This window comes from Thermalbibacter longus, from assembly GCF_023806485.1.
In the GTDB taxonomy this organism is placed as follows: domain Bacteria; phylum Chloroflexota; class Chloroflexia; order Thermomicrobiales; family Thermomicrobiaceae; genus Thermalbibacter; species Thermalbibacter longus.
On record NZ_JAMSLR010000001.1, the window covers coordinates 229,377 to 286,116 of the forward strand.

A 56,740-nucleotide genomic window follows, 5' to 3' on the forward strand; every position below is an offset into this window, starting at 1 on the left:
ATCAACCTCGTTGGTGGGATCCAGGTGCTCTACGAGATCTGGCCACAGAAGTGGATCTGAGCCGGCACGGGAACGGTACTGTCCTGGTGCCGGCTACTGGGCGGTCGTGAAGCATTAAGAGAACGGAGCCGAGAGGAATGCAGCGCTACTTCCGGTTGGTGCTGTTCGCCGCCGTGATGCTGGTGGTGCTGGCCATCCCGGTTGCTGCCGTGCTGGCGCGCTCATACTTCCTCGCCCCTACGGCCCAGCCGGTCAAAGCCCAGCCTATTCAATTCCCGCATCAGGTTCACGTGCAGGGGATGGGGCTGGACTGCACCTTCTGTCACCGGGGGGCTACGACTTCGGCACAGGCGACGATCCCGGCTCTCGAATTCTGCATGAACTGCCATAAGATCGTTCCCTGGGAGGGACGGCCTGACCTGGAGCGGCTGGTGGAGGCGTTCCAGAGCGGCCAGACGATCCAGTGGAACAAGGTGCACCAGCTCCCGGATCACGTCCACTTCGTCCACGCAGTTCACCTCAACTTCGGCTTCCAGTGCGCCGATTGCCACGGTGACGTCGGCTCGATGGGGAAGCCAGGCGTGAAGCAAGTTCGTGATCTGCGCATGGGTGACTGTCTAACCTGTCACCAGCAGAACGGCGCGCGAACCGATTGCTCCGTGTGCCACTACTGATCGGCGGCACGGCACGAGTGGAGATGAGGATGCGGCGACGAGAGTTCCTCAAGCTGGCAGCGACCTCAGCGACCGGAGCGGTGCTCTTCACCGGCTGCGGGTCGATCGGCGATGCGAACCCCGAGCACGAGTTCAAGATCGAAAGCCCGGTTCGCAACCCGAACGACCTGCTATACGGGCGTGACAACTGGTATGCCACGGCCACTCCGCTCTCGATCGGGGGTTACGGGATCATCGTCCGGGTCTTCGAGGGGCGAGCAAAGAAGGTCGAGGGGAATCCAGACTTCCCCGTCAACCTCGGGCGTAGCTGCGCGAAGGCACAGGCGCTGGTCCAGGAGGTCTACCACCCGGATCGAATCGGCGGGCCGCTTCGCCTCGCCGGCCAGCGCGGCTCTGGCCAGTTCCAGGTCATCGAGTGGGAAGAGGCGCTGGGCCAGGTCGCTGACCTGATCCGGCAGGCTCCTGACTCGACGCTCCTCATCACCGAACCGCTCAACGGCGCACTCGGTGCCATCGTCGAGCAATTCGTCCAGACGACGGGCATCCAGCACGCTAGCCTGGAGCCCGACGAGCGGGTGGTGCTGCGGGAGGCGATGCGACGGGTCTTCGGGGTGGATACCTTGCCCACGCTGGACCTCGCCAACGCTCGCTTCCTGGTCAGCTTCAGCGCCGATTTTCTGCACACCTGGATCTCGCCGGTGCAGTTCGCGCGGGCCTATGGAGCCTTCCGGCAGGGCCGGCCCGACGTGCGCGGTACGTACTATCATGTCGGCCCCCGGCTCTCCGGCACGGCCGCCAATGCCGACCGCTGGTTCCCGGTTCGACCGGGTGCCGAGGGGCTGGTCGCGCTGAGCATGGCCCAGGTCATGCTCGAGGAAGGGCTCGTCGAGGGGGACGGAGCTGAGCCGTTCTTCCAGGCAATCGGTCTGACGCCGGAGCAACTGGGGGCGGATTTCGCTCCCGATCGGGTCGCCGATGCTGCTGGGCTCACCGCTGAGCAGATCCGAGAACTGGCGCACGCCTTCGCCGAGCAGCGACCGAGCGTCGCGATCGCCGGGACTAGCGCTGCGGCGACCACCAACGGGCTGTTCAACCTCGCGGCCGTATTCGGCCTCAACTACCTGGTGGGCAGCGTCAATAGCGAGGGGGGCCTGATCCTGAACCCTGCGTCACCGCTTCCAGACGAGCTCCCGGCGAACCGTGGCGGTGATCCATATAGCCAGTGGGTCAACATCGCCCAGCAGATCGCGGGCGGCCAGATCCGGACGGTGCTCGTCCACCGGGCGAACCCAGTGTACAGCTTGCCGCCGGCCAGCGGCATCCAGGACGCGCTGCGCGGTGCCGGGTCGGTCGTCAGCTTCTCAAGCTTCCTGGACGAGACTACGATGCTGGCAGACCTGGTTTTGCCCGATCACACCGCGCTTGAACAGTGGGGCCTGGTAGTTCCGGAACCCGGGCCCGGCTTCGAGATCGTCGCGATCCAGCAGCCGGTGGTGAACCCGTTCGTCAACACTCGCGCGTTCGGCGATGTGTTGATTCAAATCGCTTCCCAGCTCGGGCAGGCGCTTCCCTGGCCGAGCCAGGAGGCGGCGGTGCGCGCGCTGGCCGATGGGCTGCGTGGCCTGGGGCGCGGCAACGTCGAGGCCGAGCAGCCCAGCGAGTACTTCGTCACCATGCAGACGCAAGGCGGATGGTGGGACGAAGAGGCGAGGGCCGAGGAGGCGAGCCCTCAAGCGCCGACTGCCCCGGCGAATCCGGAATTCGCTGGCGATCCCGGCCAGTTCCCGTTCTACCTCCTCCCGTTCCCGTCCGATTCGCTCGGATACGGGGAGTTTTCGCACCTGCCCTGGCTCCAGGCGCTGCCGGAGCCGGTCTCGACCAACGTCTGGGGAACCTGGATCGAGTTGAACCCGCGGACGGCCCAGGACATCGGCGTGGAGACCGGCGACGTGGTGCGCGTGGTGACGCCGCAGGGCAGCGCCGAGTTGCCAGTCTACGTAAACCCGGCGGCGATGCCCGATGTCCTCTCGGTGCCGATGGGCCAGGGGCACAAGGCTTATGGACGCTATGCCGAGGGACGCGGGGTGAACCCGCTGGAGCTGGTCGCGCCGCAGGCAGAGCGGGAGACGGGGGCCCTTGCCTGGGCGGCGACTCGCTGCCGGCTGGAGCTGACTGGTCGTCGGATGCGCATCGCTCGCTTCGAAGGGCAGTTCCCGGCGTTCCAGCTCGAGGAGTTCCCGATCATTCAGGTCACGCGGCCGCGAACGTGAGCGCTGGCGCGTCGCTTCACCGGCTGGCAACGATGCTGGCAGAGAGAGGAAGATGAGGGAATGCCACGCTGGGGAATGGTGATCGATCTCGACCGGTGCACCGGTTGCGGCGCCTGCGTTGTCGCCTGTCAGGCCGAGAACAACGTCCCGATCAATACCGAGGACGTCTATCACCAGCGCCGCGCGATCGAGTGGATCCGGCTCGAGCGCTACTGGGAGGGCGAGTACCCCAACATCAAGGCGCGCTATATCCCGGTGCCCTGCATGCATTGCCAGAACGCGCCCTGCGAGCCCGTCTGCCCGGTCTACGCGACCTACCACACCAGCGAAGGCATCAACATGCAGGTCTACAACCGGTGCATCGGTACGCGCTACTGCGCGATCAACTGCCACTGGCACGTCCGGTTCTTCAATTTCTGGGAGCCGAAGTGGCCTGACTCGCTGAAGAACCAGCTCAATCCGAACGTCACGGTTCGTAGCCGCGGTGTGATGGAGAAGTGCACCTTCTGCATCCAGCGCGTGGTGAAGGCCGAACACCAGGCAAAGCTCGAGGGCCGCGACCTCGAAGCCGATGAGTTCACGACGGCCTGCGCGCAGGCCTGCCCGGCCGAGGCGATCGTCTTCGGGGATCTCGACAACCCGAACAGCCGGGTCGCTCAGCTCGTCAACAGCGCCGTCAACGAGCGCGGCTACCGGCTACTCGAAGACCTCGGTACCGAGCCATCCGTCTACTATCTCAAGAAGATCGACCCCGAGGCGGCTGCCGAGGAGCACAGCGGTCACTAGGAACGATCCGGAGGCGATGAGGAAGGCGAGCGGGGCGAATGGCCAGGCACACGACGGTAGTGACTCACGGACATGAGCTGCAGCGCACCTGGGAGCTTGCGCCTCGGGACGTGCTCGACGCCGGGCTTCGGTGGGTGCGCTCTCTGGGGACGGGGCGCCGGCTGGTCGCGTTGATCGCGCTGGCACTCGGCGTCGTGGGCGCGATCGCGCTCGTGGTCGGGCCGCTCTTGTCGGGTTACGCGAACCGGCAAGTGTGGGCTTACACCGCCGTCGCGTTCGTGTACCTCATGTCCACTGCGGCGGCTGCTCCTTGCCTCTCGACCGCGCTGCGAGTGGCCCGAAGCCACTGGCGCCGGCCGGTTAACCGCGTGGCCGAGATCTGGGCGGTGACATTGATCATCCCCTTGATCCTCTACCTGCTCCTGCTCGGCACGCTACCGGGAACCGAGAACCGCCTCTCGATCTGGTTCGGCTGGCCGCTCTCACCGTGGTTGTGGGGCGCGATCCTGATGGTGAGCCTGACCGGTGCTGGCTACTTCTTCCTCTGGCTCAGCAGCCTGCCTGACCTGGCCATCGTGCGCGATCAGACCGACTCGGCTCGGCGCGGGCTGATCGCCCGGCTGGCAGGGCCCTGGCGCGGCTCGCACCGGCAGTGGCGCATGATCGAGAAGGTCGTGAACAACGCCGGAGTCCTCTACGTCCTGATCTACGTGCCGACGATGACCGTGTTCGCCACCGACTTCATCATCAGTATGATCCCCGGCTACTTCACGGCGGTCTTTCCCGCCTACTTCACCATAAGCTCGTTCGAGGCCGGGATCGCGCTGACGATCGTTACGATGGCAGTGCTCCGCCGCTGGGGTGGACAGCAGGACTATCTCGGCCTGGAGCAGTTCTGGGCGCTGGGCAAGATGCTCCTGGCCTTCGCGCTCCTCTGGTTCTACTTCTGGTGGTCGGAGTTCATCATCTTCTGGTACGGGCGGTTGCCGCGAGAGATCAATGTGCTCAAGTACATCATGGCCGAGACGTACCTCTGGCCGTTCGTGCTGGCGTTCCTGCTCAACTTCGCCCTGCCGCTGTTGATCCTGATGTGGAACCCGATTCGCCGCAGTATCGCCGGGCCGACGGTCGTGGCCTGCATCGTGCTAGTCGGCAACCTGATCGACCGGATCCGCTTGATATCGGCCGGCTACTCGGTGCCGGATATCACCCAGCACGAGCTCCACGAGATCCCGGCGGCCTATATCCCCAACCTCCTCGACATCCTGATCCTGGCCGGCGCGATCGGCGGCGCGGTGGCGCTGGTGCTGTTCACGTTCCGGGTGTTGCCTTTCCCCTCGATCTGGGAGGTCACCGGTGGACTCTGGCTGCGTGCCCACCGCCCGTTCAAGCACGCGCGGGTGATCGTGGTCGGTAAGCCGGAGTAAGGCGGACGGTAGACGAGCGAGCGCTGGCTGGAGGACGACATGCAGGAACGCCACCAACTAGGGGAAGAGGCGATCACGAGGGAGCTCTTCCGGCCCCTGGTGTCGACCCCGGCGATGATGTGGGTCGGCTTCATCGGCCTGGGAGCAGTCCTGGCGATCTTCGTGTTCGCCGTGAGCTGGATGTTCTATTGGGGGCTGGGCGTCACCGGGCTCCATCGCCCCAACATGTGGGGCTTCATGATCGTCAACTTCGTGTTTTGGATCGGTATCAGCCACGCTGGCGTGATGATCTCGGCGATCCTGCGCCTCACCCAGGCCGAGTGGCGACGACCCGTCACGCGTGCCGCCGAGGTGATGACGATCTTCAGCCTGATGACCGCTATGCTCCACCCGGTCATCCACACCGGGCGGCCGTGGCGCACGCTCTACTGGGTCTTCCCGTACGATTTCTGGCGCAACCTGTGGCCTGATATCCGTGGCCCGCTGGTCTGGGACCCCAGCGCCATCCTGACCTACCTCACCGGCTCGACGCTCTTCCTCTACACGACGATCATCCCCGATATGGCTCTGGCGCGCGACCGAACGACCGGCTGGCGTCACGTGCTGTACTCCATCCTGGCGCTGGGCTGGCGCGGCAACGAGCGCCAGTGGAAGATGCAGACGATTGCCGGCTTCCTGCTCTCTGGCCTCATCCTGCCGGTGTTCGTCTCGGTGCACAGCATCGTCTCCTGGGACTTCGCTGTCTCGCTGGTTCCCACCTGGCACGCGACGGTGTTCGCGCCGTACTTCGTTATCGGGGCGATCCACTCCGGCGTCTCCGCCGTGGTGACCTTAATGGCGCTGATGCGCTGGCTCTTCCGCTTCGAGAACTACATCCGCCTGGAGCACTTCGATTCCATTGGCCGGCTCCTGATCGCTGTCGGCACCGGCTGGCTCTGGTTCTTCCTGCTCGATATCTTCTTCGCCATCTATCCGCAGGAGGCGCGCGAGCTGGAGATCATGCAGTTCCGCCTGTTCGACTGGCCCTTCAATGTGATGACGGCGCTGATCTTCATCTTCGGTTACTTCATTCCGGTGCCGATCTGGGTCTTCCAGCGTTTCCGCCGCAACGTGAAGATCATGTTCTGGACTTCGATTGCCGTGAACGTCGGCATGTGGGCTGAGCGCTACTGGCTCATCAAGCCTGGCCTGATGCGCAAGTACGAGTGGACGTTCGACTGGGCCTGGTACCGGCCGAGCATCGTCGAGATCAGCATCGTGATGGGTTCGTTCGCACTGGTCGGCTTCCTGCTGCTCGTGTTTTCCAAGATCTTCCCGCCTATTTCGGTTTGGGAAGAGAAGGAGGGCGTGCACTTCGCCCAGCAGCTTCAGGTTGGGAAGCGGCGGGTCAACGCCATCGTCCGAGAGTTCTAATGGTGGGTGGAAGCGAGGCGAAAGGCGGCTGAGGGATGGCGATCCGAGAAGTCCTGGGCATCTACAAGGACCTCGACTCCGCGGTAGCCGCTGCGGACGCGCTGCGCGAGGCCGGGTTCGACCGCGCGGAGTTCGAGGTGCTCTCCAACGCTCCGTATCCGGAGGGGACATTCGGGGAGGAGTCGGGAATCCACCGGTTGTTCGTCTTCCCGTTGATCGGCGCGTGCTGTGGCTTCGCGGCGGGGTTGCTGATCACCGGGGGAACCCAGCTCAGCTTCCCACTGCTTACCGGCGGCAAGCCGCTGCTCTCGATCCCGCCGATGATCATCATCATGTACGAGGGCACGATGCTCGGCGCGCTCATCTTCACCGTGCTCGGAGTACTCTTCGAGTCGCGGCTGCCGTGGATCGGCAAGGCGCTCTACGATACCCGGATCACGGCTGGCTATATCGGGATTCTGGTGCGCACCGCCCCGGAGCGCGAGTCGCTGGCGATCAGCGCGCTGCGCAAGGCGAACCCGGAAGACGTGTTGACCGAGGGCGGGAGCGTTGGTGGCACCGCGCCAGCAGCGCAGTGAGGGACGCCGGATGCGAGGGAGCATGGCGATGATGACGCGGGCGCGAGCGGGCAGTGCACGCGGCCGACGCATCGGACTGGTGCTGGTCAGCCTCAGCGTGCTCGTGTTCGCCGCGGCGTGTAGCTCGACGAACACGTATCCGATCGACTTCTTCAGCGAGATGCACTACCAGAAGTCATTTCGCGCTCAAGAGCCACCGCGGCTCGACTCTCCGCCCGGCGCGGTACCGATCACCGGCGGTGAGCCTGCCTATACCCTTGAGGAAGCCAGGGATCTAGAGAACCCGCTAGCAGATGACCCGCAGGCGCGCGAGCGCGGGGCTCAACTCTATGCGTTGAACTGCGCGGTCTGCCATGGCGCTGAAGGCCGCGGTGACGGTCGAATGGCGGCTATCTGGCGGGCCCGGCAAGGGGCCGTCCCGCCGGCAGACCTGACGTCCTCGGCCGTGGCGAACCGCACGGACGGCGAGCTGTACTGGATCCTCACGAACGGGTATACCTCGCCGGAGAACCAGGTGCAGTTCCCGGACGGCCTCTCAAATATGCCTGCGTTCGGCAAGCTGTTGACACCGGAAGAGCGCTGGGCTCTGGTCTCCTATATTCGCCAGCTCCAGGGGCGTTAGGGCTCCGCTCTGGCTGCTGACACTTCGGATCAGTCAACCTCGGCCAAGGAAAGGGGCGGCGACCGGCCGGTCGCCGCCCGCTCGTTCGCTTGGGCTGTATGCACCAGCGCGCGGCGCTTGCTCTCTGGAGAAGCCTCGGCGATGATGCTAGACAACAAGCTAGATCGCTAGAAGGGGGCTGACGCGCGATGGAGCGATACGACGCGATCGTGATCGGCTCGGGCCACAATGGCCTGATCGCTGCTGGATACCTGGCCAAAGCAGGCAAGCGCGTGCTCGTGCTGGAGCGCCGCCCGGTCATCGGGGGCGCGACCGTGACCGAGGAGCACTTTCCGGGCTACCGGCTTTCCACCTGTTCCTATGTCTGTAGCCTCCTCCTCCCCGAAGTCGTCCATGACCTCGAGATGACGAAGTACGGGTACGATGTACGTCCATTCGACCCGCAGTACTTCGTCCCCTTCCCCGATGGTCGTTACCTGATGACCTTTCTCGACGAGCGCAAGACCAAGGAGCAGCTCGCCAAGTTCTCGAAGCGGGACGCCGAGCGCTGGGACGACTACTGGGCGATGTGGAACCGGATCATCGCCCGTGTCCGCCCGCTCCTACTCCAACCGGCGCCATCGATGGAGGAGCTCGCGCGCCGCTTCGAGGGACTCGTCGGGCTTGAAGACCTGCGTACCTTGCTGATGAAGAGCATCGCCGAGGTGCTCGATCTGTTCTTCGAGAGCGAAGAGATCAAGGCGCCACTGTGCACTGGCGGCGTCATCGGCGTCAATCTGGGGCCGAAGTCACCTGGATCGGCCTACGTCAAGTTCCACCATCTGCTCGGGAACCTGAATGGGCACCAGGGAGCCTGGGGCTTCGTGCGCGGCGGGATGGGCAGTATCGCTCAGGCGCTGGCCGGCTTCTGTCGCGACCACGGCGTCGAGATCCTCACGGACTCCGAAGTCGCCGAGGTCGAGGTCGAGAACGGCATCGCGCGCGGCGTGCGGCTCGTCGACGGTCGCCGATACGCGGCTCACGCCGTGCTCTCCAATGCCGACCCGCAGCGCACCTACCTGCGCATGGTCGACCGCCGGCATCTCCCTGCCGAGTTCGTTCAGGCCGTGGAGCGCATCAGGTGCAAAGGATCGGTGGTCAAGGTCTTGCTCGGCCTCGGGGAACTGCCGAACTTCACCTGTCTGCCAGGCACTGAGGTCGGGCCGCAGCATACGGGCGGCATCGTGATCAACCCCTCGATCGATTACCTGGAACGGGCCTGGGAGGACTGCAAGCACGGTCGGCCGTCGGCCCGTCCCTTCATGGACTGCTACATCCAGACCGCGACCGAGGAGGGGCTGGCGCCTCCGGGCAAGCACACGCTCTCGCTCTATGTGCAGTACGCGCCCTACGATCTCGCCGAAGGCACCTGGGAGGTGCGCAAGGACGAGATCGGCCGGAACATCATCGATACATTCGCCGAATACGCGCCGAATATCTGGAACGCGATCGAGCACATGACCGTGCTCGGCCCACGCGACATCGAGGAGGTCATCGGGATCACCGGGGGGAACATCTTCCACGGGGAGATCACGCCAGATCAGATGTTTGCCTTCCGGCCCGTGCCTGGTTGGTCGGGCTACGAGTCCCCCGTCCAGGGGCTCTATCTGTGCGGTTCGGGGGCCTGGCCCGGTGGCGCGGTGTTCGGAGCGCCGGGACGAAACTGCGCGCTCCAGGTGCTCGCCGACCTAGAGCATCGAGCTCGCTGAGCGTGCCCGATCGCGAGGGCACGCCGCTCCGCAGCCCGAGGAGCTGGCTCCGGGCGACGCCCGCCTGTGACTGTCCTTGCGACCGGTGGCCGGCGGGAGTCAATCGGCGAAGGCCGGCATGATCTGAGTCGCGATCAGACCGAGGCTCTCGAGGTCATCGAGGTCGAAGGTCTGGAGCATGAGCCGGCTCACGCCGAGCGCGGCGCGTGCGCGTACCTGCTCGATGATTTCGGGCGGTGTCCCGACGAGCCAGCCACGCTCCCGCAGGCGAGCGATCGCCTCGTCAGGGGACAGGCCGTGCAGCGAGACGAGGATCTGCTGCAGCCGGTGTGCCCGCTCGCGGAGCTCTCGCTCGTCTCGTCCGATCAGATGGCCCACCATCCAGGAGCGCGAGATCTCACCCGGGTCACGACCGACGGCTGCGCAGTGCCGCTCCAGCGCTGCCACCTTAGCGGCGTAGCCGTCCGGATGCAGGCTTACCGCGTTCCAATCGCTCGCGTGCTCGGCGGCGATGCGGAGCAGGCGCTTCTCACCACCGCCACCGATGACCAGCGGCACGCCCTCTGGACGAAGCGGGGTCGGGTGCATCTCGGCCTCTTCCAGCCGGTAGAACCGGCCGCTGAAGCTCACCGGTTCTCCAGTCCAGAGCAGCTTGATGACCGCGATCGCCTCTTCCAGCCGATCCATTCGCTCTCTCACCGGTGGAAGGGAAAAGCCGAACGCCCGGTGCTCGCGCTCGTTCCATCCGGCACCGAGCCCCAGCCGGTACCGGCCCTCGGAGAGGCGGTCCAGAGCCACGGCATTCTGTGCCAGCTCCACGGGATGCCGGAACGTGAGCGGTGAGACGAGCTGCCCGAAGATCAAGCGCGTGCTGCGCAGCGCGACAGCGGTCAGGGAAGGCCAGAGCGCCAATGTCTCTCGCTCGGCAACTCCCATCACCGAGGTGAGGTGATCCGAGCGCCAGAGCGACTCGAAACCGAGCGTCTCACAGAGGTCGATCAACTGCAGCCAGCGCTCCCAGGTAAGATCCTCCTGAGCCTCGATCATGATCCCGAATCGCATGACAACCTCCCACACAGTGACACACGGCCCGAGTGTGAGCGAAGGATACGCATGATGTCGAGGCCGCGAGCGAGTTCGGACCTCCGGGGTCAGCCTCGCGCGTGCCCGCCAGGGTCGTTCACCGCCTCACTCGCGATGTCAGCGACGGTGGCGCCGGTCAGCCGCAGGATCTCCGGCGGGCTGATCCGGAGCATCACATCGCTCGCCCCGCCACCCCCGTAGACGACCGGCTCTTCGAGTACCGCGCGGTCGACGACGACCTTGAGCGGCGTCAGGTGCCCTATCGGAGGGGTCGCGCCCGGAGGATACCCGGTGAGATCGAGGACGAGCTGTGGCGGAGCCAGTTGGGGCTGTCGCAGCCCTGTGGCCTCGGTCAGCTTTCGTCGATCGACCCGAGTTTCGCCCCGCGCGATGACCAGGACAGCCGTGCCGTCCTTGCCCTGGAAAAGGAGTGATTTGATGATCTGGCGGGGGTGAACCCCGAGAGCGGCTGCTGCCTCAGCCACCGTAGCGGTCGACTTTCCCGGGTACAGGATCTCGGCGTCGACTCCATGCTGCCGCAGGTACGCTGCCAGCCGATCCGGCCCGCTCGCCATGACGCCCTCCCCCATAACCCGTAACGATAAGACGATAGGGGCATATTGCTGTATGCCCCTATAGGTCGAGCATCGACCCTGTTGGCTGCGCCCGGTTAGGCGATGCGCAGGATGCGTGCTTTCATGGTCGCCGCTGGTGTCTCGATGGTGACCTCATCGCCGACGCGGCGACCCAACAACGCGCTGCCGACTGGCGACTCGTTGGAGATCCGCCCAGCCGATGGCTTCGCTTCGACCGCGCCGACGATCGTATACGTCTCCTCCTCGCCGTCGAGTTCGATCGTCACTGTGGAGCCGATACGGACGACCGAGTGATCGGCGTCCGGGCCAGCCTGCTCGATCAGCTCGACGCGCTTCAGGATCTCCTCGATCTCCCGGATTCGACCCTCGATGAATCCCTGGTCATGCTTGGCCGCATCGTAGGCGGCGTTCTCCCGGATATCGCCGTGCTCGCGGGCTTCCTGGATGATCCGCGCGATCTCGGGCCGGCGCCGGTTCACCAGGTCCTCGTACTCGCGGCGAAGGGCTTCGAGACCCTCCTGCGTTATCGGGATCCGTTCGCGTGCCATAGGTTCGTTACTATCCCTCCCGGTGGGCTGGTCCAGAAATTCGGGACCGACGATAGCCGTCATCCAAAGCGACCATAGATGGTACAGAGAACGCGACCGCTTTGCCAAGGTCAGGCGGTGCACTCCGCAGAGAATTCGGAGGGGCGAGCAGCGGGGGCGAAGGATGCTAGAATGCCGCAGGCGACGGCCGGAGGATGAGCAGGAGGGGTCGATGAGCACGGATCGCTTGCGAGAGCTCGACAAGATGATTCTCGGCGAGATCTGGACCTCGAGCGAGCCCTGGCGCAATCTGGTGTATCTCTGCGACGACCTCGGGCACCGCTTCGCCGGCACGGACCGGGAGCACCAGGCGGCCGAATACCTGCGTGGCCGGATGATCGAGTACGGGCTGGCCAACGTCCGCCTGGAAGAGTTCCCGATGGCGAGCTGGGAGCGAGGCCCCTGCCAGGTAACGCTCATCTCGCCGCTCGAACGAGCGCTCCCGGCGATCGCCATGCCCTACTGTCCATCGGCAGCGCTCGAGGCCGAGGTCATCGACGTCGGTGAGGGGGAGTTACCCGATTTCGAGCGGCTGGCCGGCCAGATTCCGGGCAAGGTCGTGCTGACGGACGCCGAGACGAACCGGCCCGGCGAGCGTAAAAGTCACCGTACCGACAAGTTCAACTGGGCGATCGAGCGTGGTGCGGTCGCCTGCCTGTTCATCAACCAGAATCCTGGCCAGCTCCACATTACCGGGAGCTTGAGCGGGCGCAATCCAGGGGGTGCCACTGCGGCCGACCGCGAGGCGGCCATCCCTGGCATCGGGCTGAGCTATGAGACGGGATTTACTCTCCGGCGCTTGGCGGAGCGCGGCCCGGTTCGGGTTCGGATCGAAACCCGAAACCGCACATTCGACTCGGTCTCCTACAACGTCGTCGGCGAGATTCCCGGCACAGAGCGACCAGACGAGATCGTCCTGGTCGGGGGGCACTACGACGGCCATGATATCTCGCAGGGCGCCGGCGACGACGGCGCAGGCACGGTGGTCGGACTCGAAGTTGGCCGCGTGCTGGCCCGCTTGAAGGGATCGTTGCGCCGGACGGTGCGGGTCATCTGCTTCGGTGCGGAGGAGCTGGGCCTGCTCGGGGCCTGGCACCATGCAGCTCTCCATGCCCGGGCGGATAGCCGAGAGCGGTTCCGCTTCGTGCTCAACCTCGACGGGGCTGGTCGAGGGGCTGGAGGCCAGGAGCAGTTGACGCTCTCCGGCTTGCCCGAGCTGGTTCCCTACTTCACCGGACTGGCTCGCTCGCTGCCCTACGAGTTCGCTGTGCGCGACGAGCTCCACTCTCACTCCGATCACTTCCCGTTCGCGGTTCGCGGGATCCCCAACGCGACGCTCAATAGCCGCGACTCGACGGCGGGGATGGTCGGGCGTGGTTGGGGACACACCGAGGCGGACACGCTGGACAAGGTGTCGCTGCGCGGCCTGCAGATGGCCGCAGCGCTAGCGGCGCGGCTGGTACTGCGTTTGAGCGAGGACGAGGAGTTCCCTGGTCGCCAGCGTAGCCTAGATGAAGTCCGCCAGCAACTCGCCGATGCCGGGATCCTGGATCGGGTGCAGCAGGCTGGTCGTTTCCCGCCCGCCTGAGCGGGCTGGGCGCATCCTTTGGCGAACGTGTGCAGTGGCCTAGCAGGCGACGCCGGCTGCTCCCCGGCGTCGCCTGTTACGTACCCGCGACTGCCTCGCCGGCCGATTCTGGGCTCCCGTGGGCGGCAGCGGCGGCGTCGGTGATCGCGCCGTCCGCGCCTACCACCGCGAGCCCGTCGCTCGGCTGTGCCGGGAGCAGCGCGATGCCGAGGACCTCGTCCATATTGGACACCCAGTGGAACTGGAGTTCGCTGGCCACCGGTTCCGGCAGCCGGGAGAGCTCACGCCGGTTGTCAGCGGGCGCGATCAGGTGGCGGATCCCGGCACGGTGAGCCGCCAGGGCCTTTTCCTTGAGGCCGCCGACCGCGAGCACGCGGCCCCGCAGCGTGACCTCACCGGTCATCGCCACGTCGGCCCGCACCGGCCGGTCGGTCAACGCCGAGATCAGGGCAATCGCCATCGTGATGCCGGCCGATGGCCCCTCCTTCGGCTGCGCCCCCTCGGGCAGGTGGATGTGCAGGTCGCAGCGCTCGGCGAAGTCCGGCTGCAAGCCGAGCTTGGCAGCCCGCGAGCGGATGTAGCTGAGAGCGGCGCGGGCCGACTCCTGCATGATCTCGCCGGCCTGCCCGGTGATGGTGAGGTTGCCGCGGCCCGGCATAGCCGCGACCTCCACTGCGATCACCGTGCCACCGACCTGGGTCGCAGCCAAGCCCAGCGCCACGCCGACCTGAGGTTCTCGGTGGGGTTCTGTTCGGTCGTAGCGTTGTGGGCCGAGGTACTGAGCCAACCGCCGCCGGGTCAACCGTACCCGCTGATCCTTCCCCTGAACGATGTCGCGCGCGACCTTGCGGCAGATCGCGCCGATCTGCCGCTCCAGCTCGCGTACGCCGGCCTCGTGCGTGTAGCCGCGGATGAGCGCTCGCCAGGTGGCATCCGGAATCTCGAGCGTGCCCGGCTCGAGCCCGTGCGCCTCGAGCTGGCGAGGCAGCAGATGCCGCTTGCCGATCTCCAGCTTCTCCTGCTCGGTATACCCGCCGATCTCGATGACCTCGAGCCGGTCGCGCAGAGCGCGGGGTACGGTCGATAGCGTGTTCGCGGTGGTGATAAAGAGCACGCGGGAGAGGTCGAAAGGCATATCGAGGTAATGGTCGGTAAACTGGCGGTTCTGCTCGGGGTCGAGTACCTCGAGCAGCGCCGCCGCAGGATCGCCGCGATAGTCGGCCGACAGTTTGTCGATCTCGTCGAGCAGGATGACCGGGTTGAGCGTGCCGGCCCGGCGCAGCGCACCGATGATCCGCCCGGGATAGGCGCCGATGTACGTGCGGCGATGGCCCCGGATCTCGGCCTCGTCCCGCACGCCGCCGAGACTGACCCGAGCGAAGGAGCGCCCCATTGCCGTGGCGATCGAGCGGCCGAGGCTGGTCTTGCCGACTCCCGGTGGTCCGACGAAGCAGAGGATAGTCGGGTGAGAGCTGTTTCGGCCGGCGGTGAGCTTGCGCACGGCGAGGAACTCGATGATGCGCTCCTTGACCTGCTCCAGCCCGTAGTGGTCGCGCTCCAGGATTTCCTGCGCGTGGGCCAGGTCGAGGTTGTCTTCGGTCTCCTGGTTCCAAGGGAGGGCGAGGACGGTTTCGATATAGGTGCGGAGGAGAGCCCCTTCGGCTGAGACGGCGGGCATGCGCTCGAGACGATCGACCTCGCGGAGCAAGCGCTCAGTCACCTCTTCCGGCAGCGCGAGCTCCCGGATGCGGGCGCGCAGGGCCTCGGTCTCACTACCAGCCTCGCCCGCCAGCTCGTTATGGATGACTTTAAGCTGCTCGCGGAGGTAGAACTCGCGCTGGCTGCGATCGATCTGCTCACGGACACGATCGCGGATGCGTTGCTCCAGTTGGGCCAGGTCGATCTCCGTCGTCAGGGCGATCGCGAGCTGTTCCAAGCGGCTGAGGACGTCAGGATTTTCGAGGAAGCTTTGCCTTCGGGCCGCTTCACGGATCACCTGCGTGGCCAGGAGGTCGGCGAAGTGGGCTGGGTCATCGGTCTGGCGCAGCAATGCCAGCACGTCATCACCGAGACCGCCGCGTAGCTCCTGGCACCGGTTGACGAGCTCGCGCAGGTGGCGGATCAGGATCGCTGCCTCGGCGGCGGCTGGCAGGACTTCGTTGAACGGCTCGACGCGGGCGGTGAGGTATGGGCGCTGGCTGTCGACGGTCACGATGCAGACCCGCTGGAGCCCTTCGAGCCGTACCTGATAGCCGCCGGTGGGTTGTGGTTCCAGTGAGGAGATCCTCACCAGCGTTCCCACCTGGTGCAGGTCATCAGCTTGCGGGTCTTCGATCTCGGGATCCCGATGGGTCACGACGACGAGGCAGTGATCATGAGCCATCGCTGCCTCGACGGTCTGGATCGACCGCGGCTTGCCGACCAGCAGGGTCACGATACTGTGCGGGAAGATCACGACGCTCTTGAGCGGGAGCAGAGGGTAACGGGTTGCGTACAGATCATAGCGGCTGCTCGCTGGCATCCTCGAACGAACCCCTTCCAGAGCTGACGCTCGTCCCCCTGGCAGGCTAACGGATGGGGGCCGCTGCCTGCCGAGCTGCTCAGCGGGGTGGCGTCGCCGATTGTGCCACCCGGGTCGGGGCCGGGCAAGAGTACTTCCGGCTATCGGGGTCCATCGATGTACCCGCGCCTGGTTGGCATGCCGGTCCTTTCCAGCGCTGAAACACTAGCCTCGTGGCGCCGAAATCCGTCGCAGCGGGCGCACTGCCGGTGTATCCGGCACTCTCTGCTTGTGGACAGCAGTGCCGGGTCGCCGCGTCGGGCGGTGAGACGGTGCTATCGACCCGCAATATTTCCACCTGTTGACGCCGGCTCACCCATCCGTTACCGTGCTGACACTGTTCCCAGCCCTCTGAAACACCAGGAAGGCTTCGCCATCGTGCTCGACGGCGGCGACCCTGGTCCGAAGATCGTCCTCACTTGGGGATGGCGACTCGAGCGCGGACCGAAGGCATGCTTGCGCTTGTGGCTGATTTGGGGGAGATTCGATGATGAAGCGGAAGCGCTGGCTGCCCTTCGTCGTGGTCCTGCTGTTGGTTCCCCTCGGGGCCATCTTTACCGGGCGGTGCGGTACAGCCGGGGAGCGACGCATTCTGGCGCGTGTGGGCCAGGACTGACAAGCCCGTCTCAGATCTCCAGGTCAGCCGAACCTGGATGTGGGGGCCGAGCGCGTTCAGCGCCGCGATGCAGGAATCCTATGCCGAGGGGTCGAATGGGCTCCGGATCGTGCAGTACTTCGACAAGTCGCGCATGGAGATCACCGATCCAGCGGCCGATCCGGAATCGATCTGGTACGTAACCAACGGCTTGCTGGTCGTTGAGATGGTTACCGGGAAGCTCAAACTCGGCAACACCGCTTTTGAGCAGCGAGCGCCGGCAGAGCTTAACGTGGCGGGCGATACCGACGATCCCGGTGCGCCGACCTATGCCACGTTCGGCCGGCTTGTTCGCCTCCCGCCGTTGCCGGATGGTGTCCTGATCGTCCAGCACCTGCAGCACGACGGGACCATCACCGAGCGTCCGGAGCTGGGGGCCTTCGGCGTCGTCACTGCGTACTACGTCCCTGAAACCGGGCACCAGGTCGCCTCACCCTTCTGGGACTTCATGACGAGTGGAGGACTAGTCTACGAAGATGGACTGTCGCGGCTCGCGCCGCTTTTCCAGGATCCCTTCTACGCCACCGGCTTTCCGATCAGTGAGGCGTACTGGGCAACGGTCAACGTCGGTGGAGTTCGGCGCACTGTGCTGATCCAGTGCTTCGAGCGACGCTGCCTCACGTATACGCCCGACAACCCTGAGGGGTGGAAGGTTGAGGCGGGGAACGTCGGCCAGCACTACTTCCGCTGGCGGTACGCCATGGATATCCCGGTTGAGCCTCCGCTCATCCAGAACGTCCACGAACCGCTGGGGCCGACGCCGTACATGCTGGTGGCGTCCGAACTGGGCGGGCAGGCTGCCTTCGCGTCCGGCAACCAGAGCCCGTACGCGCTGGAGGTGACGATCGAAGGGCCGGTTCACCAGGTGCTGACGCTCGGCGGCTGCCAGGACTGTCCAATCTACCCGCCCGGTTCAGGGCGCGTGACTTGCCGCGAAGATCTCCGGTGGCACGGGTTGATCCTCCCACCAGGAAACTACCTGATCTGGGTCCGATGGCTGGAGGGAGAGGTGCCGCCGCTGGGCGGCTACTGGACGCTGGTTGCGAACGCCGACTACGGGGGGAACTGTTTCTACATCGTGCAGTAGGAGAGGCTCAGTCTCCCTTTGCCACCTGTTGCTGAGCGGTAACCGGGCGAGTTTCTTGTTTCCAGCGTGTTTCCTCTACGAAGAGAGCCAGGGTGCCGGCCGCAGCCAGCCCGAGGCCGGCGACTGTCCCAGCCGTGAGGACGAGCCCGATCAAGTCGGCGACGGTTCCGATGATCAGCGGCGCCAGGGCCTGGCCGCTATCGCCGATGAGCCGCCAGATGCCCAGGAACTCGCCGGTGCGCCCACGCGGCGCCAGGTCGGCCCCTAGTGTCATCATCGTGCCCGAGCCGATCCCGTTGCCGAACCCGAGCACCAGTGCTGCGCCGAGGAGCGTCCAGTAGCTGTCGGTGAAGGGGATAAGTGCCATGCCGAGTCCGAGGATGAGAAAGGATGGCACCGCAGCGGCCTTTCGCCCATAGCGGTCCATGATCATGCCGGCCGGTACGAAGAGGGACATGTCGACCACCGACATAAGGCTCAAGATGAAGCCTACCTCTGCGCGATCGAGCCCGATGACCTCGCTACCGTAGAGCGGGATCACCAGTTGCCGGGCAGCGCGGATCATCTGGGCGAAAATCTGCGCAGAACCGGCGGCCAGGAGCTCACGCTGTCGGTCCTGGACGATCTCGCGGAGCACTCCAACTCCGAACTGGTGACCGGAGAGGGGAGTCCAACTCGCTGGCGGATCTACAGCGACGGCTGCTATGGCCAGCGCGACGAACGCCAGCGCCCCCGCAACCAGGATCGGGACGCTCAGGCCGTACAGTTGCCCGAGTAGCCCGCCCACAGCGGGGCCGGCGAACCATCCGATACGGTTGATGCCGCCGAAGACAGCGATGGCACGCCCCCTCGAAGCAGTGGGCACGGCGTGAGTCACGTAGGTGTGCCGTGAAAGTCCCCAGAGTGCGGTTCCGATCCCAGCGATAAAGCGGTAGAGGATCAACTCAGGCGCGAACCCAGCGAATGCGAGCGCGATAGTCCCGGTGCCGAACAGACCGCAGCCGATCACCATCGAGCGGCGGAAGCCCAGCCGGGGTAGCAACAGTCCAGTAGGGAGATCCGCGAGCAGGGTGCCGATCCAGGCGGCCGACACGACGAGTCCAGCGAGGCCGTAAGAGCCGCCGAACTCCAATGCGTACAGGGGCAGGATGGGTACCATCACGCCCTGCCCGAATGCGAGCAGGACAGTGGGCAGGTAAACTGGGAGGAGAAGCCGCTGGTGCTCTCGCTGCATCCAGCCCTCCGCGCGGACGGCGTCCTGCAGTCGCAGGCGCCACGCCGGACAACCAATCCCGCGACGCCCTGGCCGCGTTCCGTATGCTACCAGATCGCCGGTGAAAGCGACGCTCGCCAGCGAGACCGGGAGGCAGTATGACAGGTCCGATTGCTCGACGCGTCTTCACCGATCAGGAATTCGCGCGGCGCTGGCAGTCCCTGCGGCGCATTCTGACCGACCATCAGGTCGATCTCGCTGTGCTGGTGGACGCCGACACGATCTATTACCTGACCGGCTTCGCCGGCTCGGGTTCCGCGTTTCAGGCACTGCTCGTACCGATGGATAACGAACCGGTCCATCTGTTGAGGTACACTGAGGAGTTGTCCTTTCTCAGCACATCCTGGCTCGATGTACCAGCGTTCTACAACGACTGGGATAATCCGGTGGTGCTGGCCGCCCGGCTGGCCAGGAAGCTCGTGCCGCGACTGCGGCGGGTCGGCATCGAGAAAGCGTCGTACCACCTCGCTGCGCGCCGGTATGAGCAGCTTATGGCCGAGTGGCCGGGCGCCCTCGGGGTTGATCTCTCGGATGCGATCGGCTGGCTCCGGCTCGTGAAGTCCCCCGAAGAGATCGAGCAGCACCGGCAGGCTGCCATAGCCGTTCAGCGGGGCCTGGAGACCGGCGTTGCGGCTGTCCGTGCCGGCGTGCGCGAGCGGGAGATCGCTGCAGCCCTGGCCGGCACACTCGTTCGCGCGGGAGCCGACACGTTGTTTCCCGGCACCATCGTCTCTGGGGAGCGACTGCGCGACGTCGATGGTCGACTCGGTGACCGCACCCTGCAACATGGCGATCTGGTACGAATGGAGATGACCAACAGCGTGAATCGCTACTGGGCGCGGCTGACCAGGATGGTGTCAGTGGGTCCTCCCTCCGCCGAGATGGCTGAGCTATACGAGCAGGTGCGGCTCGCGCAGGAAGAGCAGATCACGCGTCTGGTTCCGGGCGCGATCCCCTCAGAGCTCGACGCGTTCGTTCGGTCCAAGCTGCCGATTGGGCTCTGGACCATGCAGCTCTCGGGCTATGCGCTCGCCTGCCATGAGTGCCGGATCGGGTGGAGCGAGCTCGACCGCTTCTGGATCGTTCGCGACGAGTATCGACCGCTGGCTGCCGGCATGGTCTTCCATATGGTGCTCACTGCCGGTCCTGGTCTATCGGTCGGCGATACCGTCGTCGTGACCGAGCAGGGTGGCCGGTATCTGACAACGTACCCTCGCGATCTCATCGTCGTCGAGTGAAGGGGAATTTCCCTCGTCCATCAGATTCCCCGGGGCACGTCGGCCTGAGGCTTCTCGCCTCCCTATTCCAAGGCGAGGCTGCCCGTCTTCAATCCGGAACCCGTCAGCACGATCACCGCCTCGCCGGCGGGCATCGGCCGGCCGCGCGCGACGGCTTGGCGGAACGCTGCCGCACCGAGCGCAGCGGTGGGCTCGACGTAGAGTCCCTGTCGCCAGAGCTGGCGGAGCGTGTCCACCAGCGAGTCTTCATCGATCGCCTCGACCCACCCATCGCTCCGGCGGATAGCCGCCAGCATCTGGCGCCCTCGCGGTGGCGCGGCGATCCGAGCACCCTCAGCCAGGGTGGTCGCTGGAGCGACCGGTGACACGTCTGGTTCCCCGCGCTCGAACGCCTGCACGAGCGGCGCGCAGGCGAGCGGCTGAGCCGCAACGAGTTTCGGGTACGGTCCGGGAAGGGCCTGGCAGGCCCGCCAGGCGCCGATGAGCAAGCTCCCTCCGCCGACTGGCAGAAAGCAGGCACTCGGGAAGCGCCCTCCGAGCTGCTCCCACACCTCGAGCAGCCACGTCTTCGTTCCCTCGACGAAGACCGGATGCCAGTTGTGGCTCGCATAGGCGGCCGCGGGGTCGGCTGTGGCGGCACGCTGGGCAGTCGCGGCAACGCGCTCCCGGGAGCCCTCGACGAGCGTCACCTCTGCGCCGTAGGCGCGTGCCTGGGCCAGCTTGGCTGGTGATGTGGCCGCCGGCGCGAAGACATGGCATTCGAGCCTGGCGGCAGCGCAGTAGGCAGCGAGCGCGGCGGCGGCGTTGCCGGACGAGTCCACGACCAGTCTCCGGTAGCCCTGGCAGCGGAGATGGCTCACGAGGACTGCAGCTCCGCGATCCTTGAACGAACCGGTCGGCAGCAAGAAGTCGAGCTTGAACCATACGGGGTGGCCCGAGAGTTCCCCCGGCACCAGCGGCGTCATCCCCTCGCCGAGCGAGACCGCCTCCGATCGAGCGGTCGGCAGAATCTGCTCGTAGCGCCAGAGCGTGTGCTCGGCCGGGAGGAGCCGCTGGATATCGAAGAGGTCAGGGCCGCGCAGGATCCAAGCTGCGCCACAGTGCGGGCAGCGCCAGCCGGCGCTGTCCAACGGATCCTCAGCGCCACAGCGTTCGCAGAGCACCGTCCATCCGCCCACGCCTCGCCCTCCCACGGAACCCGATCTCACACGAGCTGTCGCCGGCTACTCGCCTCGACCAGCATGCACTCTCGAGGCACATGCGCCGCTTCCCAGGCAGCCGTTCTCCGGCCGAGCCGAATGCCCATATCCCCCTGATCGCTCATCCGCGTACAGCACTCAAGTACCAGGACCTTCGTGCCGAAGAGACTAATGAGAGCAGAACCGTTTCGGTGCACGGACCGTTTGCCGGGTGGGGGCGCGAGATGGATCCACTCGATGAGTTCGCTACCGACCCAGTCCAGCAGCTTGCGGCGGCGGTGGTCCGCCAGGCGGTCGAGGATGCGGTCCTGAATAACGCAGCGCTTCAGTGGCTCGCCAGCCCGGCGGCGCTCGGCTGGCTCGCGTTGCTCACGCCGGCCGGGCTGGCCCCACAGGATGTGCAAGAGACTGCACTTCGGGCGGTGCGGCGCCGGCGCGCTACCTTGAACCGGCGCTTCGCGCGCGCCGGCTGAGTCTTGCCTCCCTAGGGTAGTCCTGCTTTCTCCCCGCACCCGGCCGGCTGGTGCCAGGCTACGGCAAGCCCAGCTCCGGGCGCGCGGGCATGGCTTCATCATGTCTCACTCGAAGACAATGATACTGCGCGCGACCTCCCCTGCCCGGAGGGCATCGAAGGCCTGGTTGATCTCCTCCAGCCGGTACCGGCGGCTGATCAGCTCGTCCAGTTTGATCCGCCCGGCGAGGTATAGATCGACATAGCGTGGGATGTCGACGTGGGGCTGTACCGATCCGTAGAAGCACCCGACCAGGCTCTTGCCGCTGCGCATGAGACTGGCCGGCAAGCGCACGAAGTCGTCGTCGGCGCCGAAGCCCACCACCACGGCGACACCGCCGCGACGCACCATCTCGTACGCCTGCTCGATCGTCTTCGAGAAGCCGACGACCTCGAACGCGTAGTCAGCTCCCCGGCCGCCGGTGTAGCGGCGCACCGCTTCGATCGGGTCTTCCTGCTGCGCGTTCACAACGTGCGTCGCGCCGAACCGGCGAGCGAGCTCCAGCTTGTAGTCGAGCGTGTCGATCGCGATGATCCTGGCGGCGCCAGCCAGCCAGGCGCCCTGCACCACGTTGAGGCCTACGCCACCGATACCGATAACAGCTACGCTCGATCCGGGCTCGACTCTCACGGTCTTGGTCGCTGCCCCGATGCCGGTCGTCACGCCGCAGGCAATCAGCGCCGCCCGATCGATCGGCATCTCGTCGGGGATCGGGACGAGGTTGGTGGCGTCCACGTTCGCATACTCGGCGAAGGATCCCACGCCGAGCAGCGGGGTCAGGGGCTGCTCACCCTTGCGCAGCCGTACATGGGCCGGAAGCGGCTTCTCACAGAGGTGGTCGAGACCCCGGAGGCAGAAGTAGCACTCCCCGCACTTGGAGCCGAAGGCGATGATCACCCGATCGCCGGGCTTGACCCGGGTGACTCCCGGACCGACGGCTTCGACCACTCCCGCTCCCTCGTGGCCGAGCACGGCGGGGAGAACCAGATAGGTGTCCCGCAGGATGTGGTGCAGGTCGGAGTGGCACACGCCGCTCGCCAGGATCCGCACTCGGGCCTCGCCCGGTGCCGGGTCAGTGATCTCCACCTCTTCGATGACCAGGGGAGACCGGCGCTCCCACAGCACGGCCGCCTTCACCTCACCGCCTCCTTCGCTGTTGCGGTACCGCTGTTGCGTCCATGCTAGCTGGCTGCTGGCCATTCGTAAAGCGGCGCGTCGCTACTGGTAGATCACCACATCCGGCTGCGGCGTCAATGCCACCACCTGTTCCGGCATCATCAGATCCAGGTCTTGCGCGTAGAACAATTTGAAACCGCCGTGCTCAGCACCATCGGCACGGACGAACTGCTCGTAATTGGCGACCTTCTGTTCGGACCGGCCGAAGCCATCCTGATCGATAACCAGGTCGACGTTAGGGAAGTCCTGAATCTCGCTCTTCTTGCGAATCATGCTGGGCACAAACTGATGGACAATGAGGATTTTGTCGGGGAGCCGGTGCTCTTCGACCAGTCGTTGCAGCATCTCCTGCGCGCGGTTGATGTCCGACGCGTCAACTCCACCGACGATCGTACCCGGCGCATGATCCGGACCGGTAGCGAACTCGGGATCGAGTGCCAGGTGCACGCGCGGCTGCTCGAGGTACCCGAGGATGCGCGATAGCTCGGCATCGACGGTGCTGTGCCCGAGCTGGATGTCGAGAAAGACCAGGAGGTCGTGCTGCTCGGCGGCGGCCAGATAGCGGCGCAACGTTTCCTCGGGCATCCGAGCCAGGTACGAGCCATCAGCGGTCGGGTTCGCCTGCGCTACCGCGTAGATCAGATGTAGAGCCGGGGCGACCGCGCGCGGTCCGTTCACAGCGTCGTAGGCCGCAGCCTGCTCTAGGAGCTTCGGTATGACCTCCTCCGGCTCGCCACTGCCGAGCACGCCCATGCGTGGCTCCCCCGGGTAGCCGTAGAGGGAGACGACCTGGCAACTCTGGAAGAGCGAACCCGGCCCGGCTGGCTGGAGGACGAGCGGCGGGCTTTCAGTTCTCGCGCCAGGAGCGTCGGAGCGCGGCTGGTAGCAGTGGGCGAGAGGGAGTGGCGGCGGCGTGGGAGTCGGAAGTGGGGTCGGAGATGGGGTGGGCGTGGGAGTCGGCATCGCGGTGGGCGTCGGGGCATCGTGGGGCACCCCCGGACTTCCCGCCGAATCACCGCTTGCTGTCGGCGGGGCTGGCCGTCCGGGGTCCACACGACATCCGGCGAGGATTAGGATGAGGATCGCGATGATCTGGTGCCATCGACTCACGCGCTGGTCCTCTCCGCTCAGCCTCGCGCCTTGGAACGCAACGCCGCAAGGCTAGCCCAGAGAGCGCCGTGAGCCAACTGCACGTTTACCCTGCTGGAGTGAAGGCTGCCACGATCATCCCGTAGTAGCTGGGCGCCTCATAGCTGAGCACCTCGCCGCGCATGGGTACGCGGCGCATCGCGCCAGCGAGCATGAGCGTCTGCCAGAGGCCGTCGATCGCTGCATTGGCGACCTGCTCCTCTGGAAGGTCGATGAGCCGGCCTGGATCGTTGTCGCGCAGGGCCGCCACCACGAGCTCGTCGACGACGGCTGCGTCCGGGTGGAAGCCGTACGGGCCGTCGGCTCGGTGCGTGTGTGCCCAGTCGCAGGAAGCGATGAACGCGACGCGCCGGCCGTCACGAGCAGCAGCCTCGGCGATGGCTTCCCCGAAGGTGACCATGGCGGCCCGCGGGAGCGCGCGTGACGGTGTGGCGATGACGACTGGGGGGCCGGAGTCCTCTTCAGGACGCGGAGCCAGAACATCCCCGTAGCCGGCCAAGTTACGGTCGTGGCCGAGGAACCAGAGCGGCGTGATGGTTCCCCAGTCGAGCGGAATCACGCTCTGGTCGCGCCGGTTGCCAGCGAAACCGGCCAGAGCGATCGGTAGGCCCATCTCCCGAGCGGTCGCGGCGATCGAGTCGGTGAGGCGGCCGTCGACCGGCACGTTCATCTCGACCTGGCGCCCGTGCCAGCGCAGGGTCCCAGCGCCTCGAGCCACGTTGGCCAGGCAGATAGTGCCATCCACCCGGACGCCATGCGGCGTGGCTACGACCAGCACCTCGGGCCGCGCGGCGGCACAGCGTCGCCCCAGCTCTTGCATCGCGGCGCGCGTGGCCAGTGCCCCTTCCGCGTCCTCGCTGAGTTCGGGGATGATCGGGAATCCATGAGGAGCGACCGCAGCGAAGACGAGACCAGCCATCGTTTCCCCCCTCCGTCGGTGCGTCCTACTCACACCGCGGCAGTATGGCCGAGGGTTCGGATGCCGTCAAATGAGGACGCCATGGATTGATACGAGCCACTGGCCAGGAGCGTCACTGATCGGGCCCTCAATGACGGGGGATAACTCGACCGGCCGCGGGTTCAGCGCCAGCGTTCGGGGTAGCCTAGCAGATTTCGCTGGGCTGGCAGCCGGAGTGCCGCGATTCAGGGCATCGCGCGGAAGCGGACGCGCTGGCTCGCGAAGTCGAGGAGGACAGCTTCGATGGCGAAGACAGCGGCTGGCACAGCCGGGTCCGGCAGAAGCAGCGAGAGGAGCGCCCACAGGCCCGTTGTTAGTCCGAGAATTCCGGTACAGATGAGTGTCCAAATACTGATCAGCCGGCCACGCGATCGAGCAATCATCAGCACGCGGCGTTGCCCGGAGAGCGACCGTGATGCCCGGCGAGAAAGCACAAGGCCGCCAAAAGAGACGAGGAGCACGATCGAGAGCATCCGGTCTGGCGAGAGCTCCATTGTGCTGCTCCTTCTAAAAATTGGTAATTGGCAGCCGGCAACGAAGAATCTCCGACACCAATGCTGATGTAACGATCGACGGAGCTCGTCGCTATGACCGAGAAGTCCTGGTAGACACCAGGAATTCCCGTTCAGCCTCCGACCGGCCGGTTTGGCGTGCTGGCGCTCTGATGCCTGCCGCCCGCTACATCGTTCGACCAGTGACGGCCTCGACCGTGCCGCGTTCGGGGTCGAAGATATGCCGGTGTTGCCGAGATAGGTCGGCGCCCAGGACATGCAGTGAGTAACTCGGTTCCGCACCGACGGTCTCGATCCGGTGGATATCGTCGGGAGGCATGAGCGGGTACACCGCACCCTGCTCGAGCACCGTGTCCTCGATGACTTCGAGGACAGCGCGGCCTGGCTGGCTGCCGTCGTCCAGCCGGCGGTAGCGGGTGGTGCGCTGCTTACCGCGACAGACGCCGATAATTCCCCAGGTCACGTGGTCGTGGACCGGGGTGGGCTGGCCAGGGGCGAACTCGACCATGTAGATCTGCAGAGATCCGTCCGGGGCGCGATAGTAGACGTGCCGTGGTCTGCCGTTCTCTGGCTCGGCCCGGTAGCGCTCGTCGAACAACCTCTCGTCCCGGACGACTCTCTCGACTAGCGGTCGTAACCGTTCGATGACGCGCGCTCGATCGTCACCGCACTCTGCCATCACCGCCCGCGCGTCCGCGACGAAGTCCTCGATCGTGTAGGTGCTCGCTGGCTCTCTCATCTCTCTACCTCCGCTCAGTAGCGCGCCGCTTCAACAGTCTAGCCGAACGCGGCTCTCCCTCGAGCCCTCTGCATCGTAGCGCTTGACGGCTCCTCTGTGCCTGCGTAGGCTTGCTGACTGTACCGGAGGGATAGGCAAAGCCGTGCGCGCTGGGCAACGCTCGGGACCCTCGCTGAAGCTCGTTCTCTTCGACCTCGACGATACTCTATGCGATCAGGCCACCTCGTTCCGGCGACGTGTCGAACGCGCCGTTCAAGCTGCGCTCGCCGGAGAGCGTCATAGCGACACCGAGGCGATCATCGAGCGCGTTGTGACCGGGGCGCTGATGCGGACTGAAGACCTGGTGGAGGTGCTCGCCGAGTTCGGCCTGGCCGACTCCTGGCGAATCGAGCGCGCGATCGAGGCGTACATCAGTGATCGCTTCATCGACCTCTGCCTCTTCGATGAGGCGCTCGAGGTCGTCAGAGCCGTGCAGCAGCGCGTGCTGACCGGGCTGGTGACCAACGGGCCGAGCCAGATCCAGCGCGAGAAGCTGCACCGCCTCGGAATCGCCGATCTCTTCCCGATCGTCATCATCTCTGAAGAGGTCGGGGTGGCGAAGCCTGATCCAGCGGTCTTTCGGCTCGCCCTCGACCGCGCGGGTGTACCGGCGTCGCAATCTGCCTTTGTCGGCGACAACCCCGCCGTAGACATCGCTGGAGCGCAGGCAGCCGGGCTGATGAGCATCTGGTACAACCGCCAGGGCCGGCCCTGGCCGGGGGGACCGCCTCCCGATGCCGAAGTGCAGGCGCTTGGAGAGTTGCTGCCACTGCTCTTTCCGGACGAGCGGCGCGTTTCTCGGCTGGGATAGCTAGGCAGAGCGCCTACGCTGCTGCCCCGGTATACTCTATCCGGTGGCGAAGCTCGCCGGTGCTCCCGCTGGCGCTTTGCTTCACCTGGTCTCCTGCCAGGGGGAGCCGAACGCAGGCGGAGGTGCTGGCTGAGAGCCTTCTCAGCGGCTGCGACTCGAGGACGACCCGGCGAGGGCCGCGGGTGGAAGTAGGGAGCGATGACAGTAACGACCAAGGAGCGGCGGATCGTCCTGGCTGAAGTCATGGGCTACTGCTGGGGAGTCCGGCGCGCACTGGAGATCATCCAGCAGGCGGCGCAGGAGGGCGGGCCGGTCGCGACCGTTGGCGACGTGATCCACAATCCGCAGGTCGTGCAGCGGCTGCGTGGCCAGGGTATCGAGCCTCTGCCCTCGGTTCCCGAAGCCAAAGCCCGCGGCTTCCAGCGCGTCGCCATTACGGCGCACGGAGCCGGACCCGACCGCGCTCAGGAGGCCCAGTCTCACGGGCTAACCCTGATCGACACCACTTGCCCGCTCGTGACCAAGGTGCAACGCCTCGCGGAGAAGCTGGTCCGGCAGGGATATTTCCTGGTCGTCTACGGCGACGCGCACCACCCGGAGGTGCGTGGCGTGCTGGGGTGGGCAGGGACTAGCCGGGCGGTGGCCGCCAAGCACCTGAGCGACCTCCCCTGGACTGGCCCGCGGGGCGTACCCGGAGTCGTGGCCCCGCCGCGCAAAGTGGCGCTGGTCTCGCAGACGACCAAGCAGACCGACGAGTTCCTCGCATTTGCCGTGGAGCTGACGTCGTGGGTGGCGCGGCACGGGGGCGAGGTGCGGATCATCAACACGATCTGCCAACCGACCTGGGAACGACAGGAAGCGCTCAAGGCGCTGGCACAGGAAGTCGACGTGATCCTGGCGATCGGGGGGAAGAAGAGTTCGAACACGGCTCGGCTGGCTGAGGTCGGCCGGGCCTGCGGTGTGCCCAGCTATCACATCGAGGGGCCAAGCGAGCTCGACCCTGGCTGGTTCCAGGACGCCCAGGTCGTCGGGCTCACCGCCGGTGCCTCCACGCCGGACGAGGTGGTCTGGGAGGTGATCGAGGCACTGGTAGGTATGGGGTATCGCCGGCCAGAGAAGCTCTGGCGCTACGAGGCCCCCGATCTTGACGACTTCGCCGAGTAGAGCCTGCCTGGCCGGTAACGGGAGGCCCGGCGCACCTGTCTTGGAGCTCGGCTCGACGGCTCGCTGCTGTGCCGAGGGCCTGCTCGGTGGTGATCCGTTCCGGGGCGGGAAGCGCGGCAGGCTGGCTTGCGGGCTGAGCTGAGACCGTTGTGGGGTAAAGGTTGATCCGCGCGGGGTGGCAAGCGGAGCCAGTCGAGATTATGATGCCGCGAACCGCCGGTTGTCGCAGGCCGGCCACACCTCTCCTGGTGGTACCGCTTCTTTATAGCCTTGTCGCATTCCTCTTCTACCTCGTGCTGGCGCGCCGGGTGCGCCAGCAACCGGAATCCGCGCTCGATCTCGCGGTGACGCTGCGTGTGCAGCGCCTCGATCATCCGCTCCTCGGCAAGCTGATGAGCTGGGTGAGCTGGCCTGGCTTTCGTCCGCAAAGCCTGATCTTGCCCGGCCTGGTGGTTGGCTCCCTATGGGTTACGAGACGCCGGCTCGAGAGCCTGCTGCTGTTGGTGGCCTGGATGGCGAGCATGGGAAGCTTCCTGACGAAACTAGTCATCCGCCGCCCTCGGCCGCGACATCCGCTCATCCGGGTGACGCTGGCGAAGCTGCGCGACACGAGTTATCCCAGCGGGCACACCCTCCACTACACGGCGTTCTGGGGAATGGCAGCCTACCTCGCTGCGCGCGCCACCCCCTGGCGGCCGCTGCGCCGGCTGATCGCGGGCGCGGCAGCGGTGCTCATCGCGCTCGTCGGGCCATCGCGGATTTATCTCGGTCACCATTGGTTGACCGACGTCCTCGGCTCGTACCTGCTGGGGTCTTCCTGGCTGGTGGGGTTGATCTCGCTGCATCGCTGGCTCCGCGGTCGCCAGTCCTCCGCCGAGCAGGTCCCGCCTGCCACGAAGTCCGAGCGGGCGCGGCCGGCCGTGCTGGTCGGGAGATTCTGGTGAGCAATCCAGCCAGCGTGCGGCGACCGGTCGTCATCGCGCACCGGGGCGGCGCGCCGCGCGAGATCGAGAACAGCGCGGCTGCTTTCCGCCATGCTATCGCGGCCGGCGCCGACGCGCTCGAGTGCGACGTGCGCGCCACGGCCGACGGCGTGCTCGTCCTCATCCACGATAGCGAGATCCGCCTCGAGAGCAACGTCCGGCTCATCGTGCGGCAGACCCCCTATTCCGTGCTGAAGGATGCGCTTCCCTGGCTGTTGACCCTGGAGGACTTTCTCTCCGAGTTCGGGGGCCAGGCTCTCATCAACCTCGACCTGAAAGGGAAGGGGTACGAGGAGCAACTGGCGCAGACGGTGCGGGCCTGGGGACATCCGGAGCGAGTCTTCATCACTGGCCAGCGTTCGGCCAGTCTTCGCCGGTTGGCGGACATGTTGCCCGAAGCCACCTTCGGCCTCTCGCGCGGCCATATGTTGACCCGCTGGCCGGGCCGCCTTCAGGCCCGTGGCACTGCGGCCGCGCGCTGGCCGCTCGCGCTCCAGATGGCGATCGGCCTGCCGTATGCCAGGGCCGATGCCGTGGCACTCCATCACTGGATGGTGACGCAGCGCCTGGTGAGCTGGTTGCGGCGCGCCGGCTATGCCGTCACCACCTGGACAGTGGATGAGACCAGAGAGGCGCGGCGAGTGGTCGAAGCCGGCGTGTGGGCACTCACGACCAACGAGCCGGACGACCTCATCCCTGCCCTGGGTTGGAGCCGCCGGCCGGCCTTCGCAGGTTGCCCGGGTTGGCGCGAAGTCTTCGACCGGGACGCGCGGGCCGGCTCGACGTCGTCAAGCTGCGAGCGTTGCCCCAGATGATCTGAGCTGGCACGGGCTCTGGCCGAGGATCGCCATCCTACTGAGCGAGAGCGCGGTGGAATGTGCGTGCCAAGAGCCGTCGACAGGCCAGGCCATTTCCGAGTATCCTAGTAAGTTTTCTCTTGTCGCGATGCGCCGGGGTGCGTAGAATCAGCCCGGCATTTGTAGATGAGCAGGTTTGAACAGATTTGATGATATTTGAGCAAAGAGAGTCATGCAGGGTGGGAGTGGCGACAGTGCCCGGAAAAATCGTCGAGTGGCCTGGATGTGAAGCGATTGCCGAGTTCTCGCGCCGGCAGTTTGCCCGTGTTGGGGGGCGGGAATGATCGGTCCACGCCGATCGGTACGCGTCGGTACCCGGGGCAGCCAGCTCGCGCGAGCGCAGACCGAGCTGGCGCTCGCCCGCCTCCGGGAAGCCTGGCCAGAGGCCTCGACGGAGGTCATCGTCATCACCCCGGCCGGTGACCGCGACAAGACGACGCCGCTGACGATCCTCGGCGGCCAGGGCGTCTTCTCGAAGGAGCTGCACGAGGCGCTGCTCGATGGCCGAGTGGATCTTGCCGTGCACAGTGTCAAGGATCTGCCTTCGGAGCTCCCGGAGGGCGTCGTGCTCGCTGCCGTCGTCATCCGCTCCGATCCACGCGACGCGCTGGTCAGTCGCGACGGATCTCGGCTCGCTGAGCTGCCTCCGGGCGCTCGGGTGGGGACGAGCTCGCGGCGTCGCCAGGCCCTGATCCGTGCTGTGCGGCCCGACCTGACCCCACTCGATATCCGCGGAAATGTCGATACCCGGCTGCGCAAGCTGGACCAGGGCGACTACGACGCGGTGGTCCTGGCCGCCACGGGGCTGCACCGGCTGGGCTGGGAGGACCGGGTGAGCGAGTACCTGTCACCTGACGTCTTCGTCCCCGCGCCGGGCCAGGGAGCGCTCGGTGTCACCTGCCGGGCGGGCGACCAGGAACTGCGAGAGTTGCTCGGGCGAATCCACGACGCGATCGCCGGGCTGGCGGTCGAGGTCGAGCGAGCATTCCTGCGCGCGCTTGGTGGTGGATGCCAAGCTCCGATCGGTGCCTATGCCACCGTGGACGACGGGCAGGTCACGCTACGGGTACTGCTCGGCGACCCGTCGCTGCGCAGGCTAGAACGACGGCAGGTGATCGTCCCGGAGGAGCAGGCGCTGGGGGCGGCTCGCGCACTGGCCGTCGATCTGAAGGGGGCGCTCGGCATCGAGGAGGTGGTGCGGCCGTGACGAGCCGGCTCGACTTGCTTGAGCGCTCCGGAGGTACGCGGCCCCTGGCCGGCCGGCGGGTGCTGGTGACCCGCGCCCTGGCCCAGGCCGGGGAACTGGTAGCCCGGCTGCGTGAGCTCGGTGCCGAGCCGGTGCTCTGCCCGGTCATCGAGATCGCCCCGCCGGAGGACACCGGCCCGCTCGACCGGGCCATCCGGGAGCTCGAACGGTATGACTGGCTAGTCTTCACGAGCGTCAACGGGGTAGATGCCTTCTTCCGCCGGCTTCGCGAGCTAGGCCGTACGCCCGATTCCCTAGGGCGCATTCGGATCGCCGCGATCGGCCCGGCCACGGCCGCGCGGCTGCGCGCCTACGGCCTGGGAGCCGACCTCGTGCCTGGCGAGTTCGTGGCCGAGGCGGTCGCGGCCGCGCTGGTCGAGCGCGGCATCGCCGGCCGGCGCGTGCTGTTGCCGCGCGCCGCCGAGGCTCGCGAGACGTTGCCCGAGACGCTGCGGGAGGCGGGGGCTGCGGTGGATGTGGTGCCTGCCTACCGGACGCGGCCGGTGGATCCCCCGCCGGAGGCGCTCGAACGGCTGCGGGCAGGCGAGGTGGACATCGTGCTGCTGACGAGCAGCTCGACGGCCCGCAACCTGGTCGCCGCGCTCGGCCATGACCTCAGCGTGCTCGAGCGCCCGGTGATCGCCTGCATCGGGCCGATCACCGCGGCTGCCGCCCGCGAGGCAGGGATTCGGGTCGACCTGGTGGCGGACGAGTACTCGATCCCGGGATTGCTGCGGACGGTCGTTGAGGCCCTGGAGGAGAGATTGCGATGAACCCAGCAGAGCTGAGCTTCCGGCGCTTCCGCCGACTTCGTCGCAGTGAGGGGCTGCGACGGCTGGTGCGGGAGACGCGGCTCTCGGTCGACGATCTGATCTATCCCCTGTTCATCACCTACGGGACCGGGGTGCGCCGCGAAGTGCCGTCGATGCCGGGCGTCTACCAGCTCAGCGTCGACCAGCTCCCTTCGGAGGTCGAGGAGCTGCGGGGACTCGGGATCGGAGCCGTGCTGCTCTTCGGCATCCCGGAGCACAAAGACGAGCTGGCGTCGGGGGCCTACGACGAGCACGGGGTGATTCAGCAGGCCGTCCGGTCGATCAAGCGCTACGACCCGGAGATGGTCGTCATCACCGATGTCTGCAACTGCGAGTACACCTCGCACGGCCACTGCGGCGTCCTGGTCGGAGGCGAGATCGCCAACGACCCGACGCTGGAGCTGCTGGCCCGCACGGCGGTCTCGCACGCGGCGGCTGGCGCTGACATGGTGGCGCCCTCCGACATGATGGATGGCCGGGTGCTGGCGGTCCGCCGGGCACTCGATGAGGCCGGGTTCATCGAGACGCCGATCCTGTCCTATGCCGCCAAGTTCGCCTCGGCGTTCTACGGGCCGTTCCGCGACGCCGCCGAGTCGGCCCCGGCCTTCGGCGACCGCCGATCGCACCAGATGGATCCCGCCAACCGTCGAGAGGCCCTGCGCGAGATCGAGACCGACCTCGAGGAGGGCGCCGATGCCGTCATCGTCAAGCCGGCCCTGGCCTACCTGGACGTCGTCGCGCTGGCGCGCGAGCGCTTCGACGTGCCGATCGCGGCCTACAACGTGAGCGGCGAGTACGCGATGGTCAAGGCGGCGGCCCTTAACGGCTGGATCGACGAGCGGCGCGTGGTGCTGGAGGTGCTGACGGGCATCCGGCGTGCCGGCGCTGGCATGATCATCACGTACCACGCCAAGGACGTGGCCCGTTGGCTCCGCGAGGAAGCCGGAGCCGAGGCGACAGCGCTGCTGGCCGCCGAGCGCTAGAGAGCAGAAGGCAACGGCACGGGCAACCGGAGGCGGACGATGCTGAGCTTAGCGCGCTCGGAGCTGGCCTGGCAAGAGGCCCAGCGATACTTGGCGGGTGGCGTGAACAGCCCGGTGCGAGCCTTCCGCGCGGTCGGCGGCACGCCGCCGTTCATCCAGCGTGGTGCCGGCGCCCGGCTCTACGACCTGGACGGCAACGAGTACATCGACTATGTCTGCTCCTGGGGCGCGCTGATCGCCGGGCATGCTCACCCGGACGTGGTCGAGCGGCTCCAGCGGGCCGTCGAGCGCGGCACCAGTTACGGGGCGCCCACCGAGCTGGAGACCGCGCTCGCCCGGCGAGTCGTCGAGCTCTTCCCCTCAATCGAGCTGGTGCGCTTCGTCAATTCGGGTACCGAGGCGACCATGAGCGCGATCCGGCTGGCGCGCGCGGCCACCGGGCGGGCGAAGATCGTCAAATTCACCGGCTGCTATCACGGTCACGCCGACCCGCTGCTGGCTACCGCCGGCTCCGGCCTGTTGACGTTCGGGATCCCGAGCAGTCCTGGGGTCACACCGGGCACTGCGGCCGATACGATCTCGCTGCCGTACAACCAGCTCGAGCCGGTGGAAGAGGCTTTCTCTCAAGCTGGCGGTGAGATCGCTGCTGTGATCGTGGAGCCGGTGGCTGGCAACATGGGTGTGGTCCCACCGGCGGAGGGCTTCCTCCAGGGGCTGCGCGAGATCACCCGCCGGCACGGCGCGCTCCTCATCTTCGACGAGGTGATCACCGGCTTCCGGCTGGCTCCCGGTGGAGCCCAGGAGCTCTACGGTGTGCAGCCAGATCTGACCTGTCTCGGCAAGATCTTGGGCGGTGGCCTGCCGGTCGGCGCCTACGGCGGGCGCCGCGAGCTGATGGAGCTGCTGGCTCCGCTCGGCCCGGTCTACCAGGCCGGCACGCTCTCCGGGAACCCGCTGGCGATGGAGGCCGGCCTCGCCACGCTGGAGCTGTTGCGCCGTCCAGGCGCGTACGAGCGCCTGGAGGCGCTGAGCGCTCGCCTAGCCGATGGCTTGCGCCGGGCCAGCGAGCTGGCCGGCGTGCCGGTGGCGGTCAACCGGACCGGCTCGATGCTGACCGCCTTCTTCACGAGCGAGCCGGTCACGAGCTACGAGACGGCGACGCTGGCCGACACGGCACGCTACGCCCGGTTCCACCAGGCGATGCTTCGACGGGGCGTGTACCTGGCGCCGTCGCAGTTCGAGGCGGCGTTCGTCTCGCTGGCGCACGGCGACGAAGAGATCGACCGCACGCTCGAGGCTGCCGAGGAGGCACTGCGCGAGATCGCGTCGTCCTGACGAAGAGCGGGGTGAGCCAGGATGCCGGTCGAGCTGCTCAGCGTTACTCATCGCACCGCGCCGGTCGGAGTCCGGGAGCGGCTGGCGCTGGGCATGGACGCCCGGTCTGCGCTGATGGCCCGGCTGGCCAGGATCGCGGGTGAGGGGGTCGCGCTCTGCACCTGTAACCGCACCGAGCTCTACTGGGTCGCGGGGCCCGCTACTACCCCTGGTGATGTCCTGGCGCTGCTGGCTGCGGAGTCAGGGCTCGATCCTGAATCGCTACAGCCCTACGTGATCCACTTGCGGGGAGCGGAGGCGGCGCGACATCTCTGCCGGGTTGCGGCTGGGTTGGAGTCGCAGATCGTCGGCGAGCCGCAGATCCTGGGCCAGGTGCGGGACGCGGCTGAGGAGGCGCGGGCGGCCGGGGCGCTCGGCCCGGTACTCGACCGGCTCTTCACCCTGGGGGTCGTGGCCGGCAAGCGCGCCCGGACCGAGACCCCGATCGGACGGGGGGCCGGCTCGATCGGGCAGGCGGCCGTACAGCTCGCCCGCTCGATCCTAGGCGAGCTGGCGGGAATGCGGGCGCTGGTGATCGGCGCTGGCGAGATGGGCCGGCTGGTTGCGGCCAGCCTGGCCTCGTATCGTCCTCGCTGGCTCGGGATCGCCAACCGCACCGGCGATCGGGCGCGGGAAGTCGCGCGCGATGTGGGCGCACATCTGGTTCCCTGGGAATGCCTGGACGAGACGCTTGCTACTGTAGACCTCGCTGTGATCGCGACCGGGGCTCAGGAGCCGGTGTTGACTTACCAACGGCTCGAGCCGGTGGTCGCCGCGCGGGGTGGACGGCCGCTCCTGCTGATCGACGTCGCCGTGCCGCGCAATGTGGAGCCTGCCGTCGCTGGGCTGCCGGGGATCGAGCTGCACGACATCGACGGTCTCCGGGAACTGTGCGAGGAGGGCCGGCGCGCTCGCGAGCGCGCTGTTCCGCAAGTCGAGGCAATCGTCGAGGAGCAGGTGCAGGAGTTCCTCGAATGGGAGCATGCCCGTGCAGTCGTGCCGGTGATCCAGCAGTTGCGGGAGCGGGTCGAAGCGATCCGCGAGGAGGAGACGGCCCGGGCGCTGCGCCGGCTCGGCCACCTGAGCGAGCGAGATCGGCAGGTGGTGCTGGCGCTCAGTCACGGGATCGCCAACAAGCTCCTCCACCTGCCCATCAGCCGCCTGCGCGAGCGCGGGGCCCAGGAGCCCTACATTTACGCTATCGCCGACCTCTTCGGCCTGGATGACCGCTGATCCGAGCTGCGCGGTCACTTCGGTCGCAGGGTATGGGGATCACCCCTTATAGGTCAGCACCCGGCCCCACAGGCTGGAGGTGCCCCAGAGGCCTGAGCGCATACACTCCAGCTCCACGATCTGGCTGTGGTCGACGAACAGGTTGACCTCGGGGCCGTAGTTCTTGATGTACCACTCGAAGACAGGCGGGTCGGCAGCTTCGAACATCACTCGCTCCAACCCGAGCGCGTTGATGATCTTCGCCACTGCGTCGGTGCGCCAGGTCCGGACGTTCTCGGTGATCCCCTCCGACTCGATCATAATCATCCACGCCCCGGCATCTAGGTAGCGCCTGGCCTGCGCGATGGCCCACTCCACGTCGCGGGTGCCTTCAGCCTCCAGGGCTTCGACTGCGCTGGCCCCGCCAGCTCCGAACTGGATGCCGACTTCCGGCTTCGGCTTGAGTCCCGCCTTCTGCACCCGCTCGATCAGCCGCAGCACGTCGTCGGTCGGCAGCGTGATGAATCCGGCCGAGATCTCGACGATGTCGAAGCCGACCTCCCGGCACTCCTCGACGTAACGGTCGACCGCCTCCGGCCCTTGGAGGAGAACACGCTCGAGGAAGCCGCCGGTCGAGACCTGGACGTCGTAGCGGTGGCAGAGCTCGATAATCTCGGCCAGTCGATCGCGTGGCATGAGCGCGAACGATCCGCCAGCGAACTTCAGGCTATCCACCCAGGCGCCCATGGTCTCTAAGATGTCCTCGAGATAGCGCTTGCCCATCGGTGTGTAGTAGGGGCCACGGATCTCGGTGATCCCGCGGGTCCGGGGCTTGCTCCCCCGCTCGTTGAGCCGGATGAACGAGAATGCTCGCTCTTGTTGCTCGATAGCGCTCATCGTGTTCCCTCCTTGCCGATCGCTTCGAAGAGTCGCGTGAGATCGCGCACGTTCACTGCCTCCAGCCCGGTCACCGCCTCCACCAGCGCCCGGCGCTGGCCGGCATCGGTGAACGGCGAGGCCAGCCGCTCGAACTTCTGCACTACACGCTCCCACGACATCGGGCGGGTATGGAAGCCCTCGTAGTCGCGCTTCTCGACCGAGAGGACCTGGCCGTCGTGGAGGACGACCTGCAGCCGAGCAGGCATCTCGGCCGGGAAGCGCCGGCTGAGCTCATCGTCGGACCGGATCACCACGCGGCGGAGCAGCGACTGCACGTCCTGGCTCGCGATCCGCTCCGGCGCGTACTGCTCCGGGCCGAGCTGGCCGTCCAGCGCGGCGACAGCCAGCATGTAGGGTAGGCTGTGGTCAGCCTCCTCCTTGGTACGCACGTGGTATTTGTCTCCCTCTTCGCCGCCGCCGATGATGTGGAAAGCGACGTCGAATGTGTCGAGCTCGATGCGCTCGATCTCCTCGCCGCGAAACCCGGAGGCGGCCTTCAGCTCTAGCAGTCCTTCGATCGCGGACTGTGAATGAATCTCGGCGTTGTACTTCTTCAGGATCGTGCGCCGGACGGCCTCGAGGTCTTCCTGCTTCCAGTCCATGCTGAAGCGGCCAGCGATCGCGTCCATGAAGCCCTTGTTGCCTTCGAAGACTTCCAGCGGCCCGGTGATCCCGCGCATGGCGAGGAAGACAGCATGCGTGGCTCCGAAGGCGGTGTTGGGGTAGGCCAGCCCCTTCCAGTGCGAGAGCCGGCCGGTGCGGGTGACGCGGAGCGCGTTGAAGGCCGTGCCGCTGATGGCGATCCCGTGCGCCGCGCGCGCGGCGTCGAGTCCGAGCGCCCGGGCGACGCCAGCGGCCGCGGCGTAGGCCCCCTGGGTCACGTGGTCGAAGCCCCGAGCCCGCACCGGGGCGACCTCCGAGAGCCGGCACTGGACCTGGTAGGCGACGGCCAGCGCCGCGAGCAGCTCACGGCCGCTGGCACCAGCGTACTCGGCGGCCGCCAGCACGGCGCTCAAGTTATCGCTGGGATGGCAAGTCTCGCCGGGCGCCAGGAAGCTGTCGTTGTAGTCCAGGTAGCGAACCAGGGCGCCGTTGTAGAGGGCTGCGCGGTCCGGCGTGGTCTGGCCCCCGCCGATGAGCGATGCCAGCGGCCGGCCTCCGAAGTCCTCCAGGTGCTGGCGCAGTCCGCGGATCGGCGCGCCGTCGAGCGCGCCGATAGCGCAGCCGAGCGCGTCGAGAATCCGGCTCTTAAGCTGCTGCCGGGCTGCCTGCGAGAGGTCGTCGTAGCTGGCCCGCACCGCGAAGGCTGCCAGTTCCTCGACCATCGTCATGGCCCGTCTCCTCTCCCCGGCGAAGTCATGGTAGCACGCCGGCCGTCGCGCTGCCGGGCGGCGGGGACAGGAACGACCATGCCCCGGCAAGTCTCTCCGCCAGCCAGGATGGCGCGAGTTCCCGGACGCAGCCTGTCATGTGGGAAGGGCGCTCTCGGGGTCATCAGAGGCGCTGCGACTGTTCTACCATTCCGCAGGGGCGAATGATCATTCGCCCCTACGGTACTGTCGTGCGCCGCGCTGTAGCCTTCCCTGCCGGGCGGTCAGTGCGGGCGATGTGCTTGCTGCGTGCCTTCGGGTACCAGCTCGAGGGTGGCGACCGTCTCTCGGGCGACGGCCTCAGGCGTCCAGGCGAGCCGGAGTCCCTCACCGCGCCGCCAGAGGCGAAGCTGATCGGCGTAGTGGGGCGAGAGTGGATTCCCCGACTGCCCACCAGGCAGTACCACCCCGGTCTCGTCCCAGTTGCCGACGTCGACGACGAGCCGCAGCGACGCCATGAAGGTCACCGGTCCGGTCGGGTCGAGCGGCGTAGTGCCGGCGGCCGAGACGGTATTCGCGTCGCCGCCCCAGGGAAACGACCCGAGGTTGAACAGCATCTGCAGCACCCGCGGGGCGCGCAGCGGGTCGGCCAGCGGGTGCAGGAGCGTCAGCGGGCGCACGCGTCCCCAGGCCCAGGCTGCCGGCCGGGGGCCGTACCGGTTCTCGAGGTAACGGACAGCCGCCGCCAGTGCCTCGGCGATCACCTCAGCCCAGGGGCGATCGAACCAGCCCGGCGGCTGGGTCCGGAGCAGCCGCACCAGGTGGCCGGTACGCCGGATGCTCCAGCTCGACCCGTCGGTGAGGCCGCCGAACACCAGGCCGAGTACCCAGTTCGCGCTGCGCGGCGCCTTGGCAGCAGCTACTCGGCGGCACATCTCAGCGAGGAAGATCTCGAAGACGCTGGCGGCGGGCGAGCCAGCGGTGACCCGACCGTCCCAGTCGCGCAAGAGGGCCAGGGCGCGATTCGCTGCTGGGTTAGGAGTCTCGATCGAGAGCACGATGTCGCGTAGCTCGCGCCAGGGGATGGAGAGGACATCGAGCTGGAGCGCCTGGGTGCTCCGGATATCCCAATCAGATCGCGATGCCAGCGCCTCGGCGATGCGGGCAGCCCGGTAGCCGTCGAGGTAGTCGGCCCCGAGGAACGGGCCATCCCCCTCGCGTCGGGGCCGGTTGTTCGCGGTGGCGATGAAGCCGGCGGCCGGGTTCTCCGACCAGGGCAGCGCGTCGGCGGGCAGCAGATCGGGCTCCCAGCCGGCGCCGGGTAGCCAGCCAGGCTGCGGGATCAGGCCACTGCCGCGGCGCCGTCGCGGCACCTGGCCGGCGAGCTGCCAGCCGATCGTCCCGGAGACATCGGCGTAGACGACGTTGAGCGGGATCTGCGGCCACTCGGCTAGGGCCTGGCGGAACTCGGCGAACGAGCGCACCCGGTGCAGCCGGAGCAGGCCGCCGATCGGCAACGGGTCGAGCCAGACGGCCCGGAGCGAGAGCGCCCAGGGGATGCCACTGAGGATCGGGCTGATGATCGGGCCACGCGGCGTTTCGAGAACCACGTCCTCGACGGCTCGTGAGCCTCGGACTTCGATCCGCTCGTGCCGGAGCGCGCAGGGGACGAAGCGCTCGCCCTCCCGGATCGAGCGTCCATCGGGCCCGATCTCCTCCAGGAACAGGTCGGTGTTGTCGGAGAGTCCCGCGGTAACGCCCCACGCCGCGAACCCGTTATGCCCGGCGGCGATGGCTGGAGTCCCGATGAGCGCGGCGCCGGCGACGGCCCAGTCCGGCGTTTGCAGGTGTGCCAGGTACCAGTAGGGCGGCAGCGTCGGGTCGAGGTGCGGGTCGTTCGCCAGGATGGGACGGCCGCTGGCCGTGCGCCAGCCGGCGATGACCCAGTTGTTCGATCCGCCCGCCGGGACGAGCGCGGCGAAGCGCTCGAGCTCCTCGGCCAGGCGATCGAGAAGCGGGCCGGCCTCGACGCCGGGCGGGTCGGTCACCGGGTGCCATTCCGGGTAGCTCGGGTCGAGCGCGCGCAGGGCCTCGGGCCCGTCCTCGGTCAGCACCTTGAGCCGCACCAGCTCCGAGGTCCAGTTGGAGGCCAGGGAGAACGACATGATCTTGACCATGCCCAGCACGTCGGCGAGGTCCCACGTCCCGGGCCGGCTGCGCAGCAGCACCAGCTCGTGCGGGCGGCGCTTGAGCCCATACCGCATACCGGCGTTGATTCCCTGGACGAAGGCGCCGGCCAGGGCACGCAGCTCGGGTGCCACCGCGCTGAGCTGGCGCTCGGAGGTGTGGCGGAAGCCGATCCGGCGCGAGAGGCGGTCGATCGGCAGCGCCGGCGGGCCGAGCAGCTCGGCCAGCGTGCCCCGAACCACGCGGCGCAGCAGCTCGAGCTGGAAGGCCCGGTCCTGCCCCTGGCAGAAGCCGAGCGCGTACCAGGCGTCCGCGTCGGTCTGGGCGGCGATGTGCGGTATGCCCCAGCGATCGCGGCGGATGAGGACCGGCTGCTGGAGACCGGGCACGGCCAGCCGGCCCTGCGTAATCGGGAGCCGGCATCCGAGCAGCAGGCGGGCGAGCAGGCGTACCAAGAACCTGGACATCGACTACCTCCCTCCCGCATCCAGGTAGGTGAACCACCGGGACGAATGCTAGCGCGATCTGGCGCGATGGACGAGCGCCGAGACCATGTGCCTGCCGGGTGATCCGGCACGCGGCAGCTCTGATAGAATCAGGCAGCGCGTGCGAGAGGAGCCGGCAAGCATCGTGGTTGAGGGCGGCGCCGAGCACCTGGTGACGAGACTCTTGGCCGGCGGCCCAGAGGGAGATGCAGCCGCCCGGGAACTGCACGATCTCCTGGTGCGCGCAGCCCTAGCCCACCTCGTTCACCAGGGGTACTCGCTCGAGGCCTTCGGCGCGGACGACCCGGAGGCGCTGGCCGAGGACTTCGCGCAGGAGGCACTCGCCACTATCCTGCGCCAGCTCCATACCTTCCGCGGCCAGAGCCGGTTCACCACCTGGGCGTATCGCATTGTCATCAACTTGATCTCCGATGAGTTCCGTCGTCGCGCCTGGCGGCGGCGCCCGCTGCCGACAGAGCACGAGGCCCTGCCGCACCCGGTCGATCCTGCTGACGACCCGGTCGCTGCGGCCGAGCGCGACGAGGTCTGGGGGCTGATTGCCCGAGTGATCCGGGAGGAGCTAACTCCCCGCCAGCGGCAGGTGCTAGTGGGCCGCTTCTTCCAGGACAAGCCACTGGTCGTACTGGCCGAGGAGCTGAATACCAGCAAGGACGCCGTCTACAAGCTCTTGCACGATGCGCGCAAGCGCCTCAAGCGGGCCCTATTGGCCCATGGGTTCACCGAGGCGGAGGCTTTGGCCGCCTTCGAGCGGCGCTAGGCGGCTCGGCGGTAAGATCGCGGCGCGCAGCGCGCCTAAACGGCAGAGGAGCCAGCATTGAAGGAAACGAGCCATCGGGTGAAGCAACTGCTCGAGGCGATCGCGCTGACGCAAGACGACGAGATCGACTGTAGCACCTGTCTCGACCTGGTGCCGATCTACGTCGATCGGGAGCTTGCCGGAGCCGACCCCGCCCGTGAGCTGCCGGCCCTGCGCCAGCATCTGGCTGTCTGCCGCGAGTGCCTCGAGGAGTACGAGGCGCTGCGCGAACTCGCGCGCCTGGAGGCCGCCGGCGGGCTGCCCGGCCGCCAGGAGCTGCTGCGCCAGCTCCGGCAGCAGCGACCTTCCGCCTGAGCGGCGATCCCGCTGTCTCGGTCTTCTTCCTGACTGGCTCTCCAGTTCACATTCCTGTGACAAATCCGACAATTGCCTGTCAACCCTCTCCCGTAGCCTGAGGATCGCAAGGCGGACGGTAGGGTGCGCAGGGGAAGGGCCCACCCCGCGTATGGTGACCGAGGCCGCGCGATCGGTTCGACCGGTAAGGAGGGCTACAAGATGGTCATGACCGACGGGAGAGCGGTCCTTCGGGGCAGGGGCACGAGGGACGAGCGAGTCCTGGACACCGTCCTGCGCGTGGAGGGTCTGACAAAACGCTATGGGCGGCGCGTGGCCGTCCAGGGGCTGGCGCTGAAACTGAGGCGCGGTGAGGTGCTGGGCCTGTTGGGGCCCAACGGTGCTGGTAAGACCACAGCTATCGCAATGATCCTCGGCCTGGTGCGACCCGACGCCGGGACCATCGAGATCCTCGGCGTCGATGCCACACGCGAGAGAGAGCGTGCCCTGCGGCGAGTCGGCGCGATCATCGAGTCGCCGTCGTTCTACCCGTACCTCTCAGGAATCGACAACCTGCGGGTGCTCGCGCTGGCGCGCGGTGGCGTGCCGGAGCGGCGGTTCGCTGAGGTGCTGGAGCTTGTGGGGCTGACCGGACGTGAGCGGGAACGAGTGAGCTCGTACTCACTCGGGATGCGACAGCGGTTGGCGATTGCCGGCGCGCTCCTCCACCAGCCCGAGCTCTTGATCCTCGACGAGCCGACCAACGGGCTGGACCCGCAGGGCATGGCCGAGATCCGCCAACTCATCCTGCGGCTCGCGGCCGAGGGCCAGACGATCCTGCTCTGCAGCCACTTGCTGTACGAGGTGCAGCAGGTCTGTGATCGCGTCGTGATTCTCTCGCAAGGCCAGGTCGTGGCCGAGGGGGATGTCGAGGAGTTGTTGGCTCAGCGAACGCGGACGGCATTGCGGGTGGATGACCCGCCTCGCGCGATCGAGCTGCTGAGCGAGGTCGAGTGGATCGAGCGGATCGAACAGGAAGGCGATCTGTTGCTGCTGACGATGCCGTCGGAGCGGCAGTTCGAGCTGAGCGCGCTGCTGCACGCGCACGGGATCGCGGTTGGGGAGCTGCGGGTGCAGTCACGCACGCTGGAGGAGTTCTTCCTGGATGTGACCGGGCCTTCCACCACGCCCGGTGGTCGAGGGGTGGCCTAGCCGGCGCGCTCGCGGGAGACGCGCATGGCCGCGGGAGTGAGACAGAAAGGATGTCCAATGCGAACGCTCATCCGAATGGAGCTACTGAAGCTGCGCAAGCGGCGGATGACCTGGATCATGCTGGGAATGCTCGTCGGGCTGCGGCTGGCAGGGACAGCGTTCTCCGTCTTCTGGTCGAGTCAGGCCGGTGTCGAGCCGGAGATCCGCGAGCGCATCCTTGCCTCGGCAACGCTGCCGAACACCATTCCCGATGCGCTCAACTTCATTGCCGGGCTCGGCGCGTTCCTGCTGGCTATCCTCACGGCGGCATCGATGGGCAGCGAGTATAGCTGGGGAACGTTGCGCGCCATTATCGGCTCAGGCGTGCCGCGCAGCCGTTTCCTGGCGGCTAAGCTCATCGCGCTCAGTACAGCGGCGGTGGCGTATACCGTGGTGCCTCTCGTGATCGTGGTTGGAGCAGCGGTACCGATGGCATGGCTGCTCGATCGGCCGATCATGGCGAGCGGGATCGATGGTCCCTGGGTGGGAGACGTGCTCCTCATGATGGCACGTACGGTGCTGCCGCTGCTGGCGCAGGTCGCGATGGCGTTCGCGATCACCGTCGTCACGCGCTCCCAGGCGGCTGGAGTCGGTGTTGCCCTGGCGGCAACGTTCGTCGAGCCATTGGCAGCACTCGTGCTCGACATGCTGGGTGGGGCGCTCGCTGCGATCGCGGACTATCTCCTGCTGGTCAATGCCCAGGCGCTGATGCAGTACAACGGCTTCGGCACGGTTCAGGTACCGCAAGGCACACTCAGCCAGACACATGCGGTGCTGGTCATCCTCGACTGGATGGCACTGTACGTGACCACGGCACTGCTGGTCTTCCGTCGCCGGGACATCGAGGTTCGCAGCGCCGCGTAGGCGCGATCTCGAGGGCGCGGGGACCACTCCGCGCCCTCGAGGTGTCTCTCCACGCTCCGGCGGAGTGGCGGGGAGACGCGGGAAACCGCTGGCCTGCGGTATATGGTTGATTCGAGTTGAGGGAATGTCTCTCCACTGGAGAGTGTGCACCGTGGCGACCATCGCTGTGATCGAAGATGAACGGGAACTGGCAGCGCTGCTGCGGACGCATCTGGAGAATGCGGGACATACGGTGCTCCTGGCATTCGATGGTCCAAGCGGTGTCGCGCTGGTGGAGCGGGAGCGGCCGGATCTGATCGTGCTCGACCTGATGCTGCCTGGCTTCGACGGCCTGGAAGTCTGCCGGCGCGTACGACGTACCATGGTGACTCCGATCCTCATGTTGACGGCCAAGTCGACCGAGCTGGACAAAGTGGTCGGCCTCGAGCTGGGAGCGGATGACTACGTCACCAAGCCGTTCTCTCCGAGGGAACTGGTCGCACGTGTCAACGCCATACTGAGGCGCGTGGAGCTCGTCCGCGAGCATTCGCGGACGCGCGAGGGTGACGAGCCGATCGTCTACCCAGATCTCCGGATCGATCCGGTTACGCGCGAAGTCGTGAGTGGCGGCCGACCAGTCCATCTGACTGCGAAGGAGTTCGAGCTCCTGCGGCTGCTGGCGGCAAACCCCGGCCGCGTGTTCAGCCGGGAGTATCTTCTGGATCGCGTCTGGGGAAGCGACTACGAGGGGCTCGAGCGAACGGTCGACACGCACATTGCGAGACTGCGCCGGAAGCTGGGCGGCCCAGGCTCGCCGGGCGACCGCATCACCACGCTGTGGGGCGTGGGCTACCGGTTCGAGCGCCGGGAGGGCGAGCCATGAAGCCTTGGGGCAGGGCACGGGCGTGGGTCGGCTCGATGCGGGAGCGGTTCGCGACCCGCCTGGGCTGGAAGCTGGCTGCTTCGCATCTGGTCGTTGTCCTGCTGACACTGGTGTTGCTGATCGCCCTCCTGGGACTCCTCTCGATTGTGTCCTCCCGTCTCACTCGCAACAGCGGTCCGAGCCTCGTCTACGACCCCGATATGGCTGAATTGACGCGCATCCTCGCTACCCTGATGCGGGAACACCTCGCATCAGGGGATACGGACGAGCTGACCGCGCTGCTCGAGCAGCTTAAGCCGGAGGTATACACCGGGAGCGGGCCACTCGGCGGCAGCCTCAACCCCGGAACCGGGATCGTGCTGGCGACTCCGGATGGCACGGTGCTGGCCGCTTCCGGCATTCCCCGGGCGACGACCGGCACCCCGCTGGCCTCGCTCGATCCGCCCGAGCTGGGGAGCGTGCTCCAGGCTGCTCTAGCCGGCGAGCGTGACATCAGTCGTCTCGGCCCGCTGATGCAGCATGCCGGAGGCGGCCAGATGCTCGTGTCTGCCTACCCGATCACCGATCAGGAAGGGAGGGTGATCGGGGCGCTAGGATTGCGAACCCGGCCACCAGAGCTCGGATCGACTGGTGTGCCGCTCACGTTCGTCGTCGTCGCGATCTCGGTCTCGCTGATCGCGCTGCTGCTCACCGCGGCCATACCGGCCGGCCTGCTCTCGAGTGGTGCCGGGTTCCTGCTGGCCCGAAGCTTCGGGCGGCGGCTGGCGGCGCTCGAGGAGGCAACCGAGGCGATGGCGAGGGGCGATCTCTCGCGCCGCGTAGCGGTCACCTCCCGCGACGAACTGGGACGCCTGGCCGAACGGTTCAACCTGCTCGCCGAACGCTTGCAGGAGATCGAGCGTCGCCGACGCGCATTCGTGGCCAACGTCTCGCACGAGCTGCGCACACCGCTGGCGGTGATCCGCGGGCATGTCGAAACTCAGCTCGAACGCCTGTCGACACAGAACGGCAGCGCCGATCTGCGAGAGACGCTTCAGATCATCGGACGCGAGGCCGAGACGCTCGATGACCTCGTCGATGACCTCTTCACGCTGACGCGACTGGAGGAAGAAGCCTTACCGCTCGCGCCGACCAGCATCTCGCTCGCCTCGGTTGCGCAGGAAGCTGTCGAGGCCATCCGGGCGCTGGCGCTGGCGCATGGCCGAATCAGCGTCAGGTCCCTGGTGCCGCCTGATCTGCCGATGGTGCTGGCCGACCGTACCCGGTTGCGCCAGGTGCTCAACAACCTCCTGCACAACGCGCTGCGCCACACTCCCGACGGGGGCGTGGTCGTCGTCGAGGCACGGGCAACCGGCGGTGAGATCGAGGTCGCGGTGACCGACACCGGTACCGGCATCGCTCCGGAAGAGCTTCCCCACATCTTCGATCGGTACTACCGCAGCGAGCGCAGCGGTCGCCATCAGGGTGGTAGCGGCTTGGGCCTGGCGATCGTCAAGCAGCTTGTGGAGGCCCAGGGTGGCCGCGCTGGGCCGAGAGTCGCCCCGGCGAGGGCACGAGCATACACTTCACGCTGCCGATGGCGACTGGTTTCGCGCGCGCCACTGGTTGACCACACTACCTCTCTGCCGCCCGCGCCGGGACGCCAATCCGTGTGCCGCCGTGCAATCCGCCCGCAGGGGAAAAGCGCGCTCCCCCTCAGTTCCCGCTCGTGAGAGAAGGGGTGGGCTCACCGAGATGCCTTGACAGGTTCAGTACGTGTATATACACTGGTTTCCATGGACGCCGAGATCGATCTCACAGCGACGCAAGAGTGCTACTGCCTGGCCGCGCGGCGGTACGCGCGGGCCCTTACCCGGCTGTACGAGCAGAAGTTGCGGCCGCACGGCCTACGGGCGACGCAGTTCTCGATCCTCGCTGCCCTGGCCTTGAAGGGACCGACTCCCATAACTGAACTCGCCTCCTTCCTGGTACTGGATCGCACCACGCTCAGCCGGAGCGCGGCGCTGCTCCAGCGCAGGGGATGGGTCGAGATCGCACCTGCCGAAGACGCACGGGAGCGGCCGCTTCGGCTGACACCGGCCGGACGCCGGAAGCTCGAGGAGGCGTTTCTTGCCTGGAAGGAAGCGCAGGATCTGGTGTCGGCCGGTCGGGCGAATTCGGATCGGCAGCGTGTCGATCCGGCCGCTCCCTGTGCGACGTCTATGTAGAGACGTGGTGTAGCCGGTGCCCGATCGGATAGGCGCTGGGTCCCGGCTCAGAGACGGAAAGGAATACTCACCGTGCGAGTGATGGTTCTGGTCAAAGCCAACGAGGATTCGGAGGCAGCGACGCTCCCCACGCGGGAGGACCTTGTTGCCATGACTAGGTTCAACGAAGAGCTGGTGCGCGCCGGGGTGATGCTAGCTGGTGAGGGACTGCATCCCAGCTCCAGGGGCAAGCGGGTTCGCTTCGACGGTGAGCAGCGTACAGTGATCGATGGGCCGTTCACCGAGACGAAGGAGCTGATCGCGGGATTCTGGTTGTGGCAGGTATCGTCCCTGGACGAGGCGGTGGAGTGGCTCAAGCGCGCGCCTTTCCGGGAAGGAGAGGTGGAGATCCGGCCGGTGATGGAGACAGAAGACTTCGGTGAGGCCGTCACGCCCGAGATTCGAGAGGCCGAGGAGCGCATGCGGGCTCAAATCGAACGCCGTCAGTAACACGACGCGGTTGGGGGCCTGGCTTTCCTCGCCTGGGATGTGCTGACGCCGCCAGGCCCAGACGCTGTCTTTCGGCCTAGTTGCCAGGCATGGTAACGGTCCGGAAGCCGGCCAGCAGGAGGCTGCTGATGATCGAGACACCCCGTATTGTCGACACGGAAGCCCAGATGGCTGCCGTCATCCACCTCACGGTTTCACGGGACGAGATCCAGGACGTTATGGGGCCGGCATTCCAGGAATTACTCGACGTGGTAACCGCGCAGGGCATTGCGCCTGCGGGGCCATGGTTCACGCACCACTTGCGGTTGGACCCGGACGTCTTCGACTTCGAAGTCGGGCTGCCGGTCACGACGGCTGTCGCCGCGGAAGGCCGGGTGAGGCCGGGCTGGCTTCCCGCCGGCCGGGTCGCGCAGACCGTCTACCATGGTGACTATGAAGAGCTCGGCGTTGCCTGGGCAGAGTTCGATGCCTGGATTGCGGCCCAGGGATATACGCCGGGCCCTGATGTCTGGGAGCGGTACCTGACCGGTCCGGACACTAGCCCGGACCCGGCTGACTGGCGCACCGAGTTGAACCGGCCTCTGGTCGGGCCCGCCTGACCTGGCAGCGGGGCTGGTATCGCACTGGCTGCCTTGCGGGTGGTGGGCGGCTGCGACGTGGAGGCAGCCACCTGCGCGTGAATGCGCGGGTTATCTCGCCGCACCTTCTACCCGAGGGAGTGGTCCGCCGACCCGGCTGTTGTGGCGCAGGCAGCGGCGACGTTTAGACAGTTTCGAGCAGGATGCGGAGTTCGGGTGACAGCCTCTAACACTGATCGCGCCGTTGACGCCGTCTGGCGCATGGAGTCTGCCCGGATCGTCGCTAGTCTCACCCGGATGGTGGGTGATGTGGATCTAGCCGAGGATCTCGCGCAGGACGCGCTCGTCGCGGCCCTGGAGCAGTGGCCGCGGACCGGCACCCCGGTCAATCCCGGTGCCTGGCTCATGACTGTGGCGAAACGCCGTGCTGTCGACTACCTTCGCCGCTCTCAGCGAGTGCAGCGCGGGCAGGAGAAGCTAGGCCGTGAACTGGAAGCCCAGCAGGAGGCGACCGCTCCAGAGCTGGCAGAGGCGATGGACGATCCGGTGGGGGACGATGTGCTCCGCCTCATGTTCATTTGCTGTCACCCGGTTCTCTCGCTCGAGGCACGCGTCGCGCTCACGCTCCGCCTCGTTGGCGGCCTTACGACTGAGGAGATCGCGCGAGCGTTCCTCGTCCCGGTGCCGACGCTTGCCCAGCGTATCGTCCGTGCCAAGCGAACGCTCCGGGCGGCATGTGTCCCCTTCGAGGTCCCAACGAGGCCGGAGCTGGCTGCCCGGCTGTCGTCCGTGCTCGCCGTGATCTACCTGATCTTCAACTAGGGCTATACGGCGACCGCCGGGGATGAGTGGATGCGGCCATCGCTGTGCGAGGACGCGCTCCGGCTGGGGCGGATCCTCGCCGAGCTGATGCCGGGAGAGCCGGAAGTCCATGGACTGGTAGCACTTATGGAGCTCCAGGCGTCGCGCCTCCGCGCTCGGATCGGGCCAACCGGGGAGCCGGTTCTGCTGCTGGACCAGGACCGCGGGCGGTGGGACCAGCTCCTGATTCGTCGTGGCCTTGCGGCGCTGGGGCGGGCCGAAGCACTGGGCGGCGCCCTGGGGCCGTACACGCTACAGGCCGCCATCTCCGCCTGTCACGCGCGAGCGCGGGCGCCAGAAGAGACCGACTGGGCGCGAATTGCCGCGCTGTACGATGCGCTAGTCGAGGTGGCGCCATCACCCGTCGTCGAGCTGAACCGGGCGGTTGCCCTCGCCATGGCGTATGGCCCCTCAACTGGGCTAGAGGCAGTGGACCGGTTAATCGAAGAAGCATCGCTTCGCGATTACCACTTCCTGCCGAGCGTGCGGGGCGATCTACTGGCCAAGCTCGGCCGTCTGGACGAAGCGCGGATGGAGTTCGAGCGGGCAGCCTCGCTCACGCGCAATGCCCGTGAGCGGGCCTTACTGCTCGAACGTGCCGCCGCGTGTGCCGAGGGTTCGCCGCTATCGCGATGATCCAGGCTGCATGCGTCGCGAATACCCCTGCGGGGGCTGCGCCGCACGTACCGGCAGCTCGCCCGCGATCTCCTGTGTCCCTATGTTGATTCGAGCCCCACGGTTCCGCGTTTCCCGACGCTCCTGACGAGCGGGTCGAGATGCGCTGCGCGGCCGCCGCCCGGGCGTTCGACCACCAGCCCGGTACCTCGGCGGTAGAGGCAGTGATGCGTCCACGCACAGTTCACAGCGGTTCTTGGGACTGCCGGTGATCCAAGGGGAACATCGCTCACCGATCCGGTAGCTAGACCTTGCCCGGCGGAGTGGGGATTAGCGCCCGCCGGTAAGAATCGCAGTGCCACCGCCTCTAACAGGCAGAGCACAGGCTGGGGCGGCGAATCGGCGGTGCCCGTATCGAGAGCCGGGTCGCGCAGAGAGGACGTGAGACGTGACGTATCGATCGGGCCGCCGGCCGGTCCGGGCCAGCTTATGGTCTGCCCTGGCGAAGGGCCGCGTGCTTCCGCCCGTCCTGCTGATCGGGCTCTCCCTTCTGGTCGTCGGTGGGGCGATCGACCTCGTGGCCCATACCGTACCGGCTAGCTGGATTGGGTTGTCGCCTGGTGTGGTCGCTGCCCTGGGGGAGGCCGGCCACGTGGTGAGCTTCGCCGGGATGGCACTGTCGGTCGCTGGACTGGTGCTGATTGGCCTGGCGCCGGATCGGGGCGAGCAGCTACGGCGCAGGCAGCGGGGTAAGGTTCCGCCGGCCAGCGCGTCTAACGATGTAGAACGGCGATGAGGCCGCTCTCCAGGGTGTCGGTGAGGTCACGGTGAGCGTGCCGTACGGAAGGAGCGATGCGAGATGCCGATCGGGAGCTTCGTCAACGCGTTGCCGCCAGCGTTCTTCATCCTGGTTCACCTGGTCGCCTTCATTATCGGGGCCTATTTCGCCTACCGGGCGTTCGGCGCGCAGGTACGGGCGCTGGGATGGGCCTTCACCCTCTACGCTGTGGCCGAGCTGATCTACATGAGCTATCACCTCAACTGGACGGTGATCCTGTTCGCCCATACCCTCGCCGAGGTGCTGGACCTGGTGGCCTTCATTCTCATCTTCGCCAGCGCCGTCCAGCGAGTGGCGGTGGCGCGGCGGGCGCAGGCGACCTCGTAACCGAGAGAGGGGCATCGGTGCGGCGCGTTGCCTGGATCGCGGGCATCGTGCTCGCGCTCGCGCTCGGGCTGGCTGGCTGTCGCACGGCAACGAGCGCCGGCAGCACGCCGGTCGCGACGGCGCGAGTGGAGATGCCGCCGAGCTACCGGTTCGATCCTCCGGTGATCACGGTCAAGGCCGGCACGACGGTGACCTGGCACAACAGTGACCACTTTACCCACTCGGTGCGATTGCTCGATGGAAGCGGCGTGGAGAAGGTAGCCGCGCCGGGAGAGTCGGTGAGCATCACGTTCAACGATCCTGGCGAGTACGAGTACGATTGCAGTTTCCATCCCCGAGACATGCGAGGGAAGGTCATCGTGACCGAATGAGCTCCCCGGCGAGAGCGGCCGGAGATAAACGATCGATCGAGCCTTCCCGTGTTCCCCTTGTCGCCCCGCACGCGGCGCCTGGGAGGTGTCCATCCTGTCCGGGCGCCACGTGCGGATGTCGGCAAATTCCTCGCAGTCTGGCACGACATCGCTCGAGGGTGCTCAGCGAAGCTGGCTGAGGAGCCCGAGCAAGAGCAGAGAGAGGAAGACGACCAGGCACAGGACTGATCCGAAGAAGACGCCGAGCAGCGCGGCCCGCTGTACCTGGCTCCCGTCAGTCCTCCTCACCCGGTCTAGCCAATCCGCTGGCCCTCTACTCACTTGCTTCCTCCGCTCGCGTCCGGCCCGTACTACCGCCGTATCGCCGTCACGCAACGCAGGATGTCACTGAGCAGGTAACCGTCACACCACCAACGACCACGAGTACCCCGAGGGCCAGCAGGCCCAGCGAGAGAGCGAGATCCCGGCGCAGTGACCTGGAGGGGCTGCGGAGGCGAGCGGTCATGAGACTCGCGACGATCCCGATGGCGGCCATCAAGACCACGATCGCCAGCAAGGCGGTCTCTCCGAAGCCGAGCGCTCCGGTAACGCTGGCGATGAGCGTGAACAGGTCGGAGATCCCAACTAGCCAGGGTAGGACGAAGCCAACGACGATGACGGCCACAGCGGTTCCCTCGGCGAGCCCGACGATTGCCGGGAGCCGGCTCCGCGCGCGAGCTGGATCGAGCAGGTTGGCGGCCCAGGCGGCGGCGAGCGCCGCCAGCAGCGTACCGAACCCGATCGCAAGCGGCCATACCGCTCGCTCGGGTACCGCGAGGGCGAGTGGCGCCACCAGGGTCGCCCCAGCAATGCCGGCGACAGTGGCGCTGGCGACCATCCCGACGATAGCAATGGCTCTCGGTGTCCAGCGTGCGGTTGTCACGAGACGGAGCCTTTCGCGTGGCCTCCGGAGGGCGCCCTCCGGGAACAGGAGCCTCTTGTTTTCCTGCCTGTGTGAACGATACTTCGCTGCCGGGGAAAGTACAATTGTGCGTATCGAGACACATTAGGCGAGGGGGAGCGCGTTGCCGTGATCAGTACCGTCGCCGCCCTGGGCCAGCGGGTGATCGAGAACGTCGGCCGGGTGATCATCGGCAAGGATGCTGTCACCGAGCTGATCCTGGTCGCGCTGCTCTGTGAGGGCCATGTCCTCATCGAGGATGTGCCTGGTGTGGGCAAGACGACGCTGGCTCGGGCGGTTGCCCGCTCCATCGGCGGGCAGTTCCGGCGCATCCAGTTCACGCCCGATCTGCTTCCGTCGGACATCACCGGCCTGACGTTCTTCAACCAGCGGACAGGGGAGTTCCAGTTCCGGGCCGGCCCAGTGTTCACGAACGTCCTGCTCGCCGACGAGATCAACCGCGCAACCCCCCGTACGCAGTCGGCGCTCCTCGAGGCGATGCAGGAGCGGACGGTGACGATCGAGGGCGAGACCATACCGCTGCCGCGCCCCTTCCTCGTGCTGGCGACCGAGAACCCCGTCGAGATCGAAGGAACCTTCCCGTTGCCCGAGGCCCAGCTCGACCGCTTCTTGCTCCGCATCGTCATCGGCTATCCGGAGCCGGCCGAGGAGGTAGCGATGCTAGCCCGCTTCCAGGAGCGGAACCCGCTGGACGAGCTGGAGCCGGTGACCACGCCGGAGGAGCTGCTCCGCGCCGCCGCGGCCTGCCGGTCGATCTACGTCGAGGACGACCTGCGCTGGTACATTGCCGAGATTGCGCGGGCGACCCGGCGGCACGAGGCGATCGAGCTGGGGGTAAGCCCCCGGGGCACGCTCGCCCTCTTCCACTGCGCGCAGGCGCTGGCAGCGATCCGAGGGCGCGACTTCGTGCTCCCCGACGACGTCAAAGAGCTGGTCACTCCAGTCCTCGCGCACCGGATCATTTTGAGTCCGGAGGCGCGGCTGCGTGGGCGCGACGCCCGGCAGCTTCTCGAAGAGATCGTCGAGACGGTCAACGTCCCGGTCGAGCAGCTATGAGTATCACGGCCCTTATCCAGGCCCTGCGAGCCCTTCGCTCGAAGCTCCGTATCGAGGGGCAAGGGCCGGTCGAGAGCCGCTTTTTCTCCGCCCTCTGGTTTTACGGAGCCGGCATCCTGCTCGTCGCCGGCGTACTGGCCGGCCAGCCGGCGCTCTCGCTGCTGGCCACTGCGGTGCTGGCCGCGGCCGTCGTCGGCTGGCTGTGGGCGCGCTCGAGCCTTGACTCGGTCGATCTTACGGTTTCCCTTTCCGAGAGCCGCGTTTTCCCCGACGAGTCGGTCGTGCTGGCGGTCTCGCTGGTCAACCGGAGCTGGCGTCCGGTGCCCTGGCTCGACCTGACGCTCCAGATTTCCGACCGCCTCAGGGTGCGCGATTTCGAGGTCGTTCCCAGCTCGTGGTACGGGATGAACGCGTTGCATCTGACGACCGCGCTGCGCTGGTACGAGCGGGTGCGCCTCACCTTCACGCTCGACTGTCCCGAGCGGGGCGCGTTCGTCGTCGGGCCTGCCGAGCTACGTGCTGGCGATCTCTTCGGCTTCTTCGCGCGGAGCGAGCGGCGGGCGGTCTCGCAACCGCTCCTCGTCTACCCCCGGCGCGTACCGCTGGGCGAGCTGGGGCTACCGGCACGCTATCCGTTCGGCGAGACCCGGTTACAACGGTACCTGCTGACCGACCCGACCCGGCCGATCGGCGTGCGGGACTACCACCCGGAAGACAGCTTCCGCACGATCCACTGGAAGGCCACCGCCCGCGCGCAGCGCATTCAGGTGAAAGTCTTCGAGCCGACGGCCGCCGTGCAGGTCGGCATCTTCCTCAACCTGGACACGTTCGAGCGCTACTGGGAGGGGATGGACTACGTCCGGGCCGAGAGCGCGATCGTGGCGGCGGCCTCGCTGGCGACTGACGGGCTGGCCCGTCGCTGGCTCGTGGGGATCTATGCCAACGGCGTGCTGTCCGGCTCGGATCAGCCGCTGCGTATCCGGCCCGGCCGCGGGCCCCGTCAGGCTGAAGCCATCCTCGAGGGACTGGCGAAGCTCACCCCGCTCGCAGCGAGCAGCTTTCCTCGCCTGCTGCGGGAGGAGGCACGGCAGTTTCCTTGGGGAAGCACGATCGTCGTGATCTCGGCGCTGATGACCGACTCGCTGGAGGCCGTGCTGACCCGGTTGCTCGACGAGGGCCGGCAGGTGATGCTGCTCCAGATCGGAGATTATGACACGCCCGCGCTCCCTGGCTTGTACGTGCACCGCTTGCCTGAGAACCTGTTAGGACCACAGTGGGCTGGGCGGCACCGCTACGTGTTCGCGGTCGATGGCGGGAGGGTGCTGCCGTGACGGCGAGGCGGCGACGAGCCCGACTCTCCTCGCTGGCTCTGCCCCGGCCGGCGTTTGACTGGCGGATCGAGTCGCTGACCGCGATGCTGATCCTTGCCGAGGCGGCAATCGTCTACGTCTACGTGGGCGCGCTGCTCCCAGGCAGGGCGGTGCCGCATGCTCCCTTCCCAGCGCTACTGCTGGTCGGCCTGCTGCTGGCTGGCTATGCGCTGCCACGGCTCTTGGAGGCGCTCTACGTGCGTAGCGGCGCCTACGAGGTGGTGCTCAGCGTGGCGGTGTGCTTCTCGCTGCTGCTGGCGAGCAAGCTCGCGATGTTCCCATCCGCTCCCTGGCTGGACGGCGACTGGGTCGCGGGCTTTGGCCGGTCTCTGATCCTCCGCCCGAGCGAGGCTGAGCGGCCGGCCTGGGGCGTGGTCGCCGTCGTCGGCTATGCCTGGTGGCGGGGGCGGGCGCGTGGCGAGCCGTCGCTCGAGTCGACCTACGAGGTGCTCCGCTGGGGGAGCCTGCTGCTTGCCGGAGGCCTGGTACTGGCACTGATCGCCTCGCCGCCGGAGGAAATGATTCGACTGAGATTGCCGGCGGCGGTGCTCTGGTTCGTGACTGCGGCGCTGGCTGGGATCGCGCTCGCGCGCTTGCGGCTCGAGGCGCTCCGGAGCAGTGGTCCCCTCGGCGGTACCTGGTTGCTGGCGGTGGCGGGCGCGCTGGCTGGGATTGTGCTCCTCGCCATATTCCTGGCTGGGATTGTCAACCGTCAAGTTCTCGAGCTGCTCTGGATGATCCTCTGGCCCGTGCTGTGGCTGATTGGGCTTCTGTTCCGGGTTGTCATCCTCTTGCTCGCTCTGCTCACGTTCATCCTCATCTTGCCGATCCTCTGGTTTCTCGAGCGGCAAGGGCTCGGGCGCTCGCTGACCGGAGGCCGCGCTGGCTGGTGGCTGGAACCGCTGAGCCGGCTCCACGAAGCGGTACGGCTCCAGATCCAGGTGGCCGATCCCGTGCGCTATCTGCTGGCCGGGCTGATCCTAGCCACAGTTGTCTCCTGGCTCGGGCGTTGGGTCTACCGGCGGCGCCGGCGCTGGCGGGTGCCGACGCCAGAGGTGCGCGAGCTGGTGCTCGAAGGGCCACCCTCGCTCGACGGGCTGCGCCGTCGCCTGCGCCGGGCGCTGCGCCGTCGATCCGGGCGGCAAGATCCGCTCGACGCGCTACGAGGAGATCCTCGCTGGCGTTACACGCTCCGTGTCCGCTTGGCGTACCGCCGGCTGCTTCGGCAGGCGGGCCGGGTAGGGTTGGGACGTCGCCCGGCGCAGACGCCACAGGAGTACGAGCGGCTGCTGGTCGAGCGGCTGCCTGGGGTAGCCGGGCCGCTCGACGAGCTAACGCGGCTGTATCAGGCCGCGCGTTACCGGCCGCTGCCGGCGGAACCGGCAGACGCCGAGCGGGCACAGCGCGCGTTGTCCACGGCTCTCGCCGCACTGCAAATGACTGGTCGGTTACGGGATGCGCTCGACCCGCGGCAGCGGGAGTAGGGCCGGCAACGCCGGCGTGGGCCGGGCTGCCGTGCGAACAGGGGGAGGGGTTCGATGCGGATCGCCATCGGTGGCATCAGCCACGAAAGCAGTACGTTCTCCGTCGTGCCGACCACGCTCGACGACTTCGCGCAACGCGCGCTCTCCGAGGGCCCAGCGCTGGTCGAGCAGTACACCGGTACTCGTACCTGCCCTGGCGGCTTTATCGATGCGGCACGCGACTGCCACTTTACCGTCGTGCCGACGCTCATGGCCTCGGCAGTGCCGGGCGGACCGGTGACGGCGGACGCGACGATCGAGCTGACGCGCCGGCTCTGCAAGGGGCTGCGCAGGGCGCTGGCCGAGGGGCCGCTGGACGGCGTCCTGCTGGCGCTCCACGGCGCTATGGTCTCGGAGCTGGACGACGACGGCGAGCGCTACATCCTCCAGCGTGTGCGGGAGGTCGTCGGCCCGGAGCTACCCATCGTCGTCACGCTCGACCTCCACGGCAACATCTCGCAGGAGATGGTCGACCTGGTGAGCGTCGCGGTCGCCTACGACGAGTACCCGCACACCGATACCTGGCAGCGGGGCTACGAGGCAGGCCTGCTGATGGCCCGGATCGTGCGCGGCGGCGTGCGCCCGGCTTCCGCGCTGGTCAAGATCCCGCTGCTAGCTGGGCTC

At 67.1% G+C, this 56,740-nt stretch carries 55 protein-coding genes and 1 pseudogene (2 of these 56 only partly in view); 40 read left to right on the forward strand and 16 right to left on the reverse strand.

Annotated elements, in window-relative coordinates; translation table 11 throughout:
- The 9 genes from NET02_RS01005 to NET02_RS01045 form a co-directional block, all read left to right on the forward strand.
- Positions 1-60, forward strand: partial view of a hypothetical protein gene (locus NET02_RS01005; protein WP_284055504.1) — the 3' portion only. 231 nt of this gene lie to the left of the window's left edge; the window shows 60 of its 291 coding nt (coding positions 232-291); its start codon lies beyond the left edge, outside the window; the stop codon is at positions 58-60.
- A 77-nt stretch (positions 61-137) separates the two neighbouring features.
- Positions 138-674 (forward strand): cytochrome c3 family protein, encoded by a 537-nt coding sequence (locus NET02_RS01010; protein WP_284055505.1) that lies wholly within the window; start codon positions 138-140, stop codon positions 672-674.
- 29 nt (positions 675-703) lie between these two features.
- On the forward strand, positions 704-2,944 hold the full coding sequence (locus NET02_RS01015) for a molybdopterin-containing oxidoreductase family protein (RefSeq protein WP_284055506.1): 2,241 nt from the start codon (positions 704-706) through the stop codon (positions 2,942-2,944).
- 60 nt (positions 2,945-3,004) lie between these two features.
- Positions 3,005-3,730 carry a 4Fe-4S dicluster domain-containing protein gene (locus NET02_RS01020; protein ID WP_284055507.1) on the forward strand — a complete coding sequence of 242 codons (726 nt, stop codon included), beginning with the start codon at positions 3,005-3,007 and terminating at the stop codon, positions 3,728-3,730.
- A 38-nt stretch (positions 3,731-3,768) separates the two neighbouring features.
- Positions 3,769-5,157, forward strand: coding sequence for an NrfD/PsrC family molybdoenzyme membrane anchor subunit (gene nrfD, locus NET02_RS01025; protein ID WP_284055508.1), 1,389 nt, complete (start codon positions 3,769-3,771; stop codon positions 5,155-5,157).
- A gap of 39 nt (positions 5,158-5,196) precedes the next feature.
- Complete coding sequence (nrfD, locus tag NET02_RS01030) at positions 5,197-6,570, forward strand: NrfD/PsrC family molybdoenzyme membrane anchor subunit (protein ID WP_284055509.1); 1,374 nt, start codon at positions 5,197-5,199, stop codon at positions 6,568-6,570.
- A gap of 35 nt (positions 6,571-6,605) precedes the next feature.
- Positions 6,606-7,148: a DUF3341 domain-containing protein gene (locus tag NET02_RS01035; RefSeq protein WP_284055510.1), complete on the forward strand. Its 543-nt coding sequence runs from the start codon at positions 6,606-6,608 to the stop codon at positions 7,146-7,148.
- A gap of 28 nt (positions 7,149-7,176) precedes the next feature.
- Positions 7,177-7,770 (forward strand): c-type cytochrome, encoded by a 594-nt coding sequence (locus tag NET02_RS01040; RefSeq protein WP_284055511.1) that lies wholly within the window; start codon positions 7,177-7,179, stop codon positions 7,768-7,770.
- A 188-nt stretch (positions 7,771-7,958) separates the two neighbouring features.
- Positions 7,959-9,518 (forward strand): phytoene desaturase family protein, encoded by a 1,560-nt coding sequence (locus NET02_RS01045; protein WP_284055512.1) that lies wholly within the window; start codon positions 7,959-7,961, stop codon positions 9,516-9,518.
- A gap of 99 nt (positions 9,519-9,617) precedes the next feature.
- Here the strand turns inward: NET02_RS01045 and NET02_RS01050 are convergent, their stop codons facing one another.
- The 3 genes from NET02_RS01050 to greA form a co-directional block, all read right to left on the reverse strand.
- Positions 9,618-10,580, reverse strand: coding sequence for a TIGR03560 family F420-dependent LLM class oxidoreductase (locus NET02_RS01050; protein WP_284055513.1), 963 nt, complete (start codon positions 10,578-10,580; stop codon positions 9,618-9,620).
- Between the two features lie 89 nt (positions 10,581-10,669).
- Positions 10,670-11,176, reverse strand: a complete 507-nt coding sequence (locus NET02_RS01055; protein ID WP_284055514.1) for an aminoacyl-tRNA deacylase — start codon at positions 11,174-11,176, stop codon at positions 10,670-10,672.
- Positions 11,177-11,271: 95 nt separating this feature from the next.
- Positions 11,272-11,745, reverse strand: a complete 474-nt coding sequence (gene greA, locus NET02_RS01060) for a transcription elongation factor GreA (RefSeq protein ID WP_284055515.1) — start codon at positions 11,743-11,745, stop codon at positions 11,272-11,274.
- A gap of 211 nt (positions 11,746-11,956) precedes the next feature.
- On the opposite strand from greA, the gene NET02_RS01065 reads away from it, so the two are divergent.
- Positions 11,957-13,372, forward strand: a complete 1,416-nt coding sequence (locus tag NET02_RS01065) for a M28 family peptidase (RefSeq protein WP_284055516.1) — start codon at positions 11,957-11,959, stop codon at positions 13,370-13,372.
- 76 nt (positions 13,373-13,448) lie between these two features.
- Here NET02_RS01065 and lon read toward each other — a convergent pair whose 3' ends face one another.
- Entirely contained in the window at positions 13,449-15,893 is a 2,445-nt protein-coding gene (gene lon, locus NET02_RS01070; protein WP_284055517.1) for an endopeptidase La, read from the reverse strand.
- A 526-nt stretch (positions 15,894-16,419) separates the two neighbouring features.
- On the opposite strand from lon, the gene NET02_RS01075 reads away from it, so the two are divergent.
- Entirely contained in the window at positions 16,420-16,548 is a 129-nt protein-coding gene (locus NET02_RS01075) for a hypothetical protein (protein ID WP_284055518.1), read from the forward strand.
- A 67-nt stretch (positions 16,549-16,615) separates the two neighbouring features.
- Positions 16,616-17,674 carry a hypothetical protein gene (locus NET02_RS01080; RefSeq protein WP_284055519.1) on the forward strand — a complete coding sequence of 353 codons (1,059 nt, stop codon included), beginning with the start codon at positions 16,616-16,618 and terminating at the stop codon, positions 17,672-17,674.
- A 7-nt stretch (positions 17,675-17,681) separates the two neighbouring features.
- Here NET02_RS01080 and NET02_RS01085 read toward each other — a convergent pair whose 3' ends face one another.
- Positions 17,682-18,908 (reverse strand): MFS transporter, encoded by a 1,227-nt coding sequence (locus NET02_RS01085; RefSeq protein WP_284055520.1) that lies wholly within the window; start codon positions 18,906-18,908, stop codon positions 17,682-17,684.
- 137 nt (positions 18,909-19,045) lie between these two features.
- On the opposite strand from NET02_RS01085, the gene NET02_RS01090 reads away from it, so the two are divergent.
- Positions 19,046-20,185, forward strand: coding sequence for a M24 family metallopeptidase (locus tag NET02_RS01090; protein ID WP_284055521.1), 1,140 nt, complete (start codon positions 19,046-19,048; stop codon positions 20,183-20,185).
- A 62-nt stretch (positions 20,186-20,247) separates the two neighbouring features.
- On the opposite strand, the gene NET02_RS01095 is transcribed toward NET02_RS01090, so the two are convergent.
- A complete protein-coding gene (locus NET02_RS01095) occupies positions 20,248-21,363 on the reverse strand; it encodes a pyridoxal-phosphate dependent enzyme (RefSeq protein ID WP_284055522.1) in 1,116 nt (371 codons plus the stop codon).
- A 245-nt stretch (positions 21,364-21,608) separates the two neighbouring features.
- On the opposite strand from NET02_RS01095, the gene NET02_RS01100 reads away from it, so the two are divergent.
- Positions 21,609-21,857 (forward strand): hypothetical protein, encoded by a 249-nt coding sequence (locus NET02_RS01100; RefSeq protein WP_284055523.1) that lies wholly within the window; start codon positions 21,609-21,611, stop codon positions 21,855-21,857.
- A gap of 105 nt (positions 21,858-21,962) precedes the next feature.
- Here the strand turns inward: NET02_RS01100 and NET02_RS01105 are convergent, their stop codons facing one another.
- The 5 genes from NET02_RS01105 to NET02_RS01125 form a co-directional block, all read right to left on the reverse strand.
- Complete coding sequence (locus tag NET02_RS01105) at positions 21,963-23,033, reverse strand: Zn-dependent alcohol dehydrogenase (RefSeq protein WP_284055524.1); 1,071 nt, start codon at positions 23,031-23,033, stop codon at positions 21,963-21,965.
- 81 nt (positions 23,034-23,114) lie between these two features.
- Entirely contained in the window at positions 23,115-23,825 is a 711-nt protein-coding gene (locus tag NET02_RS01110) for a hypothetical protein (RefSeq protein ID WP_284055525.1), read from the reverse strand.
- Between the two features lie 442 nt (positions 23,826-24,267).
- Positions 24,268-25,140, reverse strand: coding sequence for a class III extradiol dioxygenase subunit B-like domain-containing protein (locus NET02_RS01115; RefSeq protein WP_284055526.1), 873 nt, complete (start codon positions 25,138-25,140; stop codon positions 24,268-24,270).
- A 224-nt stretch (positions 25,141-25,364) separates the two neighbouring features.
- Positions 25,365-25,673 (reverse strand): hypothetical protein, encoded by a 309-nt coding sequence (locus tag NET02_RS01120; RefSeq protein ID WP_284055527.1) that lies wholly within the window; start codon positions 25,671-25,673, stop codon positions 25,365-25,367.
- 184 nt (positions 25,674-25,857) lie between these two features.
- The gene (locus tag NET02_RS01125) at positions 25,858-26,430 is read right to left on the reverse strand and encodes a cysteine dioxygenase family protein (RefSeq protein ID WP_284055528.1); all 573 of its coding nucleotides are present in this window, start codon (positions 26,428-26,430) and stop codon (positions 25,858-25,860) included.
- 142 nt (positions 26,431-26,572) lie between these two features.
- On the opposite strand from NET02_RS01125, the gene NET02_RS01130 reads away from it, so the two are divergent.
- The 9 genes from NET02_RS01130 (at position 26,573) to hemA (ending at position 35,932) form a co-directional block, all read left to right on the forward strand.
- On the forward strand, positions 26,573-27,280 hold the full coding sequence (locus NET02_RS01130; protein WP_284055529.1) for an HAD family hydrolase: 708 nt from the start codon (positions 26,573-26,575) through the stop codon (positions 27,278-27,280).
- A gap of 198 nt (positions 27,281-27,478) precedes the next feature.
- Complete coding sequence (gene ispH / locus NET02_RS01135) at positions 27,479-28,444, forward strand: 4-hydroxy-3-methylbut-2-enyl diphosphate reductase (protein WP_284055530.1); 966 nt, start codon at positions 27,479-27,481, stop codon at positions 28,442-28,444.
- A 200-nt stretch (positions 28,445-28,644) separates the two neighbouring features.
- On the forward strand, positions 28,645-29,388 hold the full coding sequence (locus NET02_RS01140; protein ID WP_284055531.1) for a phosphatase PAP2 family protein: 744 nt from the start codon (positions 28,645-28,647) through the stop codon (positions 29,386-29,388).
- A complete protein-coding gene (locus NET02_RS01145; protein WP_284055532.1) occupies positions 29,385-30,242 on the forward strand; it encodes a glycerophosphodiester phosphodiesterase in 858 nt (285 codons plus the stop codon). Before NET02_RS01140 ends, NET02_RS01145 begins: the two co-directional genes overlap by 4 nt.
- A 322-nt stretch (positions 30,243-30,564) precedes the next feature.
- Entirely contained in the window at positions 30,565-31,491 is a 927-nt protein-coding gene (hemC, locus tag NET02_RS01150) for a hydroxymethylbilane synthase (protein ID WP_284055533.1), read from the forward strand.
- Positions 31,488-32,303: a uroporphyrinogen-III synthase gene (locus tag NET02_RS01155; protein ID WP_284055534.1), complete on the forward strand. Its 816-nt coding sequence runs from the start codon at positions 31,488-31,490 to the stop codon at positions 32,301-32,303. Before hemC ends, NET02_RS01155 begins: the two co-directional genes overlap by 4 nt.
- Entirely contained in the window at positions 32,300-33,325 is a 1,026-nt protein-coding gene (gene hemB / locus NET02_RS01160) for a porphobilinogen synthase (protein ID WP_284055535.1), read from the forward strand. The genes NET02_RS01155 and hemB overlap by 4 nt, the downstream gene beginning before the upstream one ends.
- Before the next feature lie 39 nt (positions 33,326-33,364).
- The gene (gene hemL, locus NET02_RS01165) at positions 33,365-34,660 is read left to right on the forward strand and encodes a glutamate-1-semialdehyde 2,1-aminomutase (protein WP_284055536.1); all 1,296 of its coding nucleotides are present in this window, start codon (positions 33,365-33,367) and stop codon (positions 34,658-34,660) included.
- Positions 34,661-34,681: 21 nt separating this feature from the next.
- Complete coding sequence (gene hemA / locus NET02_RS01170) at positions 34,682-35,932, forward strand: glutamyl-tRNA reductase (RefSeq protein ID WP_284055537.1); 1,251 nt, start codon at positions 34,682-34,684, stop codon at positions 35,930-35,932.
- 39 nt (positions 35,933-35,971) lie between these two features.
- Here the strand turns inward: hemA and NET02_RS01175 are convergent, their stop codons facing one another.
- The 3 genes from NET02_RS01175 to NET02_RS01185 form a co-directional block, all read right to left on the reverse strand.
- Positions 35,972-36,808, reverse strand: a complete 837-nt coding sequence (locus NET02_RS01175; protein ID WP_284055538.1) for a phosphosulfolactate synthase — start codon at positions 36,806-36,808, stop codon at positions 35,972-35,974.
- Positions 36,805-38,181, reverse strand: a complete 1,377-nt coding sequence (locus NET02_RS01180; protein WP_284055539.1) for an MmgE/PrpD family protein — start codon at positions 38,179-38,181, stop codon at positions 36,805-36,807. Before NET02_RS01180 ends, NET02_RS01175 begins: the two co-directional genes overlap by 4 nt.
- Before the next feature lie 263 nt (positions 38,182-38,444).
- Positions 38,445-40,814: a penicillin acylase family protein gene (locus tag NET02_RS01185; protein ID WP_284055540.1), complete on the reverse strand. Its 2,370-nt coding sequence runs from the start codon at positions 40,812-40,814 to the stop codon at positions 38,445-38,447.
- Between the two features lie 163 nt (positions 40,815-40,977).
- Here NET02_RS01185 and NET02_RS01190 point away from each other — a divergent pair, with 163 nt between their 5' ends.
- The 13 genes and pseudogenes from NET02_RS01190 to NET02_RS01255 all read left to right on the forward strand — a co-directional run bounded on the left by NET02_RS01190 (position 40,978) and on the right by NET02_RS01255 (position 51,206).
- The gene (locus tag NET02_RS01190) at positions 40,978-41,610 is read left to right on the forward strand and encodes an RNA polymerase sigma factor (protein WP_284055541.1); all 633 of its coding nucleotides are present in this window, start codon (positions 40,978-40,980) and stop codon (positions 41,608-41,610) included.
- Positions 41,611-41,688: 78 nt separating this feature from the next.
- Positions 41,689-41,964, forward strand: coding sequence for a hypothetical protein (locus NET02_RS01195; protein WP_284055542.1), 276 nt, complete (start codon positions 41,689-41,691; stop codon positions 41,962-41,964).
- A 201-nt stretch (positions 41,965-42,165) separates the two neighbouring features.
- A complete protein-coding gene (locus NET02_RS01200; RefSeq protein WP_284055543.1) occupies positions 42,166-43,155 on the forward strand; it encodes an ABC transporter ATP-binding protein in 990 nt (329 codons plus the stop codon).
- A 57-nt stretch (positions 43,156-43,212) separates the two neighbouring features.
- The gene (locus tag NET02_RS01205) at positions 43,213-44,058 is read left to right on the forward strand and encodes a DUF2705 family protein (protein ID WP_284055544.1); all 846 of its coding nucleotides are present in this window, start codon (positions 43,213-43,215) and stop codon (positions 44,056-44,058) included.
- A 151-nt stretch (positions 44,059-44,209) separates the two neighbouring features.
- Positions 44,210-44,920 (forward strand): response regulator transcription factor, encoded by a 711-nt coding sequence (locus tag NET02_RS01210; RefSeq protein ID WP_284055545.1) that lies wholly within the window; start codon positions 44,210-44,212, stop codon positions 44,918-44,920.
- The gene (locus tag NET02_RS01215) at positions 44,917-46,632 is read left to right on the forward strand and encodes a sensor histidine kinase (protein WP_284055546.1); all 1,716 of its coding nucleotides are present in this window, start codon (positions 44,917-44,919) and stop codon (positions 46,630-46,632) included. The genes NET02_RS01210 and NET02_RS01215 overlap by 4 nt, the downstream gene beginning before the upstream one ends.
- A 63-nt stretch (positions 46,633-46,695) precedes the next feature.
- Positions 46,696-47,127: a MarR family winged helix-turn-helix transcriptional regulator gene (locus NET02_RS01220; RefSeq protein WP_284055547.1), complete on the forward strand. Its 432-nt coding sequence runs from the start codon at positions 46,696-46,698 to the stop codon at positions 47,125-47,127.
- Positions 47,128-47,199: 72 nt separating this feature from the next.
- Complete coding sequence (locus NET02_RS01225) at positions 47,200-47,616, forward strand: YciI family protein (RefSeq protein ID WP_347710984.1); 417 nt, start codon at positions 47,200-47,202, stop codon at positions 47,614-47,616.
- A 128-nt stretch (positions 47,617-47,744) separates the two neighbouring features.
- Complete coding sequence (locus NET02_RS01230; protein ID WP_284055548.1) at positions 47,745-48,215, forward strand: GyrI-like domain-containing protein; 471 nt, start codon at positions 47,745-47,747, stop codon at positions 48,213-48,215.
- Between the two features lie 195 nt (positions 48,216-48,410).
- A pseudogene (locus NET02_RS16545) lies at positions 48,411-49,691 on the forward strand (RNA polymerase sigma factor).
- 427 nt (positions 49,692-50,118) lie between these two features.
- The gene (locus NET02_RS01245) at positions 50,119-50,466 is read left to right on the forward strand and encodes a hypothetical protein (protein ID WP_284055551.1); all 348 of its coding nucleotides are present in this window, start codon (positions 50,119-50,121) and stop codon (positions 50,464-50,466) included.
- 63 nt (positions 50,467-50,529) lie between these two features.
- Positions 50,530-50,835, forward strand: coding sequence for a hypothetical protein (locus NET02_RS01250; protein WP_284055552.1), 306 nt, complete (start codon positions 50,530-50,532; stop codon positions 50,833-50,835).
- A 17-nt stretch (positions 50,836-50,852) separates the two neighbouring features.
- Positions 50,853-51,206, forward strand: a complete 354-nt coding sequence (locus tag NET02_RS01255; RefSeq protein ID WP_284055553.1) for a cupredoxin domain-containing protein — start codon at positions 50,853-50,855, stop codon at positions 51,204-51,206.
- A 162-nt stretch (positions 51,207-51,368) separates the two neighbouring features.
- Here NET02_RS01255 and NET02_RS01260 read toward each other — a convergent pair whose 3' ends face one another.
- Both NET02_RS01260 and NET02_RS01265 read right to left on the reverse strand, forming a co-directional pair.
- The gene (locus tag NET02_RS01260) at positions 51,369-51,527 is read right to left on the reverse strand and encodes a hypothetical protein (protein ID WP_284055554.1); all 159 of its coding nucleotides are present in this window, start codon (positions 51,525-51,527) and stop codon (positions 51,369-51,371) included.
- 46 nt (positions 51,528-51,573) lie between these two features.
- Positions 51,574-52,128 (reverse strand): hypothetical protein, encoded by a 555-nt coding sequence (locus NET02_RS01265; RefSeq protein ID WP_284055555.1) that lies wholly within the window; start codon positions 52,126-52,128, stop codon positions 51,574-51,576.
- Positions 52,129-52,275: 147 nt separating this feature from the next.
- Between NET02_RS01265 and NET02_RS01270 the strand changes: the two genes are divergently transcribed.
- The 4 genes in view from NET02_RS01270 to NET02_RS01285 are tightly spaced (at most 54 nt apart) and all read left to right on the forward strand, a layout consistent with a single transcriptional unit that may run on beyond the window.
- Complete coding sequence (locus tag NET02_RS01270) at positions 52,276-53,223, forward strand: AAA family ATPase (protein WP_284055556.1); 948 nt, start codon at positions 52,276-52,278, stop codon at positions 53,221-53,223.
- The gene (locus tag NET02_RS01275) at positions 53,220-54,554 is read left to right on the forward strand and encodes a DUF58 domain-containing protein (RefSeq protein ID WP_284055557.1); all 1,335 of its coding nucleotides are present in this window, start codon (positions 53,220-53,222) and stop codon (positions 54,552-54,554) included. Before NET02_RS01270 ends, NET02_RS01275 begins: the two co-directional genes overlap by 4 nt.
- Entirely contained in the window at positions 54,551-56,077 is a 1,527-nt protein-coding gene (locus NET02_RS01280) for a DUF4129 domain-containing protein (protein ID WP_284055558.1), read from the forward strand. Before NET02_RS01275 ends, NET02_RS01280 begins: the two co-directional genes overlap by 4 nt.
- Positions 56,078-56,131: 54 nt before the next feature.
- Positions 56,132-56,740, forward strand: partial view of a M81 family metallopeptidase gene (locus NET02_RS01285; RefSeq protein ID WP_284055559.1) — the 5' end (the start) only. Its footprint extends 903 nt past the window's final position; the window shows 609 of its 1,512 coding nt (coding positions 1-609); it begins with the start codon at positions 56,132-56,134; its stop codon lies beyond the right edge, outside the window.

Coding starts and splice junctions, on each gene's coding strand:
- NET02_RS01125 (WP_284055528.1), bottom strand. CDS start 26,430: ATGAGAGAGCCAGCGAGCACCTACACGATCGAGGACTTCGTCGCGGAC.
- NET02_RS01050 (WP_284055513.1), bottom strand. CDS start 10,580: ATGCGATTCGGGATCATGATCGAGGCTCAGGAGGATCTTACCTGGGAG.
- NET02_RS01250 (WP_284055552.1), top strand. CDS start 50,530: ATGCCGATCGGGAGCTTCGTCAACGCGTTGCCGCCAGCGTTCTTCATC.
- NET02_RS01065 (WP_284055516.1), top strand. CDS start 11,957: ATGAGCACGGATCGCTTGCGAGAGCTCGACAAGATGATTCTCGGCGAG.
- NET02_RS01185 (WP_284055540.1), bottom strand. CDS start 40,814: ATGTCCAGGTTCTTGGTACGCCTGCTCGCCCGCCTGCTGCTCGGATGC.
- NET02_RS01055 (WP_284055514.1), bottom strand. CDS start 11,176: ATGGCGAGCGGGCCGGATCGGCTGGCAGCGTACCTGCGGCAGCATGGA.
- NET02_RS01215 (WP_284055546.1), top strand. CDS start 44,917: ATGAAGCCTTGGGGCAGGGCACGGGCGTGGGTCGGCTCGATGCGGGAG.
- NET02_RS01040 (WP_284055511.1), top strand. CDS start 7,177: ATGATGACGCGGGCGCGAGCGGGCAGTGCACGCGGCCGACGCATCGGA.
- nrfD (WP_284055509.1), top strand. CDS start 5,197: ATGCAGGAACGCCACCAACTAGGGGAAGAGGCGATCACGAGGGAGCTC.
- hemB (WP_284055535.1), top strand. CDS start 32,300: ATGAACCCAGCAGAGCTGAGCTTCCGGCGCTTCCGCCGACTTCGTCGC.
- NET02_RS01015 (WP_284055506.1), top strand. CDS start 704: ATGCGGCGACGAGAGTTCCTCAAGCTGGCAGCGACCTCAGCGACCGGA.
- NET02_RS01080 (WP_284055519.1), top strand. CDS start 16,616: ATGCAGGAATCCTATGCCGAGGGGTCGAATGGGCTCCGGATCGTGCAG.
- NET02_RS01205 (WP_284055544.1), top strand. CDS start 43,213: ATGCGAACGCTCATCCGAATGGAGCTACTGAAGCTGCGCAAGCGGCGG.
- NET02_RS01100 (WP_284055523.1), top strand. CDS start 21,609: ATGGATCCACTCGATGAGTTCGCTACCGACCCAGTCCAGCAGCTTGCG.
- NET02_RS01140 (WP_284055531.1), top strand. CDS start 28,645: ATGATGCCGCGAACCGCCGGTTGTCGCAGGCCGGCCACACCTCTCCTG.
- NET02_RS01120 (WP_284055527.1), bottom strand. CDS start 25,673: ATGGAGCTCTCGCCAGACCGGATGCTCTCGATCGTGCTCCTCGTCTCT.
- hemL (WP_284055536.1), top strand. CDS start 33,365: ATGCTGAGCTTAGCGCGCTCGGAGCTGGCCTGGCAAGAGGCCCAGCGA.
- NET02_RS01230 (WP_284055548.1), top strand. CDS start 47,745: ATGATCGAGACACCCCGTATTGTCGACACGGAAGCCCAGATGGCTGCC.
- NET02_RS01115 (WP_284055526.1), bottom strand. CDS start 25,140: ATGGCTGGTCTCGTCTTCGCTGCGGTCGCTCCTCATGGATTCCCGATC.
- NET02_RS01075 (WP_284055518.1), top strand. CDS start 16,420: ATGATGAAGCGGAAGCGCTGGCTGCCCTTCGTCGTGGTCCTGCTGTTG.
- hemC (WP_284055533.1), top strand. CDS start 30,565: ATGATCGGTCCACGCCGATCGGTACGCGTCGGTACCCGGGGCAGCCAG.
- NET02_RS01090 (WP_284055521.1), top strand. CDS start 19,046: ATGACAGGTCCGATTGCTCGACGCGTCTTCACCGATCAGGAATTCGCG.
- lon (WP_284055517.1), bottom strand. CDS start 15,893: ATGCCAGCGAGCAGCCGCTATGATCTGTACGCAACCCGTTACCCTCTG.
- NET02_RS01020 (WP_284055507.1), top strand. CDS start 3,005: ATGCCACGCTGGGGAATGGTGATCGATCTCGACCGGTGCACCGGTTGC.
- NET02_RS01220 (WP_284055547.1), top strand. CDS start 46,696: ATGGACGCCGAGATCGATCTCACAGCGACGCAAGAGTGCTACTGCCTG.
- NET02_RS01275 (WP_284055557.1), top strand. CDS start 53,220: ATGAGTATCACGGCCCTTATCCAGGCCCTGCGAGCCCTTCGCTCGAAG.
- NET02_RS01110 (WP_284055525.1), bottom strand. CDS start 23,825: ATGGGCGTGCTCGGCAGTGGCGAGCCGGAGGAGGTCATACCGAAGCTC.
- NET02_RS01175 (WP_284055538.1), bottom strand. CDS start 36,808: ATGAGCGCTATCGAGCAACAAGAGCGAGCATTCTCGTTCATCCGGCTC.
- hemA (WP_284055537.1), top strand. CDS start 34,682: ATGCCGGTCGAGCTGCTCAGCGTTACTCATCGCACCGCGCCGGTCGGA.
- NET02_RS01200 (WP_284055543.1), top strand. CDS start 42,166: ATGGTCATGACCGACGGGAGAGCGGTCCTTCGGGGCAGGGGCACGAGG.
- nrfD (WP_284055508.1), top strand. CDS start 3,769: ATGGCCAGGCACACGACGGTAGTGACTCACGGACATGAGCTGCAGCGC.
- NET02_RS01010 (WP_284055505.1), top strand. CDS start 138: ATGCAGCGCTACTTCCGGTTGGTGCTGTTCGCCGCCGTGATGCTGGTG.
- NET02_RS01035 (WP_284055510.1), top strand. CDS start 6,606: ATGGCGATCCGAGAAGTCCTGGGCATCTACAAGGACCTCGACTCCGCG.
- NET02_RS01045 (WP_284055512.1), top strand. CDS start 7,959: ATGGAGCGATACGACGCGATCGTGATCGGCTCGGGCCACAATGGCCTG.
- ispH (WP_284055530.1), top strand. CDS start 27,479: ATGACAGTAACGACCAAGGAGCGGCGGATCGTCCTGGCTGAAGTCATG.
- NET02_RS01085 (WP_284055520.1), bottom strand. CDS start 18,908: ATGCAGCGAGAGCACCAGCGGCTTCTCCTCCCAGTTTACCTGCCCACT.
- NET02_RS01180 (WP_284055539.1), bottom strand. CDS start 38,181: ATGACGATGGTCGAGGAACTGGCAGCCTTCGCGGTGCGGGCCAGCTAC.
- greA (WP_284055515.1), bottom strand. CDS start 11,745: ATGGCACGCGAACGGATCCCGATAACGCAGGAGGGTCTCGAAGCCCTT.